The organism is Saccharopolyspora sp. NPDC049426, assembly GCF_040676935.1.
In the GTDB taxonomy this organism is placed as follows: domain Bacteria; phylum Actinomycetota; class Actinomycetes; order Mycobacteriales; family Pseudonocardiaceae; genus Saccharopolyspora.
Genome location: NZ_JBFAPZ010000014.1, coordinates 1 through 57,671, shown reverse-complemented (window position 1 = coordinate 57,671; position 57,671 = coordinate 1). Strand labels below are relative to the sequence as shown.

Below are 57,671 nucleotides of genomic sequence, written 5' to 3'. Positions count from 1 at the left end.
AGCACCGTGCAGGGCGTCACGGCCTTGTAGCTGGCGTCCCACTCGCTGGAATCGCCCGCCAGCACCTGCGCGCCGAAGTACTGGCCGTCGGCGAGCACGTCCAGCACGGTCTGGTCGCCGTACTCGCCGGTGCCGATCTTGTTCACCTTGCCGTGCGCGATGAGCACGACCTCTTCGGCCGGGTCACCGGAGTTGGCGATCACCTCGCCCGGTTCGAACTGGCGCTGCACGAAGCGTTCGGCGAGCGCGCGAAGCGCCGCCTCGTCGTCGAAACCGCGCAACAGCGGCAGTTCCTGGAGTTCCTGGGGGATGACGCGGACATCGGCCCCGGTGTTGCTGAAGGTGATTCGCCCGTCCCCGAGGGTGTAGCTCAGCCTGCGGTTCACCCGGTACACGCCACCTGCGGCCTGCACCCACGGCAGCATGCGCAGCAGCCACCGCGAGGTGATGCCCTGCATCTGCGGGACCGACTTGGTCGTGGTCGCGAGATTCCTGGCTGCGGCTGTGCCCAGGCTCAACTGCGGCGCTTCGGTGTCGGCGGGGTTCGGCTCGGTCGCAGTCACGACAGAAATACCACCAATCATAGAGCTGACAAATCGTCGGGAGAGTGCTCGAAAGGGTTCGGTCCCGTGCGAAGGTGGACGCGAAAGTTGAATCGGCGAATGTCGTCGAGGAATGAGAAATGGATTGGAAGGAATTGTTCCCCGCGCCGGATTGGCGGCCCGGCGTTGCTTCCGGATGGAACGCTAGCACCAAGCAACTGGGCCGTACAGTCACTCGAAAGTGCTGAACGGAGCTATACGCGGTGGTCAGCGCGGGGGGTCGCCATGATCACCTGATGGTCCTATTGCGCCACGCAGAGTGGTGGGCAACTCCCGTCCCACTAGTCGTTTTCGGGGTTCGATCAGCCTTGCGACCCAATGAGCGGGGCGGTGGAACGGGAGGTTTCGAGACCGCATTGCTCCACTCGGGCGATGGATGTGTGAACTCGAATTCCACGAATCGGGTTATCCAATTCACAGCGATCTTGGGCGTATTGTTCGGGATGTGGTTCTGCCGGGTGTTTCCCGGGTTCGGTCGAGATAGGTGACGGACCATCAGAATCGGCGAACCGGTTGACTCTTCTCTCCAGGAGGCGATTTCGCGTGAAGTGGAACCTGCGGTTGGTCGCGGCGCAGCGCGGTATCTGGAAGGCCACCGACCTGCAGCGGAGATTCGCCGAGCACGGCCTGGTGATCTCCGCCGGGAAGATGTCCGGCCTGTGGTCGAAGACTCCAGCCAGCCTGAAGCTGGACGATCTCGACATCATATGCCGCGTGCTGGGCTGCGAGGTGGGTGATCTGCTGGAGCCCGAAGTGCCGGTGGTGCCCGCACAGCGGCAACCCGACGTCGTGTGCGAAACGACCGCTGGGGTGGCGGAATGAACCTGATCGTCAGCGGAACCCTCTGGGTGCTCGGCGCATCGCTGGGTGCGGCACTGATCGGCTACCTGGTGCGCAGGATCGGCCAGGACGAGGGACGACCGAGCAACAACGACGCTGCCGGGCAGGTGTTCACCATCGTCAGCGGCCTGCAGGCCGTGGTCCTGGCATTCGTGCTGGTGACGCTGTTCGACGCGGTCTCCGACGCCAGGGACGGCGCCTACCAGGAGGCCCAAGACCTCGTGGCGGTGTCCTGGGCGGTGGAATCGCTGCCGGCGCCGACCGCGGCCGAGGTGCGCAGCAACAGCGTGGCCTACTTAGACGGCGTGGTCGGCGTCGAATGGCCGCAGATGCAGCGCGGAACTCCGGTCGGTGGGCCGGGCTGGGAGCAGTTGGACCAGATCCGGTCGGTGGTGGTCAACGCGCCGGCCGACGGGGAGTTCCAGGAAGACCGCAAGTCCGAGGCCCTGGACAAGCTCAACGACGTCTACTCGGAGCGGCACGAACGACTCACCCGGGCGTTCGACCGAGGGGTCGTGGCGGTCGTGTGGTTCGTGCTGATCGTGGGCAGCCTGGTGTGCGTGCTGCTGCCGAACCTCTTCGGCGGCACGAAGCTGTTCCCGCACATCGTTCTGGTGTCCACTTTGGCCGGTGCGTTGGCGCTGCTGCTGTTCGCGATCTTCCAGTTGCAGAACCCGTTCAGCGGCGGGTCTCGGATCGAACCGGAGGCGTTCCAGTGGGCGCTCGCACGACTCGGGCGGGGCTAGCCGGTGCCCTCGCGCTGCTGGCGGCGGTGGTCGCCCCGCCCGCCGAAGCGGCTCCGGCGTGCGAGGCGCTGCAGGTCCGCACCCGGGGCAGCACGTCGGTGCTGCACCGGGTGGTGTTGCCCGACTTCACCGACACCCGGGTCGGTGTGCTGCCGTACCGGATGAACGCCCTCGGGTACTCGGCCGCGCAGGGCTACGCCTACGGCATCGCCTCGGGTTTCTCCGACGGCGGCCACGTGATCGTGCTGCGGCCGAGCGATCCACCGCTGGACCTCGGACCGGTCATCGCGGGGCGTGCCGACACCGTGCGGAACCCGCTGGACCACCCGACGGCGGGGGCGATCCGGGGGAACCGCTGGTACGTCCTCGAAGACGACTACCTGCACGTGGTGGATGTCGATCCTGAGAGCCCGACGTTCCGGCACGTGCTGTCCTCGGTCGAACTGGACGAGCACCACGGTCCGTTCGGGGTCGACGACTTCGACGTCGGTCCCGACGGGTTGCTCTACGGAGTCGCCCAGACCTATTCGGGAATCCCGGCGGTGGTCCGGATCGATCATCGCACCGGCGTGGTCGATCCGGTGGTGTGGCTGCGGAAGCTGTTGCCCGACAGCTACGGGTCCGTCGTGATCGGGAAGGACCGGGCGCTCTACGTCACCGCCAACCACAGCGGCGAAACGTTCCGGATCGGCAGCGGCGGAAATCTGGAGAAGCTGGGCGAAGTGCCGCACATGTCCAGTTCCGACGCCGCGGGGTGCCTGCGCTCACCACCAGCACCACCGCCCCCGCCTCCCCCTCCACCGACATCACCACCAACGACGCCACCGACAACACCACCACCGACAACAACAGCACCACCACCACCAACGACGCCGCCGGCGCCTCCGCCGCCGAGCGCTCCAGCACCGTCCCCGACGGCGCCCCCCACGCCCACCCGCGGCCCCGCGCCGCCTGAACCGGTCGAGGAACCGACCGAGCCGTCCGAAGCGTCCGAAACCGCCTCGCCCGCGTCGGCGTCCGAGGACCCCGACGCCGACGAGTCCGGGCACACCACGCAGGAGAAGCGGCGCTGGGCGCTGGCCGCTCTGGTGCTGCTCATCGGCGGGAGCGCGGCCCTGCGCGCGCTGGGACGGCGCTGAGCACGCGGCGACGCTGGTCACGACCGTGGGTTCTGGAGGTGATGTCACCGGCTAGGCTGCCGCGCATGCTGCAGGCTCGGGATGAACGGACGCTGCTCCGCTGCGGTACCGCGGGCGCGGTGCTGTTCGTGGCCGTGTTCCTGGTGCTGGGTTCGGTGCGGTCGGACTACGACCCGCTCCGCCACCCGGTGAGTTCGCTGGCCATCGGTCCTCTCGGCTGGGCGCAGGCGGTGAACTTCTGCATCAGCGGTGTCCTCGTCGCGAGCTTCGCGTTCGGAGCGCGGTCGGTGCTGCTGCGATTAGGCGGCAACTGGTGGATTCCCGGGCTGATCATCGCGATCGGCGTCGGTCTCATCGGTGCCGGTTTCTTCACCACCGACCCGGTCAACGGCTTCCCACCGGGCGAGGTGGGGGAGATCACCGCGACCGGTGTGCTCCACCAGCTCTTCTCGATCGGCGTGTTCCTGGGAGTGCCCGTCGCGAGCTGGTTGCAGGGCCGGCTGTTCGGGTCGACCCAGCACCCCTGGTGGTCCGCCTACTGCTTCGCGACAGCGGTGGCCTGCGCGGCCGGATTCGTGCTGGCCGTGCTCGGATTCGCCCGGGTTCCGGACTTCGAGCCCTACGCGGGGCTCTTCCAGCGCATCGCGCTGTGCGTCGGATTCGGGTGGTTGCTGCTGCTCTCGGTGTTCCTGCGCAGCGCTCGCTTCTCCCGGGCCTTCAACGTCCGGGTCCGGACGGACTGACGCCCCGGCCCGTGCGGGACCGGGGCGTCGGTGGAACGGCTTCAGTCCTGGGCGAGCCGAGCGGGGAAACCCCCGGTCGCGATCGGGCCCCAGCTGTCGATGGTGATCCGGATCAGCGACTTGTCCTGGCGGGCCATCGCCTCCCGGTACTCGTCCCAGTCCGGGTGCTCCCCGGAGATGCACCGGAAGTACTCGACCAGGCCGTCCAGCGCGTCGGGCATGTCCAGCACCTCCGCGGTGCCGTCGACCTGCACCCACGGGCCGTTCCACTCGTCGGAGACCACGCACACCGAGGCCTGCGGGTTGCGGCGCAGGTTCCGCGTCTTGGCCCGCTCCGGGTAGGTCGAGATGACCAGCCGTCCCTCGGTGTCCACACCGCAGGTCAGCGGCGACATCTGCGGCCGTCCGTCGGCTCGGGTGGTGACCAGGACGCCCTTGTGCCGCGGCCGCAGGAACTCCAGCAGCGCTTCGCGGTCGACCTTGTCAGCGGTGGCGATCGCCATGAACAGCTCCTCGAAACAGATCGCTGAGAACGCCGTCCAGCCTAGTCCTCGCCACCGACGACCGCTCGCCCTCCACTGTGGAGCGTCGCCCGCTGAGCGGCGTCCTAGACCCGCTCGAAGACGGCGGCCAGGCCCTGCCCACCTCCGATGCACATGGTTTCGAGCCCGTAGCGGGCCTCGCGGCGCTGCATCTCGCGCGACAGCGTCGCCAGGATCCGGCCACCGGTGGCGCCCACCGGGTGCCCCAGGGAGATGCCGGAACCGTTGACGTTGAGCCGCTCGAAGTCGCCCGGCTTGAACTCCCATTCGCGGGTGCAGGCCAGCACCTGCGCCGCGAAGGCTTCGTTGAGCTCGATGAGGTCCACATCGGACAGACCGATCTCGGCGCGCTGCAACGCCTTGGCCGTCGCCGGCACCGGACCGATGCCCATGGTCCTCGGCGGCACGCCAGCCCGCGCCCACGACACCAGCTTCACCAGGGGGCGGAGCCCCAGCTCGGCGGCCTTCTCCGGAGTGGTGACGACGCAGATCGAAGCGGCGTCGTTCTGGCCGCTGGCGTTGCCCGCGGTCACGGTCGCGTCCGGGTCGTTCTTGCCCAGCACCGGTTTGAGGCCGGCGAGCTGCTCCAGCGTGGTGTCCGGCCGGGGGTGCTCGTCGACGTCGACCACGACCTCGCCCTTGCGGGAACGCACCGGCACCGGCACCAGCTCGTCGTCGAAACGCCCGGCCTGCTGGGCCTCGGCGGCGCGCTGCTGCGAGCGGACCGCCAGCTCGTCCTGCTCCTCCCGCGCGATGCCGTACTCGCGCCGCAGGTTCTCGGCCGTCTCCAGCATCCCGCCCGGAACAGGGTAGTTCTTGCCACCGGCCGTCGTGCGGCCCCGGGCCAGCGAGTCGTGCAGCTCCAGTCCGCTGCCGCGAATGCCCCACCGGGCCTCGGTGGTGTAGAACGGCGCGCTGCTCATGCTCTCGGCGCCACCGGCCAGCACCACGTCGCTGATCCCGGTCTGCACCTGCATCGCGGCGTCGACCACGGCCTGCAGGCCCGATCCGCAGCGGCGGTCGATCTGGGTTCCGCCGACCTCCACCGGGAGCCCGGCGTCGAGCGCGGCGACCCGGCCGATCGCAGGCGCGTCCGAGGTGGGGTAGCAGTGGCCGAGGATGACCTCGTCGATCTCCTCGCCGGGAAGCCCGGTGCGCTCCAGCAGTCCCTTGATCGCGGTGGCGGCCAGCTCCACCGCCGACACCGTCTTGAAGACTCCGCCGAACCGGCCGATCGGGGTCCGCAGCGGCTCGCAGATCACCGCTTCGCGCATCACTTGCTCCTTCGCGTTGGCACGCCGCCGTTTCGGACGTCGTTCTTTCGTTGGTAGCACAGCATCAGCGGGGATCGTAAGCTGCGACGATTATGTCGCAACGCGTCTCACCGGGGTGTGAATTCGGTATTGGACGCTCTCGGCGAGGCGTGCGAAGCTGACCGGAATCGGTGTCGTCAACGAAGGAGTCGACCATGCTGCCGGGCGAGTGGGCGGAGCGCGTGAAGACCGTGCGGGTGATCGGCACCGGTGTCATGGGGCGCGGCATCGCCCAGATCTGCGCGGCCGCCGGCATCACCGTCGAACTCGCCGATGCCCGACCGGAGGTCGTCGAGACCGCGGTGGCCGAGATCGGCCGGATGTACGACAAGCTCGCGGGCAAAGGCCGGATGAGCGCCGAGGACGCCGCGGCCGCGACGAGCCGGCTCGTCGCGATCGCCGACCCGCTGAGCGCAACCGACTGCGACCTGGTCGTCGAAGCCGTCCGGGAGGACCTCGACACCAAGCGCGAGCTGTTCGCCGAGCTCGAACGGGTCTGCGCGCAGCACACCGCCTTCGCCACCAACACCAGCTCGCTGCAGGTGACCTCGATCGCCACCGCTCTGCAGGACCCGAGCAGGCTCGCCGGTCTGCACTTCTTCAACCCCGTGCCGCTGATGCGCCTGGTCGAGGTCATCCCCGGTGCGCGCACCGCCGCCCACCTTCCGGAGGCGCTGACCGAACTGGTCCGCCGGCTGGGGCACACGCCGGTGCGAGCTACCGACACGCCGGGCTTCCTGGTCAACCACGCCGGGCGCGGTCTGGTCACCGAAGCGCTCCAGATCCTCGCCGAGGACCTGGCGACCCCGGAGGACGTCGACCGCATCGCCCGGGACGTGCTCGGACTGAAGATGGGGCCGTTCGAGCTGATGGACCTCACCGGGCTGGACGTCACGCACCCGGCGATGGAGAGCATCTTCACCGGCTACTACGGCGACCCCAGGCTGCGCCCGTCGCCGATCACCCGCGCTCGGCTGGAGGCCGGACTGCTCGGCCGCAAGACGGGGGAAGGGTTCTACCGCTACGAGGACGGCGTCAAGCAGGAACGACCCGAGGCCGTCGCGCCGGAGGCCACCGGCGCGACGGTGTGGGCCGACGACACCGCGCTGCTGGAATCGCTGGCCGAGGCGGGCGTACCGGTCGAGCGCGGTGACGAACCGTCCTCGGCGGAGATCGTGCTGGTCACGCCCCACGGGCACAGCGCGGCGTCGGCGGCGTTGTCGGCGCGGTTGCCCGCTGAACGCGTCTGCGGCGTGGATCCGCTGAGCAACGCCACCCGCTGCACGCTGACCGTGCACCCAGTCACCGACCCGGACGTGGCCCGTGCGGCCTGGGCGGCGCTGGCCGCCACCGGGCGTGCGGTGACGATCGTGCGCGACGGCCCGGGGATGATCGCCCAGCGACTGCTCGCGGCGATCGTCAACACCAGCTGCTTCATCGCCGAACAGCGGCTGGCCACACCCGGCGACATCGACACCGCTGTGCGGCTCGCGCTGGGCTACCCGCGCGGCCCGCTGGAGTGGGGTCAGCAGGTGGGAGCGCGCCGGGTGCTGACGATTCTGCGGGCGCTGCACTCCGCCACCGGCGATCCGCGTTACCGGCCCAGCCGCTGGCTGGTCGAACGCGCCGACCTCGGCCTCGCGCTGGACGAGACCGGCACCGCCGTCGCCGACGTCCTCTAGGGGCGTTGAGCGGTTCGTGGACTCCGCGCCACTTCTGAGGTGCGCCGCGGCTCCTCGCCACGACACCGCTCAGAACTTGAACAGGCTCAGTCCTCGGGCGTGTTGGCCTCGCGCAGCGTGCGCATGGCCTGGGCCAAGGCGCGTGAGTCGTCCTGGCCCAGAGGGGTGAGGACGTGCTCGCGCAGGACCTGGGCCGCCGTCTCGCGGGCGCGATTGGCGACGTCCAGGCCGTGTTCGGTCAGCTCGGCGTAGGTGACCCGGCGGTCGGTCTCGCTGGGCACGCGCTGGATCAGGTCGGCCTTCGCCAGCCGGTCGGCGACCTTGGTGAACCCGCCGCTGCTCAGCGCCGCCTCACGGGCGAGTTTGGTCATCGGCATTCTGCTGTCTGGGGAGCGCACGAGCCGGAGGAGGATGTCGAGGGAGGCCATCGGCAGGCCGTACCCGTCCATGATCGCGGTGGCCAGCTTGGCGGCCGTGACGTGGTAGCCCTCGATGACCAGGCCCCACCAGGTGACGATCTCGTCGTCGTCGACGGCGCTGTCCGGACCGATCGCCTCGTTCAACGCAACGCTCCATTCACTGCATGTTCGTGAAGCCCGATGTTACATGAAAGACGCTTTCCGGAAAGTCGCTTGCGTTAAAGCATCTCGCGAAAGAGTTTCTCGTTCGAGAGAGATGGCAAGGTCGGCTTCGCGCGCCGTTCGGGGCCGCGTTTCGGTCACTCCTCCAGCGCGATGGCGGAGAGGACGAGTCCGTCGCGGACCAGCCAGCGTCCGCTGAAACCCGTCAGCCCACCGGAGCTCTTGCGCAACCGGGCCGTGAAGCTGCCCGCTCCGAACTCCAGCTCCGCGTCCTCGAAACCGAGCCACTCACCGGTCACCGGGTACCAGGTCTTGTAGACCGATTCCTTGCAGCTGAACAGGATCCGGTCCCAGCGGATGTCCGGGTCGCGGGCGCTGAGCTCTGCGATGTGCTCGCGCTCCTCGGGCCGCGAGACCACGTCGAGCACGCCGTCGGGAAGCGGTTCGTGCTGCTCGGCATCGATTCCCACCGAACGCAGTTGCCGGCGCCGGGCCACCGCCGCGCCGCGAAAGCCGGCGCAGTGCGTGATGCTGCCGACCACCTCCGAGGGCCACTGCGGTGCTCCGCGCTCGCCGCGCAGCAGTGGCACCGGCTGAACGCCCAACGCGCGCATCGCCCGATGCGCGCACCAGCGGCCGCTGGTGAACTCGCGGCGTCGCTTCGCGACAGCCTTCTCGATCTCCACCGCTTCGGCGTCGAACAGCGTCGCCTCGGGTGGGTCGTCGAAGGTCTCGGCGGTGGCCACCACAGCGGGCAAGAGCTCCTCGATCACCCCGACAACCTAGCTCATCTGGTATCTGACCTGGGCAGACGGTGCGACGTCCCACTACGTGGAGTCCCGTTTACAGCCGACGACGCGCGGTCTAGCGTCATGGTCATGATCCCGTCGGTGCCACTGACGATCCGGGGCTACGTGGACTTCTCCCGCGTGTCCTCGGCGCTGTGTCGCGCCTGACGCTGCTCTCCTCCTCTCGTCCCGCACCACCGTGCTGACTTTCTCCGGTGGTCGCTTCCGCATGTCCGCCCACGCCCGTGGAGCTCTCATGACCACACACCTGACACCCGTGCGCACGGCCGAGCAGATAGCCATCACCCAGGTGCGCACCCGCACCGCCCGACGCGAATCCCGCATCCCCCGTTGGACTTTCAAGCTCATCAGCCCCATCGCGCTGGTGGCGCTGTGGCAGGCGCTCAGCGCCACCGGAGTGCTCAGCGACGACACGCTGGCCTCGCCGGCCACCGTGCTGGCGACCGGCGTGGACCTGTTCGCCGAAGGACGACTGCAGGAGGCCATCGCGGTGTCGCTGCAGCGCGTCGGCGCGGGCCTCGTCATCGGCGTGGTGGCCGCGACCCTGCTGGCCACGCTGTCCGGGCTCTTCCGGCGCGGCGAGGACCTGATCGACGCGCCGATGCAGATGCTGCGCACCGTCCCGGTCATCGGGCTGATCCCGCTGCTGATCATCTGGTTCGGCATCGGCGAAGAACCCAAGATCGTGCTGATCGCGCTGGCGGTGACCTTCCCGCTGTACATGAACATCTACGGCGGCATCCGCAACGTCGACGCCGGACTGGTCGAGGCCGCCAAGACGCTGGGGCTGGGCCAGTTCGCGCAGGTGCGCCACGTGATCCTGCCCGCAGCGATGCCCAACGCCCTGGTCGGCCTGCGCTACGCGCTCGGATCTGCCTGGCTGGCACTGGTCTTCGGCGAGACCATCAACGCCTCCGCCGGAATCGGCTACGAGATGAACACCGCGCGCGAGTTCTTCCAGACCGACGTGATCGTGGTCTGCCTCGTGCTCTACGCCCTGCTCGGCCTCGTCGCCGACTTCATCGTTCGCGGACTGGAAAGGATGGTGCTGGCATGGCGACCGGCCTTCAGCGGGAAGTGACCACGAAACCGGCTGCCGTCCGGGGTCTTTCGCGCAGCTTCGGAGATCGCACCGTCCTGAGCGAGTTGGACCTGGACATCGAGCCCGGTCAGTTCGTCGCGCTGCTGGGTCCCAGCGGCTGCGGCAAGTCGACCCTGCTGCGCATCCTCACTGACCTGGACCAGGAGGTCACCGGGGACGTCGAGGTCGCCGAACGCCGTGCCGTCGCGTTCCAGTCGCCTCGGTTGATGCCCTGGAAGCGCGTGTGGCACAACGTCGTTCTCGGCCTGCCCGGCCGGCCGGACAAGCAGTGCGCCGTCGCAGCGCTGGAAGAGGTCGGCCTCGGCCACAGGGTGGACGTGTGGCCGAAGGTCCTCTCCGGCGGCGAGGCACAGCGGACGTCCCTGGCCCGCGCCCTGGTCCGCGAACCGGACCTGCTGCTGCTCGACGAACCGTTCTCGGCGCTGGACGCGCTGACCCGGCTCAAGGCGCAGCGGCTGGTCGGGGAGCTGTGGCAGCGGCACGGTTGCGCGATCCTGCTGGTCACCCACGACGTCGAGGAGGCGCTGCTGCTCGCCGACCGCGTGCTGGTCATGCACGAGGGCCGCATCGGCTACGACAAGGTCCTGAACCTGCCGCGCCCGCGCGAGGTCGGCGACCCGGAGTTCGTCGCGCTGCGCGCGGAGCTGCTCGCCCGCCTCGGCGTCGAATGATCGATGGCATGAGGTGGGGGTGATCAGCCGGGCAGGGGCCGCCCGGCCGGAGCCGCAGTGGCGGCAAGCAGCCGGTAGGCCTCGTGCTCGGTGTCGAGGACCTCCTGGTCGCCGTGGTGCGGGTGCAGCGGCTCGCCCGCCGCGACCTGATGCGCGTCGCGCAGCGCGAAGACCGCGCGCAGCAGGTGTTCGCGCGCCTGCGGATCGGCGGGAGAGTGCTGCAAGTCCTGAGCGGCCCGGCGGCAGCCCCGCATCGCCTCGCGCAATCGGGTGCGCGCGCGGTTGTTGGTCAGCACCAGGCAGACCCCGACGCCCAGCAGCGCGCCGAACACGGTCATGCCGACCCGCTCGGCGACGAGTTGCATGCGGTCGGCCGGTTGGCTCAGCGCTGCCAGGCACAGCGCCAGCGGGGTGGCGAAGGTCAGCCCGAGGCCGTAGTTGGCCATCACCACCAGCTCTGCGGCGATCTGGCAGACCACGATCACCACCAGGATCGCCGCCGGCGTGGGATCGGCCGCGAAGATGCCCAGCGCCAGCAGCGACCCGGCGACGGTGCCCGCGGTGCGCTGCACCGCGCGCTGCCAGGTCGTCGCGGTGTTGTGCGACTGGAGCACGGAGCTGACCGAGACCACCGCCCAGTAGGCGTGGTCGAGCTGGAAGGTCGAGGCCAGCAGCCCGGTGACCAGCGAGGCCACCGCCATCCGCAGCGCGTTGGTGCGGAACTCGGCGAGTCCGGCGCGTTCGACGACCACCGGCCGGGGCAGCGGCCGCTCCTGGGCCGGTGCCGGAACGCGACCGCGACGCATCCGCTTGGCGGTGGTGCGCAGTTCCGCGGCCGCGTCGGCCGGGTGGTGCAGCAGGTGCAGCGCGTGCGCGAGATGTCCGCGCAGCAGCACCGTCGTTCTGCGCTCACCGGCGGGCAGTCCGATGAGCGCGTGGTGCACGGAGGTGTGGGCCCGGCGGCGGGCGGCGGCGTTCGGTGCCTCCAGGTGGTCGGCGACCGCCAGCAGCGCCCGCGCGGTCGCCAACCGGTGCGGGCCCGTCGGGTGCAGCGCACCACCCAGCATGCTGAGCGCGTAGGACAGCGCCGCTGAGGCTCCGGTGATCGCGACGATCTCGGTGACACCGCTCCAGGTCTGAGGCGAGTAGGCGGCGGCACCCGCGGCGAAGACGAACATCAGCCCTGCGGGCGGACCCAGCCGCACCACGTCGGCCAGCAGCTTGGCCAGAGTCGCCACCAGGGTCAGGACCAGGACCTTGACCACGCCACCGGCGTCGAACGCCGATGTCACCGCCCCGGCGGCCACGCTCGCGGTCAGCCCCACGGCCACCACCGGCAGCAGCCACGCCCGGCGCGGGTAGGGGTCGACCCGGCAGTACAGCGAGGTGAAGGCGCCCAGCGCCGCGAACGGTGCGAGGTCCAGCCGTCCTGCCGCCAGCAACGCGCTGATCGGCACGGCGTAGGAGACGCCGACTCGCAGAGCGGGTACCAGCACTCCGCCGAAGATCGACGTGATTCGCAGGGCGTCTCGGGTGCGCAAGGTCTGGAGCAAAGAACCGTTCACTAGTAAAATATTACAAGGTGTTTTACTGGTGAAGGAGTGTGACGTTGGACGTCGTCGGACGGATCCGCGATCAATGGCGCGAGCGGTACCCGGACCTGGACCTCTCTCCGATCGAGGTCATCGGGCGGGTGCGCAGGCTCGCGGCGCTGACCGACCAGCGGCACGACGCGGTCCTCGACGACCTGCGGCTGTCCCGGACGGAACTTGAGGTGCTCAGCGCCCTGCGCCGGGCAGGCGGTGGCCTGCGTCCCAGCCAGCTCACCAAGGAGATGCTGTCGTCGGGTGCCGCCACGACCAAGCGGCTCGCGCGGCTCGAGGAGGAGGGCCTGATCACCCGCAGCACGTCCGCCCGCGACCGGCGCGAGGTCGACGTGCGGCTCACCGACCGAGGGCGGGAGATCATGGACCGGGTCTTCCCGGCTCAGCTGGAGCGCGAGCGAGCGCTGCTGGAGCCGCTCAGCGAGGCCGAGCGGGCCCGGCTGGGTGAACTGCTGGCGAAGGTCCTGGAGCCGATGGACTTGGTCAGCTGAACATCCGATCGTGCCCGGCGAGGCGAATGCCGGACCGCTTGTCCGGTGGGTTAAGGTTTTCCGGCTTCACCGGGGAATTCCCGCGGCTCGGCGAACTCGCTGTGATCGGACGATCACGCACCACGACCGGTGCCGCTCGGACGAGAGGACACAGGTTGGCCACGGTACGGATCGGCTCCGTTCCTGATCTGGACCTCGGCGGTCTGCCCGGCCGCCTGCGCGCCTTCGTCGTGGCGAACTCGCGCGCGATCACGCTGATGTCCATACCGATCGTGCTGGCATCGCTCGGGCTGCTGCTGCTCACCCCTCGCGCCGGGATCGGCGAGGAGTCGGCCATCGACTACCAGGTCTACCGCTGGGCGGTGCACACCTGGCTTGCCGGCGGCGACATCATGAACACCGCGCCGACGGTGAGCATCGGCCGCGTCCTGCCGTGGGTGTACCCGCCGTTCGCATTGGCACCGCTGGCACCGCTGGCGCTGCTGCCCTTCAGCGCCGGTCTCATCGCGCTCTACCTGCTGGACCTGACCGCCATCGGCGGCACGTTGTACCTGGTGACGCGGCATCTGTGGCCCGCCGTGGGCAAGCGCGGGGCGCTGGCGGTGGCCGCGGTGCTGCTGCCCTGGACGCTGTTCCTGGAACCGGTCTACTCGTCCTTCGGGCTCGGGCAGATCAACATCCTGCTGATGGGCCTGGTCATGGCCGACTGCCTCGCCGAATCACCGCGCTGGCCGCGCGGGTTGCTCATCGGCGTGGCCGCGGCCATCAAGCTGACCCCGGCCGCGTTCCTGCTGTTCCTGGTCTTCCGCAAGGATTACCGAGCCGCGGTCGTCGCCGTGCTCACCGCGGCACTGGCAACTCTGTCCGGTTTCGCGCTGAACTTCTCCGCTGCCGTGGAGTACTGGTTCGGCAAGGGGCCCGCGCACGGGGTGAGCGGCTCGGCGTTCCACACCAACCAGTCCATCATGGGCGCGTTGGTCCGCATGGAACTTCCGCCCGTCGCCCAGAGCGGGCTGTGGCTGGTGCTGTCGGTCGCCACCACGATCGCGGTGGCGTTCGCCATCCGCCGGGTGGAACCGGTGCTCGCGGTGTCGGCGAACGCGCTCCTGGCGCTGTTGATCTCACCCACGTCGTGGTCCGACCACTGGGTGTGGAGCGCTCCCGGCCTGCTGGTGCTGCTCGCCTTCGCCGTGCGTCGTCGCAGCTTCGCCTGGTTGGCGATGGCCGCGTGGACGCTGGTCACGCTGCTGGCGGCGGCGTTCAACTGGATGCCCCCCGGCCCGCCGTGGGACGTGGTGGCGCACCTGTTCGGGAACCCCTACACGGCGCTGGGCCTTGTTCTCGTCGTCCTGCTGGTGCGCTACGCACGCCGTGAGCAGGTCAGTGCCGCTCCGCGGCCCTTTCCGATGCCGGAGCCGGCCGGTGTCTGAAAACGCGTTCGCATTCGGGCGATTGCGCCTTCGACTGCGGACGGTGTACCAACAATTACGGAAATGTGCGGGTCTGAACCGAATCCGAATGGCGTGAGCTGCGATTCGGGCTACATTCGGTACCGCGCAAGAAGATCGTGAACAACGCCACTGATGGACCCCAGCTGTCGCCTTAGGACAGATGTGTGGTGCACAATTCCTCGGGCTCCGGCCTTTGCGACAATGACGTCTCACAGTCTGAGAGTTGTCACGTTCCCTTAAACTTCGAGTTACCTAGCGGTAGCCTTCAGGCCGCTGGGTCTGTACAGTGCCTCAAACTGACCGAGAGTGCAACGGCGCATCCTTATTCGTCAGTGCCCCCAAAGGTTCCGCGGTTCGCGATGGCTGAGTCATGCCCTGCTGCACGCCGCGACCTGTCGACGGGAGGTCCGATGCCCCAATCCCACCATGCAAGAAGCGTGGCGCAGCGTAGCGCCCAAGCCAGTGGTCTGTATGACCCGGCCAACGAGCACGACGCCTGTGGTGTCGCGTTCGTCGCCGACCTTCGCGGTCGGCGGAGTCACGACCTGGTTGACAAAGCACTGACAGCGTTGCGCAACCTGGAGCACCGCGGCGCCAAGGGCGCCGATCCCGAGACCGGTGACGGTGTCGGGCTGCTGACCCAGATCCCGGACGCGTTCTTCCGCGGAGTCGTGCCGTTCGAGCTCCCCGAAGCCGGCACCTACGCCGCCGGCACCGCGTTCCTGCCCGCCGACGAGACCGCCGCTGAAGAAGCCGTGGCCATCATCGAGCGGATCGTGGCCGAGGAAGGGCTGCGACTGCTGGGATGGCGCGAGGTCCCCATCGCCGCGGACTGCGCGGGCACCTCGGCGCGCGAAACCATGCCGAACTTCCGGCAGCTGTTCATCGGTGCCGAGGACGGGCAGCAGGCCGAGACGGCGCTGGCGTTCGAGCGTCGGGCGTTCTGCGTGCGCAAGCGCGCCGAGCACGAAGCCGACGTGTACTTCCCGAGCCTCTCGGCGCGCACCATCGTCTACAAGGGCATGCTCACCGAGGCGCAGCTGGGCGCGTTCTACCCCGACCTGGGCGACGAGCGCTTCGCCAGCGCGATCGGCCTGGTGCACTCGCGGTTCTCCACGAACACGTTCCCCTCCTGGCCGTTGGCACACCCGTACCGGTTCATCGCGCACAACGGTGAGATCAACACCGTCAAGGGCAACCGCAACTGGATGCGGACCCGCGAGAGCATGCTCGACACCGACCTCATCCCCGGTGAGCTCAAGCGGCTGTACCCGATCGCCTCGCCTGAGGCCAGCGACTCGGCGACCTTCGACGAGGTCCTCGAACTGCTGCACCTCGGCGGCCGGTCGCTGCCGCACTCGGTGCTGATGATGATCCCGGAGGCGTGGGAGAACCACGCCGAGATGGACCCCAAGCGCAAGGCGTTCTACGAGTTCCACAACTACCTGATGGAGCCCTGGGACGGTCCGGCGCTGGTCGCCTTCACCGACGGCACCCAGATCGGCGCCGTGCTGGACCGCAACGGTCTGCGCCCCGGTCGCTACTGGGTCACCGAGGACGGACTCGTCGTGCTGGCCAGCGAGGTCGGCGTGCTGGAGTTCGAGGCCGACAAGGTCGTGCGCAAGGGCCGGTTGCAGCCGGGCCGCATGTTCCTGGTCGACACCGACGCCGGCCGGATCATCGACGACGACGAGATCAAGGGCGAGCTCGCCGACGAGTACCCGTACCAGGAGTGGCTGGACGCGGGCGTCGTGCGGCTGGGCGACCTGCCCGAGCGCGAGCGCGAACTGCCCTCGCACGACTCGCTCGTGCACCGGCAGCAGGTCTTCGGCTACACCCAGGAAGAGCTGGGCGTGCTGCTGCAGCCCATGGCCGCCACGGGTGCCGAGCCGATCGGCTCGATGGGCAACGACACCGGCTTCGCCGCCCTGTCGGAGCGCCCGCGTCAGCTGTTCGACTACTTCACCCAGCTGTTCGCGCAGGTCACCAACCCGCCGCTGGACGCGATCCGCGAAGAGCTGGTGACCTCGCTGGGCACCCACGTCGGGCCCGAGCACAACCTGCTCGACCACGCCCCGGAGGCGTGCCACCAGCTGGTGCTGCCGTTCCCGGTGCTCGACAACGCCCAGCTCGCCAAGATCGTGCACATCAACGACGACGGTGACCGGCCTGACCTCAAGCCCGCCGTCATCGACGCCACCTACCGGGTCGCCGGTGGGGGAGCGGCGCTGCGCGCGCGGCTGGACGAGATCTGCGACGAGGTCTCCGCTGCCGTGGCCGACGGTGCGCACGTGCTCGTGGTCTCCGACCGCCAGGCCGACGCCGAGCGCGCGCCGATCCCGTCGCTGCTGGCCACCGGTGCCGTGCACCACCACCTCGTTCGGGAGAAGGACCGCACCCAGGTGGGCTTGATCGTCGAGGCTGGCGACGTCCGCGAAGTGCACCATGTCGCTCTTCTCATCGGTTACGGGGCCGCTGCCGTTAACCCCTACGTGGCGATGGCCACGGTCGAGGATCTCGTCACCACCGGCGTCATCAAGGGAACCGAGGCCGAGCAGGCCACCGCGAACCTGATCAAGGCGCTGGGCAAGGGCGTTCGCAAGACCATGTCCAAGATGGGCGTGTCCACTGTGGCCTCCTACACCGGTGCGCAGATCTTCGAGGCCATCGGTCTGGGCGAAGAGGTCGTGCAGCGCTGCTTCACCGGCACCACCTCGCGCCTCGGCGGCGTCGGCTTCGACGTGCTGGCCGCGGAGGTCGCCGAACGGCACCGTCGCGCCTACCCGGTCGACGGCGTGCAGGCGCCGCACCGCACGCTCGCCGTGGGCGGCGAGTACCAGTGGCGCCGTGAGGGCGAACCGCACCTGTTCAACCCCAAGACGGTGTTCAAGCTCCAGCACTCCACGCGCTCCGGGCGCTACGAGGTGTTCAAGGAGTACACCCAGGCCGTCGACGACCAGTCGCGCGAGCTGATGACGCTGCGCGGGTTGTTCAAGTTCCGCGACGGCGCGCGCAAGCCAGTTCCGGTGGACGAGGTCGAGCCCGTCTCGTCCATCGTCAAGCGCTTCGCCACCGGCGCCATCTCCTACGGGTCGATCTCGCAGGAGATGCACGAGACGCTGGCGATCGCCATGAACCGGCTGGGCGGCAAGTCCAACACCGGTGAGGGCGGCGAGGACGCCGACCGGTTCACCCCGGACGCCAACGGTGACTCGCGGCGCTCGGCGATCAAGCAGGTCGCCTCCGGCCGCTTCGGCGTGACCAGCGAGTACCTGGTCAACGCCGACGACATCCAGATCAAGATGGCCCAGGGCGCCAAGCCCGGCGAGGGCGGTCAGCTGCCCGGCGGCAAGGTCTACCCGTGGGTGGCCAAGACCCGGCACTCCACGCCGGGCGTCGGGCTGATCTCGCCGCCGCCGCACCACGACATCTACTCGATCGAGGACCTGGCGCAGCTGATCCACGACCTGAAGAACGCCAACCCCCAGGCGCGCATTCACGTCAAGCTGGTCAGCGAGGTCGGCGTCGGCACGGTCGCTGCGGGTGTGTCCAAGGCGCACGCCGACGTGGTGCTGATCTCCGGTCACGACGGCGGCACCGGTGCTTCGCCGCTGTCGTCGATCAAGCACGCCGGTGGTCCTTGGGAGCTGGGCCTGGCCGAGACGCAGCAGACGCTGCTGGCCAACGACCTGCGCGACCGGATCGTGGTGCAGACCGACGGTCAGCTCAAGACCGGTCGCGACGTCGTGATCGCCGCGCTGCTCGGTGCTGAGGAGTACGGCTTCGCCACCGCACCGCTGGTGGTCTCGGGCTGCATCATGATGCGCGTCTGCCACCTCGACACCTGCCCGGTGGGCGTGGCCACGCAGAACCCGAAGCTGCGCGAGAAGTTCTCCGGCAAGGCCGAGTACGTCGTGAACTTCTTCGAGTTCATCGCGCAGGAGGTGCGGGAGTACCTGGCGGAGCTGGGCTTCCGCTCGCTGGAGGAGGCCATCGGGCACGCCGATCTGCTCGACACCTCCGAGGCGGTGCGGCACTGGAAGACCCAGGGCCTGGACCTCGCGCCGATCACCCACATTCCGGAGCTGCCCGCCGGCGCATCGCTGCACCAGACCACCGAGCAGGACCACGGTCTGGAGAAGGCGCTGGACAACACGCTGATCCAGTTGTCGGAGGGCGCGCTCAAGGAAGGCACCCCGGTCCGCCTGGACCTGCCGGTGCGCAACGTCAACCGGACCGTGGGCACCATGCTCGGCTCCGAGCTGACCCGGCGCTGGGGCGGCGAGGGCCTGCCGGACGACACCATCGACGTGACCTTCACCGGTTCCGCCGGGCAGTCCTTCGGTGCGTTCGTCCCGCGGGGCATCACCCTGCGGCTGCTGGGCGACGGCAACGACTACGTCGGCAAGGGCCTCTCCGGTGGCCGGATCGTGGTCCGGCCCGACGCGAAGGCGCCGTTCGTGGCCGAGCAGAACATCATCGCGGGCAACGTGCTGCTCTACGGCGCGACCAGCGGTGAGCTGTTCGTCCGAGGCATCGTCGGCGAGCGGTTCTGCGTCCGCAACTCCGGTGCGATCGCCGTTGTCGAAGGCGTCGGCGACCACGGTTGCGAGTACATGACCGGTGGTCGTGCGGTGATCCTCGGCTCGACCGGCCGCAACTTCGCGGCCGGCATGTCCGGCGGCATCGCCTACGTGCTCGACGTCGATCCCCAGCGGATCAACCCCGAGATGGTCGACCTGGAAGCGCTGGACGACGAAGACCGCGAGTTCCTGCACGACCGGGTGCGCAGGCACTACGAGCAGACCGAGTCAGCGGTGGCCCGCGAGCTGCTGGCCGACTGGGACACCGCGGTCGAGCGGTTCGGCAAGGTCATGCCTCGCGACTTCAAGCGGGTGCTCGAGGCGCAGAGCGCCGCCGAACGCGAAGGGCGCGACGTCAACGAGGCGATCATGGAGGCGGCTCATGGCTGATCCCAAGGGATTCATGACGACGCCGCGGGAAACTCCGCAGCGTCGCCCGGTGGACGTGCGCATCAAGGACTGGCGCGAGGTCTACCTGGAATTCGAGCAGCCGCGGCTGACCAAGCAGGCCGGTCGCTGCATGGACTGCGGAATTCCGTTCTGCCACCAGGGTTGTCCGCTGGGCAACCTGATTCCCGAGTGGAACGACCTGGTGTGGCGGGACGACTGGGAGTCCGCGATCGAGCGGCTGCACGCGACCAACAACTTCCCGGAGTTCACCGGGACGTTGTGCCCCGCCCCGTGCGAGGCCGCGTGCGTCGTCGGCATCAACAGCGATCCGGTGAGCATCAAGCAGGTCGAGATCTCCATCATCGACAAGGCTTGGGAAGCCGGCTACGTCAAGCCGCAGCTACCGGCGAAGCGGACCGGCAAGAAGGTCGCCGTCATCGGCTCCGGTCCGGCCGGACTCGCCGCCGCGCAGCAGCTGACGCGAGTGGGCCACAGCGTCGTGGTCTACGAGCGGGCCGACCGCATCGGCGGACTCCTGCGCTACGGCATCCCCGAGTTCAAGATGGAGAAGAGCCGGCTCGAACGGCGGCTCGGCCAGATGCGCGCCGAGGGCACCGAGTTCCGCACCGGGGTGAACGTCGGCGTCGACGTCACCGTGGAGCAGCTGCGCGCCGACTACGACGCGGTGGTGCTCGCCGGCGGGGCCACCCAGGCCCGCGACCTGCCCGCCACGGGCCGTGAGCTGGACGGCGTGCACCAGGCGATGGAGTACCTGCCGCTGGCCAACAAGGTGCAGGAGGGCGACTTCGAGCGCTCGCCGATCCACGCCGAGGGCAAGCACGTCGTGGTCATCGGCGGCGGTGACACCGGTGCCGACTGCGTCGGCACCGCGCACCGCCAGGGCGCGGCCTCGGTGACGCAGCTGGAGATCATGCCGCAGCCGCCCGCGGAGCGCTCCGAGGCGCACCCGTGGCCGACCTACCCGATGCTCTACCGGGTCACCTCCGCCCACGAGGAGGGCGGTGAGCGGCTGTACTCGGTCAACACCCAGGAGTTCGTGGGCGATGACCAGGGTCGGTTGCAGTCGCTGCGTCTGGTCGAGGTCCAGCGCACCGACTCCGGTTTCGAGCCGGTGGCGGGCACCGAGCGGGAGATCCCGGCCCAGCTGGTGCTGCTGGCGATGGGCTTCGTCGGTCCGGAGAAGCCGGGTCTGCTGGAGGACCTGGGCGTCGAGCTCGACGCGCGCGGCAACGTCGCCCGCGACGAGAACTTCATGTCCAGCGTCGACGGCGTGTTCAGCGCGGGCGACATGGGGCGCGGTCAGTCGCTGATCGTGTGGGCCATCTCCGAAGGCCGTTCGGCGGCCGCCGGGGTGGACCGCTACCTCGTCGGCCGGGACGTGCTGCCGGCTCCGATCGAGCCGACCGAACGCCCGATGGTCTGAGTTCGAGCGTGTGAGGCGGTGCCCCGGTTTCCGGCCGGGGCACCGCCTTTTCGCGTTCTCAGTCAGGTACGGGCACGCCGAAGTCCGGCGAACCGTCGTGCTGCCACCCGAACGCCTGCAGCCGGGTGTGCCGGTTGGGGTCGCCGACCCCGGCGTCGTACGGGCGGGCGTGGTAGACGAGCACGTCAGCGCCGTCCTCGGCGACGGTGAAGCTGTTGTGCCCCGGCCCGTACTGGCCGGTGCCGGGGTTGGTGGCGAACACCGGCTCCGGGTGCTTCTCCCACGACGCGCTGTCGAGCAGGTCCGCGTCGGCGGACGCCGACAGGAGGCCCAGGCAGTAGTTGCTGTCGGTGGCGCTGGCCGAGAACGCCACGAACACCTTGCCGTGGCGCGCGAGCGCCGCCGGCCCCTCGTTGACCCGGAACCCGCGGGTCTCCCAGCCGTGGGTCGGCACCGACAGCCGCACGGGTCGGTCGCCCAGCGTCCACGGGTCGTCCATCGGCGCGAGGTAGAGGTTCGAGTGGGTCTTGACTCCGGGTTCGTGCTGGGCCCAGGCCAAGTAGCGGACGCCTCGGTGCTCGAAGGTCGTGGCGTCGAGGGCGAAGGTGTCCCAGGGGGTGCTGATCCGCCCCCGTTCCACCCAGGTCCCGGCCAGGGGATCGGGGTTGGAGTTCTCCAGCACGTACATCCGGATGGACTGGACGTCCTCCGAACTGCCCGCCGCGAAGTAGACGTACCAGCGTCCGTCGACGTGGTGCAGTTCCGGCGCCCAGATGTGCCTGCTCATCTCCCCGTGGTCGTGCCTGCGCCAGAGCAGGTGCTCCTCGGCCGTGCCCAGCCCCTGCAACGTCGCCGATCGGCGCAGCACGACGCCGTCGTAGGTCGGGATCGTCGCGGTGAAGTAGTAGGTGCCGTCGGTGTGGCGGTGGATGTGCGGGTCCGCACGTCTGAGCGCCAGCGGGTTGTCGAAGTGGGTGGGGGAGCTCCAGGCGGTGGTGTTGCCGATCATGGTGAGCGCTCCGGTGGCCAGTGCCCCGGAAAGGAGGGTCCTGCGGGAGAGGGCTGAACGGTGTCGCACTCTGCTCACCGTCCTTCGAACGCGGCCGGGGCAGAACGATTTCCGCACCTCGGCGTGGCATTCGAGATCACTGGGGTACGCCGTTCCGGTGAGGCTGGGAATTCGCTCAGCGATCGCCGGGTTCGGTGGGCGAACCGGATCGAAGGCGTGGACCCGACGCCCCGAGCAGCCAGGTGATCTCGCGTGAACGCCCTGGTCGAAGCGCCCTTCTCCGCCGCGTTTCACCAGCGCCTCGCGGTGGTCTCGCCGGGCAGGGACGACAACGGGGTCTTGCTGTCCGGATTCATCGGACTAGCGTCGGACACATCGGAATTCCGCTGCTGAATTCGGCGATCGCGCGCGCCGCACCACTGTCGAGCGATGTGAGGAAAAGGGAGCATGACCGAGAATGTCCTGACCGGAATTCGTGAGCAGGTCTTCGGCGACGATCCGCTCGAGGTCCGCGAAACCGGCCACTACACCCAGGAATACGTGGGTGGCATGGTCGACAAGTGGGACGACCTGATCGACTGGGAGCGCCGCGCCGCGGGGGAGGGCCGGTTCTTCGTCGACCAGCTCAAGGCCCGCGGAGTGCGCAGCGTGCTGGACGTGGCGACCGGGACCGGGTTCCACTCCGTCCAGCTCATCGAGGCCGGGTTCGAGACCGTCAGCGCCGACGGCAGTCCGCAGATGCTGGCCAAGGCGTTCCGCAACGGAATGGACAACGGCGGCCACCTGCTGCGCGTGGTCAACGCCGACTGGCGCTGGCTCAACCGCGATGTGCACGGCGAGTTCGACGCCGTCATCTGCCTGGGGAACTCCTTCACGCACCTGTTCAGCGAGCACGACCGCCGCAAGGCGCTCGCCGAGTTCTACGCGATGCTCAAGCACGACGGGGTGCTGATCATCGACCAGCGCAACTACGACGCACTGCTGGACGGCAAGGCCGGCGGCAAGAGCAGCTACTACTACTGCGGAACCGAGGTCGAAGCGGTTCCCGACCACGTCGACGACGGCTTGGCCAGGTACCGCTACGAGTTCCCCGACGGCAGCGAGTACCACCTGAACATGTACCCGCTGCGCAGGGACTACCTGCGCGGGCTGCTGCGCGACGTCGGGTTCCAGCGCATCGACACCTTCGGCGACTTCCAGGAGAACCCGGTCGACGAGCCCGACTTCTACATCCACGTCGCGGAGAAGACCTACATCGAGGACCCCGACGCCTGAGGGGGCTGCCCCTGCACCCGCCACGGGGACGTCAGGTGCGGCCCGGAAACCGGTGTTCAGCGGTTTCCGGGCCGCACCCGCAGGTCGGCCTCGATGCGCGCAGCCGTGCGCGCCAGCAGCGGCACGATCTCGCGTTGAACTCCTTGCTCGGTGGAGCCGTGCTTGTACAGGGAGACGTTGACCGCGGCGAACACCCGGCCGTCGGCATCGCGGACCGGGACCGCCACGCCGCGCAGCCCTTCTTCCAGCCCGTCGTCGGCGATCACGAATCCGCGCTTGCGCACCGCTGCGAGCTCCGCCAGCAGCTCCTGGCGGGTCGTGACCGTGTGCGGGGTGACCGGTGCCAGTTCGACCGAGCGGAGGCTGGCCTCCAGCCGCTCCGGCGGCACCGCGGCCAGCAGCACCTTGCCCATCGAGGTCGCGTGCGCGGGGAACCGGGTGCCGACCGGGATCGTCACCGACAGCAGCTTCGGACCCGGCACCTGAGCGATGTAGCGGATCTCGGTGCCCTCCAGCACCGCCATCGCGGTCATCTCCCGCACCTGCCGCGTCAGCTCCTGCAGGTGCGGCTCGGCGATCTGCGGCAGCGACCGACTGGTGAGGTAGGCGTGGCCGAACTCCAGCACCTGAGGGGTCAGCGCGTAGCGGCGTTCGGCCTGCTGCACGTAGCCCAGCTCCACGAGGGTCAGCAGGATGCGGCGAGCGCCGGCCCTGTCCAGGTCCGCGGCCTGGGCGACCTCCGTCAGCGACAGCTCGGCCCGCTCCGCGGTGAACGCCCGCAGCACGGACATGGTCCGCTCCACCGCGCGGACGAAGTGCTCTCCACGCTGTTGCGGCACGACACCTCCCGACTCGCCTCCCGCGAAGCCTATCCGGTGCGGTACCGGAAGGAACTCATACCGACCGGCCGGTCTGTCTGGACTGGAGGGCGGGCGACGGGTTTAACTGAAGGCCGAAATCTGATCGCGACCCCGGAGGGATCAGCGAACGTGACCGCCGAGAGCGAAGACGAACTGCGGGAACGCCGGCAGGCGGTGCGAGACCTCGGTTCCGCGCTGCGCGACCTCACCGACGCCGCCGTGTCCACCGAGGCGGACGCTGAGACGCTGCGCGAGATCACCTCGCAGGTGAGGGCGCTCGTGCCTCCGCTGGACGCGGTCCGCCGGGAGCGCGGACAGCTGGCGGCCGTGGACGACGGTCGGCGCCCGCGCCGCCTCTACAGCCCGGCCGTGGGTCCGGGAAACCCGATCGCCCCTCCGATGCGGGTGGAGATCGTCGACGGTGCCGCGGTGGGCACCTGCACCCTCGGGTTGGCCTACGAGGGGCCGCCGAGCTACGTGCACGGCGGCATGAGCGCTCTGCTGCTCGACCAGATCCTCGGGCACGCCCACGCCGCGGGTGGAGCGCCGCCCGGCATGACGGTGCAGCTGTCGCTGCGCTACCGGCGGCCGGTGCCGCTGACCACCCCGCTGCGGATCGTCGGCCGCGTCGAGCGCGTCGATGGTCGCTGGACCGAGTCGAAGGCCACGATCTGCACCGCGGACGCACCGGACGCGGTGCTGGTGGAGGCCGAGGGCAAGTTCGTGGTGCCCAGCGCCGAGCAGTCCAGCCGGCTCTTCGGGAAGGTCGAGGGACTCGTCAAGTGAGGTAATCGAAGGCGGTACGCGAGGTTCAAGGAGGAGCCGCATGTACCCAGGTGTCCACGCCGTCACCATGCCCGACAAACCGGCCCTGATCATGGCCGGCTCGGGCGAGGTGCTGACCTATCGAGAACTCGACGAGCGTTCGCTGCGGCTGGCCAACGCGCTGCGCGCCAGCGGGCTGTCCAAGGGCGACGTGGTCGCCGTGCTCTCCGACAACAACCTGCACGCCTACGAGGTGTACTGGGCCGCCGTGCGCTCGGGCATGTACGTCTGCGCCGTCAACAGCCACCTGCAGCCCGACGAGGTCGCCTACATCGTCAACGACTCGGGTGCCAGCGCGCTCGTGGTCTCGGCCGGTCTGGGAGCCCTGCCCGAGCAGGTCGCCGAACTGACCTCGGGGGTGCGCGTCCGGCTGGCCTACGGTGGGCCGGTGGCCGGGTACGGCGACTACGAGCAGGCTCTGGCCACCGCCTCCTCCGAGGTTCCGGCGGTGCAACCGTGCGGCGCCGACCTGCTGTACTCCTCCGGAACCACCGGCCGCCCCAAGGGGATCCGGCCCGAACTGCCCGACCGCCAGGTGCACGAGCCGGGGAACATCCTGGTGGATCTGCTGCGCGGCTTCTACGGCTTCGACGAGGACACCGTCTACCTGTCCCCGGCTCCCGTCTACCACGCGGCTCCGCTGCGCTACTGCGCGGCGGTGCACGCCATCGGCGGGACCGTGGTGATGATGGAGCGCTTCGACCCCGAGCAGGCGCTGCGGGCCATCGAGCGCTACCAGGTCACCCACAGCCAGTGGGTGCCGACCATGTTCGTGCGGATGCTCAAGCTCGACGAGCAGACCCGCCACCGCTACGACCTCTCCAGCCACCGCAACGCCGTGCACGCCGCCGCGCCCTGCCCGATCGAGGTCAAGCGGGCGATGATCGAGTGGTGGGGCCCGATCCTGCAGGAGTACTACTCCTCCACGGAGGGCATCGGCATGACGATGATCGACTCGGCGCAATGGCTGGAGAAACCGGGCTCGGTGGGCAGGCCGCTGCTCGGCGTCGTCCGCGTCTGCGACGAAGCGGGCGAGGAACTGCCGGCCGGTGAGGTCGGCACCGTGTTCTTCGAACGCGAGGAGATCGAGTTCGAGTACCTCGGCGATCCCGAGAAGACCCGCTCGGCCAAACATCCCGGCCACCTCAACTGGGCGACGACGGGTGACCTCGGGTACCTCGACGAGGACGGATACCTGTTCCTCACCGACCGCAAGGCATTCATGATCATCTCCGGCGGGGTGAACATCTACCCGCAGGAGGTCGAGGACGTGCTGGCGCTGCACCCGTCGATCCTCGACGTGGCCGTCTTCGGCGTCCCGGACCCCGAGATGGGCGAGGCGGTCAAGGCCGTCGTGCAACCCGCGCCGGGAGCCTCACCGGGGCCGGAGCTGGAGCGGCAGATCATCGACCACGCACGCGAGCGCGTGGCCCACTACAAGGTGCCGCGCAGCGTGGACTTCGTCGACGAGATGCCGCGCACACCGACCGGAAAACTCGTGAAGGGCAAGCTCAAAGCCCGCTACGCGAACTGAACTGAAAGGGATACCTGTGGATCGACGTTGGGGCATCTCCGTTCCGCTGCCCGAGCTCTCGCTGCCGGAGCAGCGCGAACTCATCGCCGAACTGCCCGACCTCGGCTACACCGACGTGTGGTCGTCGGAGGCCAACGGCGCCGATGCGTTCACCCCGCTGGCGCTGGCCGCCACGTGGGCCCCGCAACTGCGGCTGGGCACGGCGATCGTGCCCGTCTACACCCGCGGCCCGGCGACCTTGGCGATGAGCGCGGCCACGCTCGCCTCGGCGGCCCCCGGCCGGTTCGCGCTGGGCGTGGGCACCTCGTCCAACGTCATCGTGGAACGCTGGAACGGCATCCCCTTCGACGAGCCGTACAAGCGGGTGCGCGACACCGTGCGGTTCCTGGGCCGCGCTCTGAGCGGTGAGAAGGTCACCGAGTCCTACGACACCTTCGAGGTCAAGGGGTTCACCGCCGGACTCGTGGCCGATCCGGTGCCGCCAGTGCTGGTGGCCGCGCTGCGCCCGGGAATGCTGAAGCTGGCCGGGCGGGAGGCCGACGGCGCGATCATCAACTGGCTGTCCCCGGACGACGTGCGCACCGTCGTGCCCTACGTGCGGGAGGGCGGCCCGGACAAGGAGGTCGTGGCGCGCATCTTCGTCATGCCCGACACCGACCCGGACACGGCGCGGGGGCTGGCGCGGCGGCACATCGCCGCCTACATGAACGTGCCGGTCTACCGCGCCTTCCACGAGTGGCTGGGTCGGGACGAGCTCACCCCGATGTGGCAGGCGTGGGACGCCGGTGATCGCAAGGCGGCGCTCGCGGCGATCCCCGACAGCGTGGTCGACGACCTGGTGGTGCACGGCCCGGCCGAGCACTGCCGGGAACGCGTCCAGCAGTACGTCGACAACGGTGTGACGACACCGGCGATGGCGCTGGTCGCGCCGGGCGACCCGACCGAGGCCGTCCGGGCGCTGGGACTGAAGTAGCGCCGCGGTGGCCGCGGCCTCAGCTCAGGGCGGCGGGCTGCTCGTCCAGCCCGCCGTCCAGGTGCGCGGTGTCGTTGAACCGCCGCACGATCCAGCGTCCGGCGGTGACCACGATCTGGGAGATCGAACCGTTGCTCGCCCCGAGGAACGCCATCGGGAGGCTGCCGCTGGCGATGGACATGATCTCGCCGATCACGCCGCCGTGGGTGAACACGGCGATGCGCTCGTCGGGGTGGGCGGCGGCAAGCCGGCCGATCGCTCCGGCGACGCGATCGCGCAGGGCCTCGGCAGGTTCGGCGCCCGGGATGACGTCCCACCGGCCCTCGCTGTGCATCCGCTGGATGACCGGGTCGTTCTGGGCGACCTTCTGCCGGAACAGTCCGCCCTCGAACTCGCCGAGGTGCACTTCCCGAAGGTCCTTCTCCACCTGCGGGACCAACCCGAGCCTGGTGGCCAGGGGAGCGGCGGTCTCGGTCGTGCGGCGGAGGTTGGTGACGTAGAGGGCGTCCAGTCGTTCGCCGGCGAGCCGGTGGCCCACGCGCTCGGCGTGCACCCGGCCCGCCGGGGCCAGTTCCGGATCGCCTTGCCCGCCGACGAGGTCGAAGGGCTTGCCCGGGACCGCCGGCGCGGACTCGCCGTGCCGGACCAGCAGGATGTCGGTGGCGCCGGCGGGCGGTGCGAACGCGGACTGCCGGTACTCGACCTCGGACATGGTGCCCCGCTTTCTGAGCTCGTGCTTGCAGACCGGACTTTTCCACTGCGCAAGGTCGTTTTCAAACCCGCGAAACGGAAGGTGCGATGACGTACACCGAGATCGGATACGAGGTTTCCGAGGGGATCGCCACGATCACCCTGAACCGCCCCCAGCGGCTCAACGCGTTCACCCACGTGATGCGCGGCGAGCTCATCGGGGCCTTCGACGCCGCGGAGGCCGATGACTCGGTCCGCGCGGTCATCGTGACGGGTGCGGGCCGTGCGTTCTGCGCGGGCGCGGATCTCAGCGCGGGGGAGGACACCTTCAACGGCGAGAACAACGACGCGCGGGCCAACGCCCACCGCGAGCTCGGCGAGGTCGACGGGGTGCCGCGTGATGGTGGCGGCACGGTGGCGCTGCGGGTGGCTGCGATGCGCAAGCCGGTCATCGGTGCGTTCAACGGTGCCGCGGTGGGCGTCGGAGTCACCATGACGCTGCCGATGGACATCCGCATCGCCGCCGAGAGCGCCAAGTTCGGGTTCGTGTTCACCCGCCGGGGAATCCTCCCGGAGGCGGCTTCGTCCTGGTTCCTGCCGAGGGTGGTCGGCATCTCGCAAGCGATGGAATGGGCCGCGACCGGGCGCCTCTTCGACTCGGCGGAAGCGCTGTCGGGCCGCCTGGTGTCGCGGGTGGTGGCCGACGACGAGCTGATCCCCACCGCGCGTTCGATCTGCCGAGAGATCGCCGAGAACACCTCGGGGGTGTCGGTGGCGGTGGCCCGCCAGCTCATGTGGGGAATGCTCTCCGCGTCCTCGCCTTGGGAGGCTCACCGGTTGGATTCCAAGGGGATCAACGAGCTCGGCGCCGGAGCGGACGCGGCCGAGGGGATCGGTTCGTTCCTGGCCAAGCGCCCTCCGGAGTTCCCCCTCCGGGTGAGTCAGGACTACCCCGAGTTCATGCCGGAGTGGCCTGCTCGCCCGGAGGGGGTGTGAGCGCCCGCTTTTCCCGTTCTGCGGTTGTCAAGGAACATGTCGCCGGGAGCACCGGCCATCTGAGGATCGGAGAGTGCAAAGACGTTCGGGCATCAGCGCGTGCCGGGCGGTGGCTCTCGGGCCACTGCCCGGCGGCGTGGCGTGCCAGGGGCATGAATCCTATGTCGGATCGAATGTCGCTCTGTGGCGGCAGAGGTCAGGTCGGGGAAGTCGAACACCGTTGATGTGAGAAGGAGTTCATCGGTGGTGAGTGATGAGCATTGGTTGATTCCTGTCGAACGCATGTGTCAATGGTGCATTCCGGCGTTCGAAAGTGCGAGCGAAAAGCGCCTACACGATCAGGTGATCAGGTTCGAAAAGCACTGCAAGACAACACCAGCAAATGATCGCCTTGGATGAATCCACAGGTCACGCACCCGTCAGCAGGCTGGTTCCCAGCGACACCATCATCACCGCGATCACGCCGTCGAGCACGCGCCACGAACCCGGGCGGGAGAAGAAGCCGGTCAGCAGTCGCGCCCCGAAGCCCAGGGCGACGAACCACACGCAGCTGGCCGCCAGCGCACCTGCTCCGAACTCCCAGCGCATCGCGCCGTAACCGGCCGCCACCGACCCGATGAGCAGGATCGTCTCCAGGTAGGTCTGCGGGTTCAGCCACGTCATGGCCAGGCACGTCATCGCCGCACGCCTGCGCGAACGCGTCTCGCCGGTGCCGGCCTCGAGTCCGGACGCGGGGCGCAGCGCCCGCCGAGCGGCGAGGAATCCGTAGCCGAGCAGGAAGCAGCCGCCGACTGCGGTGCAGATGGTGAGCAGCGTCGGCGAGCTGGTCACCAGCGTTCCGAAACCGCCCACTCCCAAGGCGATGAGGATGACGTCCGAGACGACGCAGATGGTCACCACCAGCAGCACGGCGTGCCGTCGCAGGCCTTGGCGCAGCACGAAGGCGTTCTGGGCGCCGATCGAGACGATCAGGGACATGCACGTGACGAATCCAGCGGACATCGGGAGCAGGGCGTTGGCCATGCACTCGACGCTAGGTCCAGGTCCGGGAACAGTACAGCTAAAGATTCTGAACTACCATTAGGTGATGTGAACTTCGATCTGCCCTTGGAGCACGTCCGGACGCTGCTCGCCGTGGTCGACGGCGGCACCCTGGACGCCGCCGCAGCCGCGCTGCACGTGACGCCGTCGGCGGTCAGCCAGCGGCTCAAAGCCCTCGAGCAGCGCACCGGACGCGTCCTGGTGATCCGCAGCAAGCCGGTGCAGCTCACCGACTCCGGGCAGGTGGTGGTTCGCTTCGCCCGGCAGCTGGCGCGGATGGAGGGCGACGTGGCCGCCGAGCTCGGCATGTCGGGCAGCGGCGCACCGAGCACGCTGCCCATCGCGGTCAACGCCGACTCGCTGAGCACCTGGTTCGTGCCTGCGCTGGCGCGGGTTCGCGAGGACCTGGGGATCTGCTTCGAGCTGCACCGCGCCGACGAGTCGCACACCACGACGCTGCTGCGGGAAGGCCGGGTGATGGCGGCGGTGACGTCGACGCCGGACCCCGTCCAGGGCTGCTCGGTGCGCCGGCTCGGGCACATGCGCTACCTGGCGTGCGTGGCACCGGCGCGGAAAGGGGCGCGGTCGCTCGCGCAGGTTCTCGACGAGGTCCCGGTGCTGATCTTCGACAGCCACGACGACCTGCAGGACGCCTTCGCACGCACGATCACCCGAGGTCGGGGCGCCGGTGGCCCCCGGCACTTCGTTCCCTCATCGGAGGGGTTCGTCGAGGCCATCGTGGTGGGCCTCGGCTGGGGGATGGTTCCGAGGGTGCAGGCCGACCCGCTGCTGAGGTCCGGTGCGCTGGTCGACATCGCACCGGACCGCGGAGTGGACGTGCCGCTGTACTGGCAGCAGTGGAAGCTCGACTCGCCCGCGCTCGCCGCCGTCGCGGACGCGGTGCAGGCCAGCGCCGCGACAGACCTGGATTAGCCGTTCGAAAAGGGAGCCGGGCGGTTTCCGCTACCCGCACTGCCGAAACACCCCCGCCAGCTCCTCAGGCCGGGTCGGTGAAGTTCGGAGTGCGCTTCTCCAGGTTCGCCGAGATCGCCTCCAGCTGGTTCGGCGTCCCGATCAGCGAGTGGATCGCGACCTGCTCGGCTTCGAATCCCTCGTCGAGCGGGATCCGGCCGGCCAGGTCGAGCAGCCGCTTGGACTCGCGGATGGCCTGCGGGCTCTTGCCCGCGATCTCGCGCGCCAGCGCCAGGGCCGCCGCGTGCGGGTCCTCCTCCACGCGGGTGGCCAGCCGCAGCGCGACGGCCTCCTCGCCGCTGACCACGCGGCCGGTGAACGTCAGCTCCTTGGCGACATCGCGGCCCACCAACTCCGGCAGCACCTGGGTGCCGGTCATGTCCGGGTTGATGCCCCACTTGATCTCCAGCACCGAGAGCCGGGCGTCCGGGGCGACCAGCCGGATGTCGGCGCCCAGCGCGATCTGCAGGCCGCCGCCGTAGGAGACGCCGTGCACCGCGGCGATCACCGGCTGCGGCAGCAGCGTCCAGATGTGCACGGCCTGCTGCGCGAGAGCCTTGGCGGGGCCGTCGGTCTCCAGGCGCGGCGGGCGGGCGCCCTCGGCCATCTCGCCGAAGACGCTGAAGTCCAGCCCGGCGCAGAACCCGCGCCCCTCGCCGGAGAGCACGACCGCGCGCACGCTGGAATCCGAGCGCAGCCGCTCGCCGGTGGCGACGAGCTCCTCGAACATCGCTTGGTCGATGGCGTTGAGCTTGTCGGGGCGGTTCAACCGCACGTCGGCCACTCCATCGGTGACGGTGCAGCTGATCCGCTCTGCTGTCGACACGGGCTCTTCCTCCAGGCAGGGTTGTGAAAACCGCGCGCTGCAGGGCGAAACCGTGCACGGCGGAACTTAGCGAACGTTAAGGGCCGTGCGTGCGCGCAGTCAAGATCGGGCGCCCGGCGCGTGCTTGTGCTCGTCGCCTCACTGTGCCTAGCGTCACCGACGAGTTCGCCGACCCCGGATGAGGTGGGATCTATGGCTGGGCCGATTCGGATCGCAGGGTTCTCGGGCTACCTGGGAGACAGGCGCAGCGCGCTCGACGAGGCGATGGCGGGAGATCCGGTCGACGTCCTCATCGGTGACTACCTCGCCGAGTTCACCCTCGCGATGCTCTCGGCCCGGCACCGCAACGACCCGTCGCGCGGATACGTCGAGTACTTCCTGACGCAGTTGGAACCGCACCTGCCCGCCATCGCCGAGCGCGGCACGCGAGTGGTCGTCAACGCGGGCGGGTTCAACCCGGCAGGGCTGGCCGAGGCGGTCCGGCGGCTCGTCGCCGAAGCCGGAGCGGACCTGCGGGTCGCCCACGTCGAGGGCGACAACGTGCTGCCGAGGCTGGATGCGCTGCAGGCCGAGGGGCACGACCTGGCCAGCATGGACACCGGCGAACCGCTGTCGAGCTGGCGAGGGCGACCGGTCGCGGCCAACGCCTACCTCGGCGGCTGGGGCATCGCCACCGCGCTGGGCGCCGGAGCCGACATCGTGGTGTGCGGGCGGGTCACCGACGCCTCGCTGACCGTCGGTCCCGCCGCCTGGTGGCACGAGTGGGAGCGCACCGACTTCGACCAGCTCGCGGCGGCCGTCGTCGCCGGGCACATCATCGAGTGCGGGCCGCACGCGACCGGCGGCAACTTCTCCGGCTTCGCCGAGATCCCGGGCATGGTCGCACCCGGCTTCCCGATCGCCGAGATCGACTCCGACGGAACGACCGTCATCACCAAGCACTCCGGCCACGGGGGAGCGGTCACAGTGGACACCGTGACCGCGCAGCTGGTCTACGAGATCGAGGGCCCGCGCTACCTCAACCCGGACGTCACCGCGCACCTGGACACCGTGCGGTTGAGCGAGGTCGGGCCGGACCGGGTGCAGCTGTCGGGCACCACCGGCTCGCCGCCACCGCCGACCACCAAGGTGGCGCTGTTCGCCCCGATCGGCCACCAGATCGTCACCACCCTCTACGCCACCGGTCTCGACATCGACGAGAAGGTGGCCTTGATCCGCGAGCAGGCCGCGGCGCTGCTGGACGACCCCGAGGCCGAGCTCGACGTCTCCGCGATCGGCGTCGCCGCCGAGGATCCGCAGCGGCAGTGGGACGCCACCGTGCAGGTGAGGATCATGGCCACCGCGGCAGAACGCGAACCGCTGCAGCGGCTGGTCGCCGGTGTGGGCCAGTTGTACCTGTCGAGCATCCCGGGCTTCTTCACCGACACCGCCGCTCGGCAGGCGGCGACGCCGAGCACGCGGATCGACTACTGGCCCGCGCTGCTGGACGTCGGTGCGGTCGGGCACCTCGTGGTCCTCGACGACGGATCCCGCATCGAGGTCGAGCCCTCCAGCGTCGTCGAAAAACCGTCCCAGCCGGAGCATCCCGATCCACCGGCGCTGGAACCGCGTGCCACTCGGCGCGTGCCGCTGGGACGAGTCGCGCACGCGAGGGCAGGTGACAAGGGCGGCAACAGCAACGTGGGTCTGTGGGTGTCGGATCCGGACGCCTGGCCGTGGCTGCGGAGCCTGCTCACCGCGGAGGAGCTGCATCGGCTGATGCCGGAGGCAGAGGGTCTGGAGATCGTGCGGCACGAGTTCCCGAACCTGCGCGCCGTCCACTTCGTGCTGCGCGGCCTGCTGGGCACCGGCGGGTCCAGCAACCTGCGGGTCGACCCGATCGGCAAGGCTGTGGGGGAGTTCCTGCGCGCCCGGCTGGTGGACGTGCCGGAGGAGCTCCTCTAGATCTCGCCGTTGAGGCCGTGAGGTAATATGCGTATGCCGCACGCAATAGGAGATTGCGCAGCGATGGGGTCGGGGCGGTTCGGCGGCATCGACTGGGGGTGATGCCGCCGAACCGGACTCGCGAGATCTCCGAACATGCCGTCCAGAACACGGGCTGTTAACCCGTTCAGCGTAGCCTCTACGCGCGACGCCGACGTCGAGCACGAGGATGGACAGCGATGACCGATCGACGCGTCCAGCCCAGTGGCGCTCAACTGCTCTGGGGCGACAGGAACCGCCCGCCGCGCGGGCCGAAACCGACGATGAGCCTGCCCCGCATCGTCGAGGCCGCCGTCCGGCTCGCCGATGCCGAAGGGCTGGAGGCGCTGTCGATGCAACGGCTCGCCGGCGAACTCGGCGTCGGCACCATGTCGCTCTACCGCTACGTGCCGAGCAAGGACGAGTTGACCAGCCTGATGCTCGACACGGCCATCGGCGCTCCACCGGACATCGGCAAGCGGACCGGTTGGCGCAGCGCGATGGAAACCTGGGCGCGCGCCAACGTACGCGTCTTCGAACGTCACCCGTGGGCGTTGGCGCTGGTGACCCGGCCGCGGGTGATGGGGCCGAACGAGGTCGGTTTCCTGGAAGCGGGACTGGCGGCTCTGCGCGGTACCGGGCTCGGACCGGCCGACATGCTCAACACCGTGCTGCTGGTCAACGGTTTCGTGCGGGGCAGCGCCCCCTTCGTGGCCGACCGGGGTTCCGACGGGCCGCAGATGATCAGCGCGACGATGCTGGCCGAGTTCGGTCAGCAGGAGGCCTTCCCGACGGTCTGCGAGGTCATGGCCGCGGTGGCGCAGCGCCGCCCCCGCAAGGCCGAGGTTCCGTTCGAGTACGGCCTGCGCCGCGTCCTCGACGGCATCGCCGCCCGCATCGAACAGCTCTAGAGGACCTCAGCGCGCCGAGGGGATCGCGGCGCCGTGGGTGATGGGCAGCGGGAGCACCGGCCTGTTTCGGTGGGAGTCCATGATCGAGATCGCGGTGGCAGTCTCGCCCTTGCCCAGCGCGTCGATCAGCATGCGCTGCTCGCCCACCAGTCTTCGCCGAGCGCCCTGGTCGTAGAAGTGGACCGAGCGGTACGGCTCGGTCATGGTCCATATTCGCTCGATCTCGTCGACGATCAGGTCGAGCCGGGAACTCCGGAAGATCACGAAGTGGAAGTCGTGGTCGAGCTCGGTCATCCGCAGCACGTCGGTGGCCTCCGCGGCGGCCTCGATGCTCCGGTTGAGTTCGCGCAGGTCGACCAGCTGCGCGTCGCTGAACCGCGGAACCCGGCGTAGCACCGTGGACTCCAGCGCGGCGCGCATCAGGTAGGACTGCTGCAGCTCGTCGGAGGACAACCGGGTCACCGTGTAGCCCACGTTCGGCTGGTGGCGCACGACGCCTTCGGCCTCCAGCGACTTGAGGGCCTCCCGGATCGGAACCCGGCTCACGCCCAGCCGTTCGGCCAGCGCCTCCTGCCGCAGGGGCTGTCCCGGAAGCAGTTCCTGACCGCGCAGCATCCGCCGGATCTGATCGACGGCGCGCCCCACCGAAGTTCCCGCCATTGCACACGCTCCGCGCTCGACTGGATCGGTGCCGGGATAGTAACGCACCGTGTTCGGCGTCCTACGCGGAGCTGCGGTGTCCGTCAGTCGATGCGTGCCCGGTGCGCGGCGGCTATCGTGCGTTTCGTATGCCCACCTCCTCACCGCCGGGCGGAGACGCCGCGCCGAACCCCTGGCAGCCGCTCTTCGAACAGGCTGCGGCAGCCATGGCGATCATCGACTTGCAGGGGAAGTACCTGCACGTCAACGATGCGTTCTGCACGATGCTGGGGTACCGCCCGGAGGAGCTGGTCGGTCGCGACTACCGCAGCGTGACGCACCCCGATGACATCGACGTCGAGGGCCCGATCGAGTCGGACGTGCCGCTGGAGAAGCGCTACATCCGCTCCGACGGGACCGTGATCTGGGCGCTGGTCTCGCGCGCGTTCATCCGGGATGCCCTCGGCACCCCCGTCTACTTCCTCTCCCAGAGCCAGGAGATCACCCGCCGCCGCGAGGCCGAACTGCTGTGGCAGCGCAGCTTCGCCAACGCTCCGATCGGCATGGCGCTGCTGGATCTCAAGGGGTACTGGACCGAGGTCAACGACACGCTCTGCGACATGCTCGGCTACACCCGCGAAGAGCTGCTCGGCAAGCACTTCAGCGAGGTCACCTTCGAAGACGACGACGAACGGGGCCGCGCGGCGCTGGAGGATCTCGTCCACGGTGCGGTGGAGAGCGTCAACATCGAGAAGCGCTACCGGCGCAAGGACGGCCACGCGATCTGGATGCTGATCCGCGCCACCGCCGTTCCCGGGGCCAGCGGGAGGCCCGCCTTCGTGGTCAGCCAGTACGACGACATCGGCGAGCGCCGCCTCGCCGACGCGCGGTTGGCGCAGCTGGCGCTGCACGACCCGCTCACCGGGCTGGCCAACCGCACGATGCTGGCCGATCTGATGGACCTGGGGCTCAGGCGGATCGCCCGGGGAGACGGGATGCTCGCTGTCATCGTGGCCGATCTCGACGAGCTCAAGCCGCTCAACGACCAGTACGGCCACCTGGTGGGGGACAAGGTGATCATCGCCGCAGCTCATCAGCTGCAGGAGGCCGTCCCCGGTGGCGATGCGGTCGCGCGCCTCGGCGGCGACGAGTTCGTCGTGGTGGGCCTGGTCGAGAGCGCGGCCGAAGCCGCCGAGCTGCGGGATCGCATCGAACAGCGCCTCAACACGGAGGTGACCGTGGGCGGAACGACCTTGCGGCTGCGCACCAGCGTCGGACTTACCGTCACCACCGACCCGCACACGACCCGGGACGAGTTGGTGCACGCCGCGGACCAGGACATGTACGAGCGCAAGCGCCGCCGAGGCGCGGCCCGCGACTAAGGAGCGGCGAGTTCGTCGAGCGCGGGCTCGATCGCCCGGTGGAACGTGGGGTAGGCGAAGATCATCTCGCTGAGGCGGGTGATCGGGACCTCGGCGTGCACCGCGACGGCCAGCGCGCCGACGATCTCACCGCCGGACGGGCCGACGGCCGTGGCACCGACCAGGACACCGCGATCGCCGTCGGCGACCAGCTTCACCAGTCCTTCGTTGCCGATCTTGTGGATGAAGCCCCTGGTCGATTCCGGTAGCCGGGAGATCGCGGTGCGCACCCGGTCGAGCTCCGCGACGGCGCGGGTCTCGGTCAGCCCGACCGTGGCGACCTCGGGATCGGTGAAGGTCACCGACGGCATCGCGCGGTAGTCGGCGGGGGTGACCTGCTCGCCGAGGATGTCGGCCGCCGCGATCCGCGATTGGTAGACCGAGGTGTGGGTGAACGCTCCGTGCCCTGTCACGTCGCCGATCGCCCAGACGCCGTCGGTGGCGCGCATCCGGCCGTCGACGGAGATCGTTCGGGCGGTGTCGTCGAGGCCCACGGCCGCCACGCCGAGCGCGCCCAGATCCGTGCGCCTGCCGGTGGCGACGAGCAGGTGATCGGCCTCGAACTGCTCGCCCTCGGTGGAGATCTGGAAGAGCCCGTCGTAGGACACCCGCTGCACGGCGCTCCCGACCCGGACGCGCACCTCCTCGGCCAGCAGGCGATCCGTGATGACCTCGGCGGCCTCCGGCTCGGACAGCGGGAGCAGTTGCGACTGCGCCTCGATGATCGTGACCTCGCTGCCGAACCGGGCGAAGACCTGCGCGAACTCCAGCCCCACCGGGCCGCCGCCCAGTACCACGAGGGACTGCGGGACCTTCTCGATCGACACGGCCTCGCGGTTGGTCCAGAACGGAGTGCCCGCCAAGCCCTCGATCGGTGGAACGGCCGGCTCGGTTCCGGGGTTGAGCACGATGGCGCGCCGAGCCCGCAGCACCTGCTCGCCGACCGTCACCTCACCGGGAGCGGTGATGCGCCCGACTCCGCGCACCAAGCGGCCGCCGGTGCCCTCGAACCGGCGGACCGCGATCTCGTCGTTCCATCCGGTCGTGGCCTCGTCGCGGATGCGGGTGGCCACCGGGGACCAGTCCGGCCGGACGGTCGATGACCCGGCCAGCTCAGGTACGCGGCGAGCTTCGGCCAGCGCGTCGGCGGCGCGCACCATGATCTTGGTCGGGATGCAGGCGTAGTACGGGCACTCGCCGCCCACCAGGCGCGACTCGACCCCGACCACCGACAACCCGGCACGGCCGAGCCGGGCGGCCACGTCCTCGCCACCCGGCCCCATGCCGATCACCACGACATCGACCTCGTCGGCCACCTGGCCCACCCCCGCTCTCGTCCTCGCCCCCAGCGCACCACTGGAGGCGCGGGAACGCTAGCCGAGCGCTGTGCGCAGCACCGCGTGGACCTCGCGCATCGCCTCGGCCGCGACCGGCATCGCTTCGGCGTCGGGGGCGAAGCCGTGGAACAGCCCGGGGCAGTGCTGGGTGGTGGTCGGCACGCCGGCTTCCTCGAGCCGCTCGGCGTAGCGCCTGCCCTCGCTGCACAGCGGATCCATGCCCGCGGTGAGCACGTGCGCGGGCGGCAGGCCGGTGAGGTCGTCGGCGCGCAGCGGGGAGGCGTAAGGGTGGTCGCGGACCTCCAGGTCGGGCGCGTACTCGTCCCAGAACCACATCATGTGCTGCTTGGTCAGCAGGCAGTCCGGCCCGCTGTCCACGTAGGACTGCGTGGTGAAGTCGTGGTCGGTGACCGGGTAGATCAGCAGCTGGAAGGCCAGGTCCGGGGTGCCGCGCTCCTGGGCCTGCAGGCAGGTCACCGCCGCGAGGTTGCCGCCTGCGCTGTCACCGGCCACGGCCAGCCGGGACGCGTCGCCGCCGAGCTCGGCGGCGTGCTCGGAGGCCCACACCGCGGCGGAGTACGCGTCTTCGACGGCGGCGGGGTAGCGGTGCTCGGGTGCGAGCCGGTAGTCGACCGAGATCACGATCGCCTCGACCGCGTTGGCCAGCGAGCGCGCCAGTCCGTCGTGGGACTCCAGGTCTCCGAAGACCCAGCCGCCGCCGTGGAAGTACACCAGCAGCGGCAGCCCGGTCCTGGTGCTCGGCCAGTAGATCCGCACCGGGATCTCCACGCCGTAGGAGCCCGGGATCACCCGGTCCTCGACGCGCTCGACCTCCTGCCGCGGCCTGTCGTCGCCTCTGGCCGCCGAGAGCCTGCGGGCCGTCGCGGCGTCGGTCACCTCGCCGCCGAGGTCGGGGAACAGCTGCTTCGCCTGTGCGACGAAGGGTTCGGCTTCCGGGTGCAGCGGCATGGTGTCCTCCACGGGCAGGCTCGACCGGACTTGTAGTCCGGCTTGAGATGTAATCCGACCCGGCCCCGGGTGGGCATCGGCCAGTTGAGCGATCGTTTTCCCGCATCTTGGGAAGCACTTATCGTGTGGCAGATCACAAATTTGTCGCTGAACAGCCCGTAGCGCCCGTTCACCTCCTGGTAGCACCATCGATACAGGTACGCCTGCCTGCGCGGGGATCTGGAACTGGATCGTTCCGAGCAGAGGGTTGCGCACGGTGGTCGCGAAGATCGACTCCGTGATCGCGGCCACTCCCGTACCTGTATCGTTCGCCACAGGACGAACGTTGCCTGCAATTGAAGGGGAACGGATCAATTGGGTGCGACGAACGGACACCGGACGAACGGGACCCGGAAGCTCAACAGGGTCGTGATTCGCTTCGCCGGTGACTCCGGTGACGGCATGCAGCTGACCGGCGACAGGTTCACCTCGGAGGCCGCTGCCTTCGGGAACGATCTGGCGACGCTGCCTAACTTCCCGGCCGAGATCCGGGCCCCCGCAGGCACGCTCCCGGGTGTGTCGAGCTTCCAGCTCCACTTCGCCGACTACGACATCCTCACTCCCGGCGACCGGCCGGATGTGCTGGTGGCGATGAATCCGGCTGCGCTGAAGTCGAACCTCGGGGATCTTCCGCATGGTGGGATCTTGATCGTCAACACCGACGAGTTCACCAAGCGCAACCTCACCAAGGTCGGCTACGACGCCGACCCCCTCGAAGGCGAGGTCCTCGACGACCTCTATGCGGTGCACAGGGTGCAGATGGGGACGCTGACCCAGGGCGCGCTGGCGGACACGGGTCTGGGCAAGAAGGACGCCGAGCGCTGCAAGAACATGTTCGCGCTGGGTCTGCTGTCGTGGATGTACCACCGGCCGACCGAGGGCACCGAGCGGTTCCTGCGGGAGAAGTTCGCCAAGAAGCCCGACATCGCCGAGGCCAACGTGCTGGCCTTCCGCGCGGGCTGGAACTACGGCGAGACGACCGAGTCGTTCGCGGTGACCTACGAGGTCGCTCCGGCCAAGCTGCCCGAGGGCACCTACCGGCAGATCACCGGCAACACCGCCCTGGCCTACGGGATCGTGGCGGCGGGGCAGCGCAGCGAGCTGCCGGTGTTCCTGGGCACCTACCCGATCACCCCGGCCTCCGACGTGCTGCACGAGCTCGCCAAGCACAAGAACTTCGGCGTGACCACCTTCCAGGCCGAGGACGAGATCGCCGGTGTCGGCGCCGCTCTGGGCGCCTCCTTCGGCGGTTCGCTGGGCGTGACGACCACGTCGGGTCCTGGTCTGGCGCTCAAGTCGGAGACCATCGGCCTGGCCGTCGCGCTGGAGCTGCCGCTGCTGGTGTGCGACATCCAGCGAGGTGGCCCGTCGACCGGTCTGCCGACCAAGACCGAGCAGGCCGACCTGCTGCAGGCGCTCTACGGGCGCAACGGCGAGTCGCCGGTGCCGGTGCTGGCGCCGTGCTCGCCCGCTGACTGCTTCGAGATCGCGTTGGACGCGGTGCGGATCGCGCTGGAGTACCGGACGCCGGTGCTGCTGCTGTCCGACGGAGCGATCGCCAACGGCTCCGAGCCGTGGCTGATCCCCGACGTGACGTCGCTGCCGGACCTGAGCGTGGAGTTCGCGACCGAGCCCAACGCCACCGACGGCTCCGGCGAGTTCTGGCCCTACGTGCGCGACGAGGAAACCCTCGCCCGCGAGTGGGCCGTGCCGGGCACGCCGGGGCTGGAGCACCGGGTCGGTGGTCTGGAGAAGGCCGATGGCAAGGGCAACATCTCCTACGACCCGGACAACCACGACCACATGGTCCGGTTGCGGCAGCGCAAGATCGACGGCGTGACCGTCCCGGACCTCACCGTCGACGACCCGAGCGGCCAAGCCCGGGTGCTGGTGCTGGGCTGGGGATCGTCGTTCGGCCCGATCGGCGCGGCGTGCCGCCGGGTCCGGGCCCAGGGCCTGCAGGTCGCGCAGGCGCACCTGCGCTACCTCAACCCGATGCCCGCCAACCTCGGCGAGGTGCTGCGCGGCTACGACGAGGTGATCGTGCCGGAGATGAACCTCGGCCAGCTGGCGATGCTGCTGCGCGCCCGCTACCTCGTCGACGTGCAGTCCTACACCAAGGTCGCCGGCCTGCCCTTCCAGGCCGAAGAACTGCAGAACGTGCTCACCGATGTCTTGCAGGGGGTGTCCGCGTGACCGCCACCGAGCTGGGAATGCCGTCGCTCGGCGGGCTGGCCGGGGTGCCGGCCGCTGATGCGCCGCAGAAGGCCAAGGACTTCAAGTCCGACCAGGAGGTCCGCTGGTGCCCGGGGTGCGGCGACTACGTCGTGCTCAACGCGGTCCAGTCGTTCCTGCCGTCGTTGGGGCTCAAGCGCGAGAACATCGTGTTCGTCTCGGGCATCGGGTGCTCGTCCCGGTTCCCGTACTACATGAACACCTACGGGATGCACTCCATCCACGGGCGCGCCCCGGCCATCGCGACGGGTCTGGCGACCTCGCGGCCGGACCTGTCGGTGTGGGTGGTCACCGGTGACGGCGACGCGCTGTCGATCGGCGGCAACCACCTGATCCACGCGCTGCGCCGCAACGTGAACCTGAAGATCCTGCTGTTCAACAACCGGATCTACGGGCTCACCAAGGGCCAGTACTCGCCGACGAGCGAGGTCGGCAAGGTCACCAAGTCGACCCCAGCCGGTTCGCTGGACTACCCGTTCAACCCGGTGTCGCTGGCCCTGGGCGCGGAGGCGTCGTTCGTGGCGCGGGTGATCGACTCCGATCGCGCGAGCGTCACCGAGACGCTCAAGGCCGCCGCCGAGCACCGGGGCAGCGCGCTGGTGGAGATCTACCAGAACTGCCCGATCTTCAACGACGGCGCCTTCGACGTCCTCAAGGACAACGAGGAGAAGGAACGCCGGATCGTCTCGCTCACCCACGGCGAGCCGATCGTGTTCGGCCCGGAGGACGAGCGCTACGGCGTCGTGCAGGGCCCGGACGGGCTCCGCGTCGCCAAGCTGTCCGAAGTGGACTCCACCGACGTCGTGGTGCACGACGCCGAGCGCGAGGACCCGTCGCTGGCCTTCGCCCTGTCCCGTCTCGGCGGCCAGGACCTGAGCCCGGCGATCACCGGTGTCTTCCGCAACACCGTCCGGCCCACCTACGACGACCTCGCCCGCGAGCAGGTCGTCCAGGCGGCGGATTCCAAGCCCGCGGACCTGCAGAAGCTGCTCAACGGCAACGACACCTGGACCATCTGAGCGAGCCCGGTGACGACGAAGAGCCCCACCGATCGGTGGGGCTCTTCGCATGTTCGAGGTCCGCGCCGGAGGACGGCCTTCAGCGGGTCACAGGACCGCTTCGATGAGGTGCGGGCCCGATTCGGTGAAGGCGCGGCTCAGGGCGGTGCGGAGTTCCTCGCCGGTGGTGGCGCGGGTGGCTTCCACGCCGAAGCCCCGCGCCAGCCCGAGCCAGTCGAGGGCCGGGTCGGCGAGGCTGGTCATGGACGCCGCGGCGGCGCCGGGATCGTCGATGCCCGCGCGCCGGAGCTCCTCGTCGAGGATGCGGTAGCGCGAGTTGGAGCAGATCACCGTGGTGACGTTGAGGTTCTCGCGCGCTTGGGTCCACAGCGCCTGGACGGTGTAGGCGGCGCTGCCGTCGGCCTGCAGGTTGATCACCGAGCGGTCCGGGCAGGCGATCGCGGCGCCGGTGGCCACCGGCATCCCCATGCCGATGGCGCCGCCGGTCTGCGAGAGCTCGCAGTGCGCGGGCGCGGCGTCGGCGATCGCGGGATAGGCCGCTGAGGACGAGACGCCCTCGTTGACGATGATCGCGTTCTCGGGCTGGGTCAGCACGATCGCCGCCGCGATCGCGTCCGCGTCCAGCGCCCCGGTCGGAGCCGTCACCTGCAGACGCTCGGCCTGCGGGAGCTTCTCGGCCGCGCTGTCGGTCGCCTCGGCGAGCGCGGCCAGGGCGTTGAGCGCGTCGGAGTCGGCATCGGCCAACTCGTGCACCTTCACGCCGTCGGGCAGCGGATGGCTGGGCTGGCCCTTGTAGCCGAAGAACGACACCGGGGTGCGCGCCCCCACGAGGATCAGATCGGAGAACCCCTCGAACGTGGCGCTCATGGCCTCCGGGAAGTAGGGCAGCATCCGCACCGGAGGGATCTCGGGACCGCGCTCCACGCGGGCGCTGCCGCGCTCCGCGAGGACCTCACCGCCGGCCTTCGCCGCGATGCGCACGGCGGTGCGGATGCCCTCGGGATTCTCCACCGCCTGCCCGCCCAGCAGCAGCACCGGGCGGCGCCCGGTCGCGAGCACCTTGGCGATCTCGGCGATCCGCTGCTCGTCCACCTGCGGGCGGTCGGGCGCGGCGGGCACCTCGACCGGCATGGAGCCCTGGCTCCACATGTGGTCGGCCGCGGCGATGAGCGTCGCCGGCAGCCGGTCGCGCAGCGCCGCTAGGTACGCCTCGGCGAACTCGCCCGCAGCGGCCGACGCCGACGTCGTCCGCCCCACCCAGCCCGACACCGGACGGGCCAGCGACTCGATGTCGCTGTTCAGCGGGGCGTCGGCCGACTGGTGCCAGGACGCGTGCTCGCCGATCAGGTTGATGATCGGGGTGCGAGCGCGGCGCGCGTTGTGCAGGTTCGCGATGCCGTTGGCGAATCCCGGCCCGAGGTGCAGCAGCGTCAGCGCGGGCGTGGAGGTCATCCGGCCGTAGCCGTCGGCCGCACCGGTCACCACGCCCTCGGACAGCCCCAGCACCGCGCGCACCCCGGATTCCTGGTCGAACGCCTCGACCAGCGGGATCTCGGTGGTGCCGGGATTGGCGAAGCAGACGTCGACACCGGCGGCGGCTGCGGTGGCCAGCAGACCTTCGGAACCCTTCACGAGCACTCCTACGGCGCGTCGGAAACCCGGACCGATCTCATGCTCACCGCCCGGACGGTGACCGGCAAGACCTCACTCGGTGTGCGCGAGCAGGTGCTGCAGCAGCAGCCGCGTCAGGGACTCGGGTGCTTCCTCGGGGATCCAGTGCGAGACCTCCTGCAGCATCTCGAACCGGTAGGGGCCGGTGACGTGCTGCTCGGTGGCCAGCGCGGCGGTCGACCCGACGGCGACGTCCTCGGTGCTCCACACGAACAGGGTCGGCACGGTGATCGGGCCGATCTCCTCGTTGAACCGCGACGCCCGGTACCAGTTGAGCGCGCCGGTGAGCGCGCCCGGCTCGGTGAGCCGCTGCACGTAGTCGTCGACGTGGTGTTCGGGAACGCCGGGGTAGTAGATGCGGCGCAGCTTGGCGGCGTTGTCGGCCAGCAGCGTCTTCTCCGCCGTGGAGGAGCGCAGCGCCTGCATGTAGGCCGAGCGCTGCTGCTGGTCCTCGTCCTCGCGGACCGCCCGGGTGAAGGCGTCCAGGTGCGGGATCGACACCGCCGTGAGGGTGCGGATCCGTTCGGGGTGCTCGGCCGCGGTGGACCAGGCCACCGCCGAGCCCCAGTCGTGCCCGACCAGGTCGAAGCGGTCCCAACCGAAGTGATCGGCGATGGCCAGCACGTCACCGACCAGCTCGTTCATCCGGTAGTCGGCGACCTGCTCCGGGCGCACGCCGGGGGAGTAGCCGCGCTGATCGGGTGCGACGGCGAAGCACTCGGCGCCGCCGAGGACGCCCAGCTGCTCGCTCCACTCGACCGCCGCTTCGGGGAAGCCGTGCAGGAGCAGCACCGGGCGCCCTTCCTCGGGGCCCGCGGTCAACGCGTCGAACTTGCCCGCCGGCGTGGGGATCTGGATGTATTCGGCCACGGGCCCCACCCTAACGGTCATCGAGGGGTTGGAGGTTTCCGCTGAAACCTCCACCCCCCGAACGGCAGGCGGTCACTCGGCGAGGCGGTAGCCCCAGCTCCCGGTGTGCGTCTGCCCCGGCCGCAGGACGATCAACCCGTCACCGGTGACGAAAGCGTTGGGCGCCAACGTCATCGGTTCCACGGTCAGCCCCGCCCGGCCCGGCCGGTCGGTGCTGGGATCGTCGTCGGTGTAGACCTGCAGGTACCGGTGGGTCTCGTCGACCCACAGCTCGACGTCGACGTCCGGCCGCCCGAAGCGCACCACCGCTTCACCGCCCGAGTGGTGCAGGCCGGTGAAGGCGGTGTCCATCTGCGTGCCGCCGATCGGCCGCGCGGTGCGGAAGTCGTAGTCGGTGCCCTCCACCTGCGCGGTGCCGGTCGGGATGAGCCGGTCGTTGACCACGTAGTAGGTGTCGGCCGGGACCTCCAGCGCGATGTCGTCGATCCGGGTGCCCGGAGCCGCCGCCAGGTAGGTGTGGTTGGCGGTGCCGAACGGCGCCGGGCCGCGTCCGACGTTGGTCGCCGACAGGGTGCTGGAGAAACCGCGGTCGTCCACCCGGTACTCGATGCGGAACGCCAGCTGGAACGGGTAGCCGTAGTCCGGCGGCAGGACGTGTTCGAGCACGATCGAATCGGCGCGGTGGTGCACCGGCGACCACTCCACGAAACTCATCAGCCCGTGCAGCGCGGCGTCGCGCTCCGGTTCGTTGATCGCGACCTGCAGCTCCTGGTCCTCGAAGGTGTAGGCGCCGTGGTCGATCCGGTTCGCCCACGGCAGGATCGTCTTGCCCTGGTACCCCTCGTCGACGTCGTCGGGGTCGTGGGTCAGCAGCATCTCCTGGCCGCCGGCCTTCCAGGACAGCACCGAGGCGGCCACGCCGCCGACGACCACCCGGTGCGTGCCCGCGCCGATCTCGTAGAGGTGCCCGCTGGCCGTCGGGGGAACGCCGGGCGCGGCCTGCGCGACGCCGGGCAGGGCCGCCATCGCACCGGCCGCTCCCGCGGCCCCCAGCAGCGCACCACGTCTGTTGATCTTCGTCGATCTCATCGGACTCCTCACCGGCTCCCCGCCTCGATGGCGGCGGTGTTGTGCGCGCGCACGGAGGCCAAGTCCGGTTTCATGATCTGCCGGTCGTAGGTGAGGAAACCGTTGACCTCGTTCTCCACGTCGGTGGTCTGGGTGTAGATCGCCGCCGACAGGCCGTTGGCCCCGATGATGCGCGCCAGCTCGTCGCTGACCTCGCCGTAGCGCCGGGTCAGCTGCTCCCTGCTCTCGGTCATCTCGTACGCGCTGGGTTCGCCGGGCCACAGGTGGCCTTCCTCGGCCAGGCCGAGCCCGCCGTACTCTCCGTCGACGATCGCCCGGCCGTCCTTGACCGTCGGCGCACCCGGACCCACGTAGGTGTGGTCGTCGTAGATGTCGCCCGCGCCGCTGTCGGGCAGCGAGTAGCAGCAGTTCACCCCGCTGGAGGGGTTGATCAACCGGGTCGGGTCGGTGCGCCGGGTCAGGTCGGTGATCTCGGCGGTGTCGAACTCGCCCCAGCCCTCGTTGAACGGCACCCACGCCACGATCGAGGTCGAACTCCGCAGCTGATCGATGATGCCGACCCACTCGGCGCGGTAGTTGGCCTTCATCTCCTCCGACGGCGGCGGGCTGTCCTCCGGCGGGATGGACAGGTCGATCGGCAGCGACGGCATGTCCTGCCAGACCATCAGGCCCAGCCTGTCGGCCCAGTAGTACCAGCGCGCCGGTTCGACCTTGACGTGCTTGCGGACCATGTTGAAGCCCAGTTCCTTGGTCTTGTCCAGGTCGAAGCGCAACGCCTCGTCGGTCGGCGCGGTGTAGATGCCGTCCGGCCAGTAGCCCTGGTCCAGCGGACCGTGCTGGAACACGATCTTTCCGTTGAGCGCCATCCGCGGTCGGCCCTGCTCGTCGTTGACCAGACCCGTCGTGCGCAGGCCGGTGTAGCTGCCGACCTCGTCGAGCACGGCTCCGTCAGCGCCCAGCAGCCGCACCGTCAGGTCGTAGAGGTACGGGTCGTCCGGGGTCCACAGGTGCGGTTGCGGGACGTCCACGCGCATCGGCTCGCCGGCCGGGCCGTTGGTCCTGGTGACCTCCTGGCCCTCGGCGTCGCGCACCGCGACCTCGACCTGCTCGCCGTTGTCGGCGGCGGCGGCATTGGCGTTGATGCCGAAACCGGTGAGGTCGGGGGTGATGTCGAGCCCGGCGATGTGCGCCGGGGCGACGGGTTCGAGCCAGACCGTCTGCCAGATGCCGGAGGCGCCGGTGTAGAGGATGCCCCCGGGATCGCTGCGCTGCTTGCCCACCGGGTGCGGCTGGGTCTCGTTGCCGTCGGAGACGGCGACGGTGAGCTGCTGCGGCGCACCGGGTTTGACGGCATCGGTGATGTCGGCGGAGAAGGCGGTGTAGCCGCCCTCGTGCACGGCGACCTGCTTTCCGTTGACCGAGACCTCGGCGCGCTGGTCGACGGCGCCGAAGTGCAGGATCAGTCGCTGGCCGGACCAGTCGGCGGGCACGTCGAAGGTGCGCTCGTAGAGCATGTGGTCGTCGTGGCGCTGCACCCCCGAAAGACCGGATTCCGGCGGGTAGGGGACCAGGATCTGCTCGGTGGCGTTGTCGCCGCCGGTGTAGTCCCACAGGCCGTTGAGGTTCAGCCAGCGCTCGCGGGTCAGCTGCGGGCGCGGGTACTCGGGCAGGGCGTTGTCGGGGCCGACCTGGTCGGTCCACGGCGTGGTCAGCGGTGGTGTCTCGGGTTGCCAGGCTGGTTCGGGTGCGGCCATCGAAGCGGGTACTCCGGAGAAGGTGAGCAGGAGGGCGGTGGCAATCGTCGTGACAGGTCGGAACACGGTGTCCTCCTTGACGCCGGAAATTCCGAAAGAAAATCACCAGTAATCAACAACAATGACCACAACCACACGAAGAGTCAACGCCGATGAGCAAGGACCCGCACATCGGAGCAACCGACTCGGCTCGTCGGAGTGGCCGAGCCCGTCGTGGACATGGTCCACTTCTCGCCCCGGCAGCGCAGCCGGGACGAAAAGGGTGCCGGAGTGTTCGGCGAAGCGACGGCGAGTGCGCCTGGCGAGACGTTCCTGGCCGCACGCGACTACCTGCTGCGGCATCGCGAGGACTAATCCTGGCCGCGATGAAGCTGGGTGCGGTGATCATCCCCGCGACCCCGCTGCTGGGCTCGGCGGACCTGCGCGACTGGGTGGATCGCGGCGGGGTGCGGCACGTGGTGACCACATCGGACGACGCGGCGAAATTCGCCGACTTCCCGGGTGATTACACCCGCGTCGCCGTCGGGTCCACCGTGGAGGGATGGCACTCGTACGGCGAGAGCGCGGGATCAGGGGAGGGTTTCACCCCCGTGGTCGCCACCAGGGCCGACGATCCGATGCTGCAGCACTTCACCCCGGGCACCAGGGCCAAGCCGAAATTCGGTCAGCACACGCACGTCTCGTACCCGGTGGGTCATCTGTCCACGATGTACTGGATCGGCCTGGAGCCCGGGGACGACGTCCACTTCAACATCTCCTCGCCGGGCTGGGCCAAGCACGCCTGGAGCAACGTCTTCGCGCCGTGGAACGCCGAGGCGACGGTGTTCATGGTCCTGCTGGACCCGGCGACGGGGGAGGAGGCCGAGGAGGGAGAGATCTGCCTGGCCCTGCAGCCCCGGGGGCTGGGCCTGATGACCGGCTACGCCGACGACGCCGAGCGCACCGACGAGGTCACCCGGGGCGGGACTACCACACCCGGGACGTCGGATCCCGGGACGCGGACGGCTGCATCACCTACGTCGGGCGCACCGACGACGTGTTCAAGGCCTCCGACTACCGGATCTCGCCGTTCGAGCTGGAGAGCGTGCGGCTGGAGCACGACGCGGTCGCCGAGGCGCCGGACGCGCTGCGGTCGTCGGTGCCCAAGGCCTACGTGGTGCTCGCCCCCGGTCACGAGCCCGACGAGCGCAGGGCGGAGTCCGTCCTCCGGTTCGCCAGGGAGCACCTCGCGCTCTCCGGCAAGATCCGGCGGGTCGAGCTGCGCGGCCGGGAGAGCGATGTGCACGATTCGGGGGAGCGCGCGCGGGGTGAGTACCGCGACGAGGACTTCCCCGGCCTCAAGGGCTGACTGGGCGCCGCTGACGCCGTGGTCCGGGCCGGGTTCGCTCCCGGCTCGGATGCGGTGCCGGCGCCGCGCGGCGTGCTGGATCGGTTCGGCGTTCCAGGGGCGGATGCACCGATTGACGGGTAGTCCGGAAAAAGTTATGGCGCCGCGGACATGAAAGCCGTAACATCCGTGCTCCGCTCTTCGATGCAAGGGTTACGGGGAGCAAAAAGTCAACCGCCGCATCGGCTATTCACAAAATCTTTGTCGATCGGAACTCTTGAAATTGCGCGAACATTGTGCTATATCGGGCGCGCGTTAGTGTACATCTTCCGGTTTTTTATTGCACTCACGTGATCGTTATCCACCCCAAAGCGATCTCCAATATCCGCTGGTGGTCGCGCATTTTTTCACCCAGGGTGACAATGGGAATCACGCATTCATCGCATTGCGGTGATTACCGTCACACGTTTGTACGCTTGCTTCGTGATCTCCTTCGCCTAGGTTGGTTAAGCGACGCACGGAAATGCGTCACGCCGGTTGGCAAGGGTGCCGACCGAGTGCGATCGGCGTTGGTGCTGCGGCCTTGAGCATTTTCTCGGCTGCCCGCGCCGGTCGGAGGTGTTGCCTTTTTTCGCAGTGGCGACCCGCACGGCCGCGAGACAAGATGCTCGCGGCACGGATTTGCGCATGCCTGAAGTGCGTGGGCTGGCGCATGACCAACGTGAGTGGTGGGAGTGAAAATGGCCAAGAGCGTGGACGACTTGACTTCTGACGAGGCTGGTTCGCCTGACACGGCCGATCTGGTGGCACGTGAAGAGCAGGTTTTCGGCGAGAATCCGTTGGAAGTCCGCGAGTCGGACCACTACACCCACGAGTACGTCGGTGGATTCGTGGAGAAGTGGGATGATCTGATCGACTGGAAGAAGCGCTACGAGAGCGAGGGCAGCTTCTTCATCGATCAGCTCAAGGCTCGTGGTGTCAAGTCCGTCCTGGATGTGGCCACCGGAACCGGGTTCCACTCGGTCCGGCTGCTGGAGGAGGGCTTCGAAACCGTCTCCGCCGACGGCAGCCCGCAGATGCTGGCCAAGGCATTCCAGAACGGGCTCGAGTACGGTGGGCACATTCTGCGCGTCGTGCACGCCGACTGGCGCTGGCTGAATCGTGACGTCCACGGCGAATACGACGCGATCATCTGTCTCGGGAACTCGTTCACGCACCTGTTCTCCGAGCGCGACCGCCGCAAGACGCTCGCCGAGTTCTACGCCATGCTGAAGCACGACGGCGTTCTGATCATCGACCAGCGGAATTACGATTCCATTCTGGACGACGGATTCAGCTCCAAGCACACGTACTACTACGCGGGTGAGGACGTTTCCGCGGAGCCGGATTATGTTGATGAAGGTCTGGCGAGGTTCAAGTACACCTTCCCGGACAAATCTGAATTCTTCTTGAACATGTACCCGCTCCGGAAGAATTACGTCCGCCGCCTCATGCGCGAGGTCGGGTTCCAGCGGATCGACACCTACGGCGACTTCCAGGAGACCTACCAGGAAGGCGAGCCGGACTTCTACATCCACGTCGCGGAGAAGAAGTACGTCGAGGAAGACGACCTCGCCGACGTCTACTCGACCGCGGTGCACACCGCCCGCGATTACTACAACTCCGAAGACGCGGACAATTTCTACTACCACGTCTGGGGCGGCAACGACATTCACGTCGGCCTCTACGAGACCCCGGACCAGGACATCGACACCGCCTCCCGGCGCACCGTCGAGCGGATGGCCTCCAAGGTAGAGATCACCCCGGACACCCGGATCCTCGACATCGGTGCGGGGTACGGCGGCGCGGCCCGCTACCTGGCCAAGACCTACGGCTGCAAGGTCTCGTGCCTGAACCTCTCCGAGGTGGAGAACGCCCGGAACGTCGAGTTCAACCGGGCCCAGGGGCTCGACGAGCTCATCGAGGTCAAGGACGGTTCCTTCGAGGACATCCCGTTCCAGGACAACGCGTTCGACATCGTCTGGTCGCAGGACGCGATCCTGCACAGCGGTGACCGCCCGCGCGTGCTGGAGGAGGTCAGCCGCGTCCTCAAGCCGACCGGGTCCTTCCTGTTCACCGACCCGATGGCGGCCGACACCGCCAAGCGCTCGGAGCTCGGCCCGATCCTCGATCGGCTGAGCCTGGACACGATGGGATCGCCCGGCTTCTACCGCCGCGAGCTGGCCCGTCTGGGTCTGCAGAGCTTCGAGTTCGACGACCTGACCGAGTACCTGGCCATCCACTACGGCCGAGTCCTGCAGGAGCTGGAATCGCGAGAGGGTGATCTTGCCGACAAGATCAGTGACGCCTACCGCACCAAGATGAAGACCGGCCTCAAGAACTGGGTGTCGGGGGGCAAGGCGGGGAACCTCGCGTGGGGCATCATTCACGCCCGAGTGTGAGGTCCCCCGGGTAAACAACCTGACTACCGTACGCAAGGATCAAAGCTGCAAAGCTTGTGAGGTGAGGAGCAGTCGTGAGTGAGATCAACCGCCGGTTGTTCACGAGTGAGTCGGTGACCGAGGGCCACCCGGACAAGATGTGCGACGCGATCAGCGACTCCATCCTGGACGCGATGCTGGCTCAGGACCCGGCTTCGCGCGTCGCCGTGGAGACCCTGGTCACCACCGGCCAGGTGCACGTCGCCGGCGAGGTCACCACGAAGGCCTACGTCGACATCCCGACCCTGGTCCGCGAGAAGGTCCTGGAGATCGGCTACGACTCGTCGGTGAAGGGCTTCGACGGCGCTTCCTGCGGTGTGAACGTGGCCATCGGGCAGCAGTCCCCGGACATCGCCCAGGGTGTCGACGAGGCGCACGAGAAGCGCGTCGAGGGCAGCGAGGACGAGATCGCCAAGCAGGGTGCCGGCGACCAGGGCCTGATGTTCGGCTACGCCTGCAACGACACCGACGAGCTGGCGCCGCTGCCGATCACCCTGGCGCACCGCATGTCGCGTCGCCTGACCAACGTCCGCAAGGACGGCACGCTGCCGTACCTGCGCGCCGACGGCAAGACCCAGGTCACCATCGAGTACGCCGGTGACCAGGCCGTTCGCCTGGACACCGTGGTGCTCTCGACCCAGCACGCCGAGGAGATCGACCTCGAAGGCCAGCTGGTCGGCGACATCCAGAAGCACGTCATCGCGCCGGAGCTGGAGCGGGCCGGTCTGGACTCGGGCGACGCCCGCGTGCTGATCAACCCGACCGGTCGCTTCGTCGTCGGTGGCCCCATGGGTGACGCCGGTCTGACCGGCCGGAAGATCATCGTCGACACCTACGGCGGCATGGCCCGTCACGGTGGTGGCGCCTTCTCGGGCAAGGACCCGTCGAAGGTCGACCGCTCCGCTGCCTACGCCATGCGCTGGGTGGCCAAGAACGCGGTCGCCGCCGGTCTGGCCGGCCGCATCGAGGTCCAGGTCGCCTACGCGATCGGCAAGGCCGCCCCGGTCGGTCTGTTCGTGGAGACCTTCGGCACCGAGAACGTCGACCCGGTCAAGATCCAGGCCGCGGTCAACGAGGTCTTCGACCTGCGTCCCGGCGCCATCGTCCGTGACCTCGACCTCCTTCGGCCCATCTACGCCCCGACCGCGGCTTACGGTCACTTCGGGCGCAGCGACGTCGACCTGCCGTGGGAGAAGACCGACCGCGCCGAGGCCCTCAAGAGCGCTGCCGGTCTGTAAGAGCGGAACGGCGAACGCAGCGGTGCCGACGGGCACCTGAGGCGGTCCTCCTGCACCGGACGCCTCGACGGGTTCACGACGTCGAGGCGTCCTCGCAGGAGAACCGGCCTCCGGGCCCGCGACGGTGCAAGCTGCTCAGGGGCCGGGCGAGCGGCGGTTGCGCCGCTGCCACGGCCGCGAGCCATTCCACGTGTCCTCCGGGCACTACCGACGAAGCTGTCGCAGGCTGCGGGGCGCCGACCACATGGCAGTTCCCCGCGGCCTGCCCTGGTGAAGGAGTTATGAAGTGCGGATTGCGGTGACCGGTTCGATCGCCACCGACCACCTGATGTCCTACCCCGGTAGGTTCACCGACCAGCTCGTGGCCGACCGGCTGGAGCAGGTCTCGCTGTCGTTCCTGGTGGACGAGCTGGAGGTGCGTCGCGGCGGCATCGCCGGCAACATCACCTTCGGCCTCGGCAAGCTGGGTGTGACCTCGACGCTGGTGGGCGCCGTCGGGCAGGACTTCAACGACTATCGCGCGTGGCTGGACCGGCACGGCGTGGACACCGAGTCCGTGCACGTTTCGGAGACCAAGCACACGGCGCGCTTCCTGTGCACGACCGACACCGATCTCAACCAGATCGCCTCGTTCTACGCCGGTGCGATGGCCGAGGCCCGTGAGATCGAGCTCAAGCCGGTCGCCGACCGCCTCGGTGGTCTGGAGATCGTCGTCATCTCGGCCAACGACCCCGAGGCGATGGTGCGCCACACCGAGGAGTGCCGGGACCGCGGCTACAACTTCCTCGCCGACCCGGGCCAGCAGCTGGCCCGCATGGAAGGCGACGACATCCGTAAACTCGTGGACGGCGCGCAGTACCTGTTCACCAACGAGTACGAGCACGGCCTCCTGCTGCAGAGCACGGGCTGGACCAAGGACGACGTCCTGGGCCGCGTCGGCAAGTGGGTCACCTCGCTCGGCGCGAAGGGCGTCCAGGTCGAGGCCAAGGGCGAGCCGACGCTGCTGGTCGAGCCCCCGAAGGAGAAGCAGAAGGGCGACCCGACCGGTGTTGGCGACGCGCTTCGCGCCGGCTTCCTCGCGGGTCTCAAGGGCGGCCTGAGCCTGGAGCGCTCGCTGCAGCTGGGCTGCACGCTGGCGACCGTCTCGCTGGAGACCGACGGCCCGCAGGAATACGACGTCGAGCCGGATTCGTTCCTGGCTCGCATCGCCGAGGCCTACGGCGACGAGGCTGCCGCCGAGGTCGGGCCGAAGCTGCGCTGACGAACGGGGAGTAGCGGCATGTCAGACCACGATCCCAGCGGGTTCCTGTCCGCCATCGACGAGCGCGTGCTCGTCGCCGATGGCGGCATGGGAACCGCGTTGCAAGCCTACGACCTCAGCTTGGACGACTTCGCCAACCTGGAGGGCTGCAACGAGATCCTCAACGTGACCCGGCCCGACGTGGTGACCTCGATCTACCGGGGTTACCTGGACGCGGGCTCGGACGCGATCGAGACCAACACCTTCGGCGCCAACTGGGCCAACCTGGCCGAGTACGACATCCCGGAGCGCATCCGGGAGCTCGCCGAGGTCGGCTCGCGACTGGCCCGGGAGGCCGCCGACGAGTTCTCCACGCCGGACCGCAAGCGGTTCGTGCTGGGCTCGATGGGACCGGGTACCAAGCTGCCCACCCTGGGGCACGCGCCCTACGCGAAGCTGCGCGACGCCTACTACGAGCAGGCGCTGGGCATGCTCGACGGCGGTATCGACGTCTTCCTGGTCGAGACCTCGCAGGACCTGCTGCAGACCAAGGCCTCGATCGTGGGCGCCAAGCGCGCGATGGCCCAGACCGGCCAGAAGCTGCCGATCATCGCGCAGGTCACGGTGGAGACCACCGGCACGATGCTGGTCGGTTCCGAGATCGGCGCGGCGCTGACCGCGCTGGAACCGCTCGGCATCGACCTGATCGGCATGAACTGCGCGACGGGTCCGGCCGAGATGAGCGAGCACCTGCGGGTGCTGGCGCAGAACTCGCGCATCCCGCTGTCGGTGATGCCCAACGCCGGCCTCCCGGAGCTGGGCCCCAACGGTGCGGTGTACCCGCTGCAGCCCGAGGAGCTGGCCGAGGCGCTGTCGGGCTTCGTGCGCGACTACGGCGCACGGCTGGTCGGCGGCTGCTGCGGCACCACCAACGACCACGTCCGCGCGGTGGCCGAGGCCGTGGGCGGCACCACGCCCACTCCGCGCACGCCGGAGATCATCCCGTCGGTGTCGTCGGTGTACCAGAGCGTCCCGTTCGAGCAGGACGCCTCGATCCTCAACGTCGGTGAGCGCACCAACGCCAACGGGTCGAAGGCGTTCCGCGAGGCGATGCTCGAGGAGCGCTACGAGGACTGCGTCGAGATCGCCAAGGCCCAGACCCGCGAGGGCGCGCACATGCTCGACCTGTGCGTGGACTACGTGGGCCGCGACGGCACGCACGACATGCGGGAGCTGGCCTCGCGGCTGGCCACCGCCTCGACGTTGCCGATCATGGTCGACTCCACCGAGCCCGACGTGATCGAGGCCGGTCTGGAGCACCTGGGCGGGCGCTGCGCGGTCAACTCGATCAACTACGAGGACGGCACCGAGCCGGGCGGCCGGTTCCAGCGGGTCATGGAGATGGTCCGCGAGCACGGTGCGACCGTCGTGGTCACCTGCATCGACGAGGAAGGCCAGGCGCGCACCAAGGACTGGAAGCTGCGCGTCGCCGAGCGGATGATCGAGGACCTGACCACCAACTGGGGTCTGGACGAGTCCGCGATCATCATCGACTGCCTGGTCTTCCCGATCACCACCGGTCAGGAAGAGGTCCGCAAGGACGGCATCGAGACGATCGAGGCCATCAAGGAGCTCAAGAGGCGCCACCCGGCGGTGCAGACCACCTTGGGTCTGTCCAACGTGTCCTTCGGTCTGAACCCGGCCGCGCGCCAGGTGCTCAACTCGGTGTTCCTCAACGAGTGCCGCGAGGCCGGGCTGGACTCGGCGATCGTGAACTCCTCGAAGATCCTGCCGATGAACAAGATCGACGAGGAGCCGCGCAAGGTCGCCCTGGACCTGGTCTACGACCGGCGCGAAGGGGAGTACGACCCGCTGCAGAAGCTCATGGAGCTCTTCGAGGGGCAGACCGCGAAGTCCTCCAGCGCCTCGCGCGCCGAGGAGCTGGCCAAGCTCCCGCTGTTCGAGCGCCTGCAGAAGCGGATCATCGACGGTGAGCGCAACGGCCTCGAGGACGACCTCGAAGCCGGCATGCAGGAGAAGCCCCCGCTGCAGATCATCAACGAGGACCTGCTCGGCGGCATGAAGGTCGTCGGTGACCTCTTCGGCTCCGGTCAGATGCAGCTGCCGTTCGTGCTGCAGTCGGCCGAGGTCATGAAGGCGGCGGTGGCCTACCTCGAACCGCACATGGAGAAGGACGACTCCGGCGGCAAGGGCAAGCTGCTGCTGGCCACGGTCAAGGGCGACGTCCACGACATCGGCAAGAACCTGGTCGACATCATCGTCTCCAACAACGGCTACGACGTGGTCAACATCGGCATCAAGCAGCCGATCAACGCCATCATCGAGGCCGCCGAGGAGCACAAGGTCGACGCGATCGGCATGTCCGGTCTGCTGGTGAAGTCCACCGTGATCATGAAGGACAACCTGCAGGAGATGAACTCCCGCGGGATCTCCGACAAGTACCCGGTGATGCTCGGTGGCGCGGCGCTGACCCGCTCCTTCGTGGAGCAGGACCTCGACGAGGTCTACGAGGGCGACGTGCGCTACGCCAAGGACGCCTTCGAGGGCCTGCACCTGATGGACCGCCTGATGGCCATCAAGCGCGGTGACTCCCCGGAGGAGGACGCCGCCGAGGAGGCCAAGAAGGCCGAGCGCAAGGAGCGCCGCGCGCGTTCCCAGCGCATCGCCGAGAAGCGCAAGGCCGAGGCCGGTGACGAGCCGGGCTACGACGACACGACGCGGTCCGACGTGGCCGCCGACGTCGAGGTCCCGACTCCGCCGTTCTGGGGCTCGAAGGTGGTCAAGGGAGTCGCGGTCAACGACTACCTGCAGCTGCTGGACGAGCGGGCCACGTTCTTTGGGCAGTGGGGTCTGCGCGGTGCCAAGAAGGGCGAGGGTGCCTCCTACGAGGAACTCGTCGAGTCCGAGGGCCGGCCGCGGCTGCGCCACTGGATCGACGAGCTGTCCACGCAGGGCATCCTGCAGCACGCGGCGGTGGTCTACGGCTACTTCCCGTGCGTCACCGAGGGCAACCACCTCGTGGTGCTGGACAAGGAGGAGCCCGACGCCCAGGAGCGGCACCGGTTCTTCTTCCCCCGGCAGAAGCGCGACCGCCGGCTGTGCCTGGCCGACTTCTTCCGCACGCGGGAGCAGGCCGAGCAGACCGGACAGGTCGACGTGCTGCCGATCCAGCTGGTGACCATGGGCCAGCCGATCGCCGACTTCGCCAACGAGCTGTTCGCCAAGAACGCCTACCGGGACTACCTGGAGGTGCACGGCATGGGCGTGCAGCTCACCGAGGCGCTGGCCGAGTACTGGCACCGCCGCGTGCGGCGCGAGATGGCCTGGGCCAACGGCGGCAACGTGGCGCAGGAAGACCCCTCCGACGTGCGGGAGTTCTTCAAGCTCGGTTACCGAGGCGCCCGCTACTCCTTCGGCTACGGCGCGTGCCCGGACATCGAGGACCGGGCCAAGCTCGTCGACCTGCTGGAGGCGGAGCGGATCGGGGTCGTGCTCTCCGAGGAGTTCCAGCTGCACCCCGAGCAGTCGACCGACGCGATCATCGCGCACCACCCGGAAGCCAAGTACTTCAACACCTGATTCCGCTGGTCCATCAGCTGCTGTTCAGAAAGAAATAGAAGGGAAGTCATGAGCGTCAAGTTGCAGAAGGTCAACGGCCTGGAGTTCGCCGTGCGGGACCTGGGTCTGGCCGAGGCCGGTCGGCATCAGATCCGTT

45 protein-coding genes and 1 pseudogene (1 of these 46 running past the window's edge) are annotated in these 57,671 nt (G+C 69.1%); 28 read left to right on the top strand and 18 right to left on the bottom strand.

From position 1 onward, the window contains the following. Nucleotides 1-563, bottom strand: the start of a protein-coding gene (locus tag AB0J78_RS26830; RefSeq protein ID WP_363793657.1) for a family 2B encapsulin nanocompartment shell protein. 847 nt of this gene lie to the left of the window's left edge; only the first 563 of its 1,410 coding nucleotides appear in the window; the start codon lies at nucleotides 561-563; its stop codon lies beyond the left edge, outside the window. Nucleotides 564-1,145: 582 nt separating this feature from the next. Between AB0J78_RS26830 and AB0J78_RS26825 the strand changes: the two genes are divergently transcribed. The 4 genes from AB0J78_RS26825 to AB0J78_RS26810 all read left to right on the top strand — a co-directional run bounded on the left by AB0J78_RS26825 (nucleotide 1,146) and on the right by AB0J78_RS26810 (nucleotide 4,070). Beyond that, nucleotides 1,146-1,424: a helix-turn-helix transcriptional regulator gene (locus AB0J78_RS26825; RefSeq protein WP_363793656.1), complete on the top strand. Its 279-nt coding sequence runs from the start codon at nucleotides 1,146-1,148 to the stop codon at nucleotides 1,422-1,424. Continuing rightward, complete coding sequence (locus AB0J78_RS26820) at nucleotides 1,421-2,188, top strand: hypothetical protein (RefSeq protein WP_363793654.1); 768 nt, start codon at nucleotides 1,421-1,423, stop codon at nucleotides 2,186-2,188. Before AB0J78_RS26825 ends, AB0J78_RS26820 begins: the two co-directional genes overlap by 4 nt. Next, nucleotides 2,158-3,327 carry a hypothetical protein gene (locus AB0J78_RS26815; protein WP_363793652.1) on the top strand — a complete coding sequence of 390 codons (1,170 nt, stop codon included), beginning with the start codon at nucleotides 2,158-2,160 and terminating at the stop codon, nucleotides 3,325-3,327. The genes AB0J78_RS26820 and AB0J78_RS26815 overlap by 31 nt, the downstream gene beginning before the upstream one ends. A 65-nt stretch (nucleotides 3,328-3,392) precedes the next feature. Beyond that, on the top strand, nucleotides 3,393-4,070 hold the full coding sequence (locus AB0J78_RS26810; RefSeq protein ID WP_363793650.1) for a DUF998 domain-containing protein: 678 nt from the start codon (nucleotides 3,393-3,395) through the stop codon (nucleotides 4,068-4,070). A 41-nt stretch (nucleotides 4,071-4,111) separates the two neighbouring features. Here the strand turns inward: AB0J78_RS26810 and AB0J78_RS26805 are convergent, their stop codons facing one another. Continuing rightward, nucleotides 4,112-4,579, bottom strand: coding sequence for a PPOX class F420-dependent oxidoreductase (locus AB0J78_RS26805; RefSeq protein ID WP_363793881.1), 468 nt, complete (start codon nucleotides 4,577-4,579; stop codon nucleotides 4,112-4,114). A gap of 98 nt (nucleotides 4,580-4,677) precedes the next feature. Continuing rightward, the gene (locus tag AB0J78_RS26800; RefSeq protein WP_363793648.1) at nucleotides 4,678-5,886 is read right to left on the bottom strand and encodes an acetyl-CoA C-acetyltransferase; all 1,209 of its coding nucleotides are present in this window, start codon (nucleotides 5,884-5,886) and stop codon (nucleotides 4,678-4,680) included. Between the two features lie 194 nt (nucleotides 5,887-6,080). Between AB0J78_RS26800 and AB0J78_RS26795 the strand changes: the two genes are divergently transcribed. Continuing rightward, the gene (locus tag AB0J78_RS26795) at nucleotides 6,081-7,607 is read left to right on the top strand and encodes a 3-hydroxyacyl-CoA dehydrogenase (protein ID WP_363793646.1); all 1,527 of its coding nucleotides are present in this window, start codon (nucleotides 6,081-6,083) and stop codon (nucleotides 7,605-7,607) included. A gap of 86 nt (nucleotides 7,608-7,693) precedes the next feature. Here AB0J78_RS26795 and AB0J78_RS26790 read toward each other — a convergent pair whose 3' ends face one another. Next, nucleotides 7,694-8,170, bottom strand: a complete 477-nt coding sequence (locus tag AB0J78_RS26790) for a MarR family transcriptional regulator (protein ID WP_363793644.1) — start codon at nucleotides 8,168-8,170, stop codon at nucleotides 7,694-7,696. Nucleotides 8,171-8,325: 155 nt separating this feature from the next. Beyond that, on the bottom strand, nucleotides 8,326-8,961 hold the full coding sequence (locus tag AB0J78_RS26785; protein WP_363793642.1) for a 4'-phosphopantetheinyl transferase superfamily protein: 636 nt from the start codon (nucleotides 8,959-8,961) through the stop codon (nucleotides 8,326-8,328). A 271-nt stretch (nucleotides 8,962-9,232) separates the two neighbouring features. Between AB0J78_RS26785 and AB0J78_RS26780 the strand changes: the two genes are divergently transcribed. Further along, nucleotides 9,233-10,078, top strand: a complete 846-nt coding sequence (locus tag AB0J78_RS26780; RefSeq protein ID WP_363793640.1) for an ABC transporter permease — start codon at nucleotides 9,233-9,235, stop codon at nucleotides 10,076-10,078. Further along, a complete protein-coding gene (locus AB0J78_RS26775; RefSeq protein ID WP_363793638.1) occupies nucleotides 10,051-10,770 on the top strand; it encodes an ABC transporter ATP-binding protein in 720 nt (239 codons plus the stop codon). Before AB0J78_RS26780 ends, AB0J78_RS26775 begins: the two co-directional genes overlap by 28 nt. Nucleotides 10,771-10,793: 23 nt before the next feature. On the opposite strand, the gene AB0J78_RS26770 is transcribed toward AB0J78_RS26775, so the two are convergent. Continuing rightward, nucleotides 10,794-12,335, bottom strand: coding sequence for an FUSC family protein (locus AB0J78_RS26770; protein WP_363793636.1), 1,542 nt, complete (start codon nucleotides 12,333-12,335; stop codon nucleotides 10,794-10,796). Nucleotides 12,336-12,379: 44 nt separating this feature from the next. On the opposite strand from AB0J78_RS26770, the gene AB0J78_RS26765 reads away from it, so the two are divergent. The 4 genes from AB0J78_RS26765 to AB0J78_RS26750 all read left to right on the top strand — a co-directional run bounded on the left by AB0J78_RS26765 (nucleotide 12,380) and on the right by AB0J78_RS26750 (nucleotide 20,733). Next, on the top strand, nucleotides 12,380-12,865 hold the full coding sequence (locus AB0J78_RS26765; protein WP_363793634.1) for a MarR family transcriptional regulator: 486 nt from the start codon (nucleotides 12,380-12,382) through the stop codon (nucleotides 12,863-12,865). Between the two features lie 155 nt (nucleotides 12,866-13,020). After that, on the top strand, nucleotides 13,021-14,295 hold the full coding sequence (locus AB0J78_RS26760) for a glycosyltransferase family 87 protein (protein ID WP_363793632.1): 1,275 nt from the start codon (nucleotides 13,021-13,023) through the stop codon (nucleotides 14,293-14,295). A 431-nt stretch (nucleotides 14,296-14,726) separates the two neighbouring features. Continuing rightward, the gene (gltB, locus tag AB0J78_RS26755; protein WP_363793630.1) at nucleotides 14,727-19,289 is read left to right on the top strand and encodes a glutamate synthase large subunit; all 4,563 of its coding nucleotides are present in this window, start codon (nucleotides 14,727-14,729) and stop codon (nucleotides 19,287-19,289) included. After that, nucleotides 19,282-20,733, top strand: coding sequence for a glutamate synthase subunit beta (locus AB0J78_RS26750; protein WP_363793628.1), 1,452 nt, complete (start codon nucleotides 19,282-19,284; stop codon nucleotides 20,731-20,733). Before gltB ends, AB0J78_RS26750 begins: the two co-directional genes overlap by 8 nt. 58 nt (nucleotides 20,734-20,791) lie before the next feature. Here AB0J78_RS26750 and AB0J78_RS26745 read toward each other — a convergent pair whose 3' ends face one another. Continuing rightward, nucleotides 20,792-21,811 (bottom strand): glycoside hydrolase family 43 protein, encoded by a 1,020-nt coding sequence (locus tag AB0J78_RS26745; RefSeq protein ID WP_363793626.1) that lies wholly within the window; start codon nucleotides 21,809-21,811, stop codon nucleotides 20,792-20,794. Between the two features lie 378 nt (nucleotides 21,812-22,189). Here AB0J78_RS26745 and AB0J78_RS26740 point away from each other — a divergent pair, with 378 nt between their 5' ends. After that, nucleotides 22,190-23,017, top strand: coding sequence for a class I SAM-dependent methyltransferase (locus tag AB0J78_RS26740; protein ID WP_363793625.1), 828 nt, complete (start codon nucleotides 22,190-22,192; stop codon nucleotides 23,015-23,017). Between the two features lie 56 nt (nucleotides 23,018-23,073). Here AB0J78_RS26740 and AB0J78_RS26735 read toward each other — a convergent pair whose 3' ends face one another. Next, the gene (locus tag AB0J78_RS26735; protein ID WP_363793623.1) at nucleotides 23,074-23,856 is read right to left on the bottom strand and encodes an IclR family transcriptional regulator C-terminal domain-containing protein; all 783 of its coding nucleotides are present in this window, start codon (nucleotides 23,854-23,856) and stop codon (nucleotides 23,074-23,076) included. Between the two features lie 150 nt (nucleotides 23,857-24,006). Between AB0J78_RS26735 and AB0J78_RS26730 the strand changes: the two genes are divergently transcribed. Genes AB0J78_RS26730 through AB0J78_RS26720 form a run of 3 tightly spaced genes read left to right on the top strand, consistent with a single transcriptional unit; the run spans nucleotide 24,007 to nucleotide 27,209 of the window. Beyond that, on the top strand, nucleotides 24,007-24,663 hold the full coding sequence (locus AB0J78_RS26730; protein WP_363793621.1) for a PaaI family thioesterase: 657 nt from the start codon (nucleotides 24,007-24,009) through the stop codon (nucleotides 24,661-24,663). A 40-nt stretch (nucleotides 24,664-24,703) separates the two neighbouring features. Next, a complete protein-coding gene (locus tag AB0J78_RS26725) occupies nucleotides 24,704-26,236 on the top strand; it encodes an acyl-CoA synthetase (protein ID WP_363793619.1) in 1,533 nt (510 codons plus the stop codon). 16 nt (nucleotides 26,237-26,252) lie between these two features. Beyond that, nucleotides 26,253-27,209, top strand: coding sequence for an LLM class F420-dependent oxidoreductase (locus AB0J78_RS26720; protein ID WP_363793617.1), 957 nt, complete (start codon nucleotides 26,253-26,255; stop codon nucleotides 27,207-27,209). A 19-nt stretch (nucleotides 27,210-27,228) separates the two neighbouring features. On the opposite strand, the gene AB0J78_RS26715 is transcribed toward AB0J78_RS26720, so the two are convergent. After that, nucleotides 27,229-27,921 (bottom strand): histidine phosphatase family protein, encoded by a 693-nt coding sequence (locus AB0J78_RS26715; RefSeq protein WP_363793615.1) that lies wholly within the window; start codon nucleotides 27,919-27,921, stop codon nucleotides 27,229-27,231. An 86-nt stretch (nucleotides 27,922-28,007) separates the two neighbouring features. On the opposite strand from AB0J78_RS26715, the gene AB0J78_RS26710 reads away from it, so the two are divergent. Beyond that, entirely contained in the window at nucleotides 28,008-28,895 is an 888-nt protein-coding gene (locus AB0J78_RS26710) for a crotonase/enoyl-CoA hydratase family protein (RefSeq protein ID WP_363793613.1), read from the top strand. Nucleotides 28,896-29,303: 408 nt separating this feature from the next. Here the strand turns inward: AB0J78_RS26710 and AB0J78_RS26705 are convergent, their stop codons facing one another. After that, nucleotides 29,304-29,918 carry a LysE/ArgO family amino acid transporter gene (locus AB0J78_RS26705; RefSeq protein WP_363793611.1) on the bottom strand — a complete coding sequence of 205 codons (615 nt, stop codon included), beginning with the start codon at nucleotides 29,916-29,918 and terminating at the stop codon, nucleotides 29,304-29,306. Nucleotides 29,919-29,984: 66 nt separating this feature from the next. Between AB0J78_RS26705 and AB0J78_RS26700 the strand changes: the two genes are divergently transcribed. Next, complete coding sequence (locus AB0J78_RS26700; RefSeq protein WP_363793610.1) at nucleotides 29,985-30,869, top strand: LysR family transcriptional regulator ArgP; 885 nt, start codon at nucleotides 29,985-29,987, stop codon at nucleotides 30,867-30,869. 64 nt (nucleotides 30,870-30,933) lie between these two features. Here AB0J78_RS26700 and AB0J78_RS26695 read toward each other — a convergent pair whose 3' ends face one another. After that, nucleotides 30,934-31,734, bottom strand: a complete 801-nt coding sequence (locus AB0J78_RS26695; protein ID WP_363793608.1) for a crotonase/enoyl-CoA hydratase family protein — start codon at nucleotides 31,732-31,734, stop codon at nucleotides 30,934-30,936. Nucleotides 31,735-31,926: 192 nt separating this feature from the next. Between AB0J78_RS26695 and AB0J78_RS26690 the strand changes: the two genes are divergently transcribed. Both AB0J78_RS26690 and AB0J78_RS26685 read left to right on the top strand, forming a co-directional pair. Continuing rightward, complete coding sequence (locus AB0J78_RS26690; protein ID WP_363793606.1) at nucleotides 31,927-33,678, top strand: acyclic terpene utilization AtuA family protein; 1,752 nt, start codon at nucleotides 31,927-31,929, stop codon at nucleotides 33,676-33,678. Nucleotides 33,679-33,896: 218 nt separating this feature from the next. Further along, nucleotides 33,897-34,607 carry a TetR/AcrR family transcriptional regulator gene (locus tag AB0J78_RS26685; RefSeq protein WP_363793604.1) on the top strand — a complete coding sequence of 237 codons (711 nt, stop codon included), beginning with the start codon at nucleotides 33,897-33,899 and terminating at the stop codon, nucleotides 34,605-34,607. Between the two features lie 6 nt (nucleotides 34,608-34,613). Here AB0J78_RS26685 and AB0J78_RS26680 read toward each other — a convergent pair whose 3' ends face one another. After that, nucleotides 34,614-35,267: a GntR family transcriptional regulator gene (locus AB0J78_RS26680; protein WP_363793602.1), complete on the bottom strand. Its 654-nt coding sequence runs from the start codon at nucleotides 35,265-35,267 to the stop codon at nucleotides 34,614-34,616. A gap of 128 nt (nucleotides 35,268-35,395) precedes the next feature. On the opposite strand from AB0J78_RS26680, the gene AB0J78_RS26675 reads away from it, so the two are divergent. Beyond that, on the top strand, nucleotides 35,396-36,628 hold the full coding sequence (locus AB0J78_RS26675) for a PAS domain S-box protein (protein WP_363793600.1): 1,233 nt from the start codon (nucleotides 35,396-35,398) through the stop codon (nucleotides 36,626-36,628). Here the strand turns inward: AB0J78_RS26675 and AB0J78_RS26670 are convergent. Continuing rightward, the gene (locus AB0J78_RS26670) at nucleotides 36,625-37,983 is read right to left on the bottom strand and encodes an NAD(P)/FAD-dependent oxidoreductase (RefSeq protein WP_363793598.1); all 1,359 of its coding nucleotides are present in this window, start codon (nucleotides 37,981-37,983) and stop codon (nucleotides 36,625-36,627) included. The genes AB0J78_RS26675 and AB0J78_RS26670 overlap by 4 nt on opposite strands. Nucleotides 37,984-38,040: 57 nt before the next feature. Then, nucleotides 38,041-38,973: an alpha/beta hydrolase gene (locus AB0J78_RS26665; protein ID WP_363793596.1), complete on the bottom strand. Its 933-nt coding sequence runs from the start codon at nucleotides 38,971-38,973 to the stop codon at nucleotides 38,041-38,043. Between the two features lie 354 nt (nucleotides 38,974-39,327). On the opposite strand from AB0J78_RS26665, the gene AB0J78_RS26660 reads away from it, so the two are divergent. After that, nucleotides 39,328-41,208, top strand: coding sequence for a 2-oxoacid:acceptor oxidoreductase subunit alpha (locus AB0J78_RS26660; protein WP_363793594.1), 1,881 nt, complete (start codon nucleotides 39,328-39,330; stop codon nucleotides 41,206-41,208). After that, the gene (locus tag AB0J78_RS26655) at nucleotides 41,205-42,266 is read left to right on the top strand and encodes a 2-oxoacid:ferredoxin oxidoreductase subunit beta (RefSeq protein WP_363793592.1); all 1,062 of its coding nucleotides are present in this window, start codon (nucleotides 41,205-41,207) and stop codon (nucleotides 42,264-42,266) included. The genes AB0J78_RS26660 and AB0J78_RS26655 overlap by 4 nt, the downstream gene beginning before the upstream one ends. A gap of 87 nt (nucleotides 42,267-42,353) precedes the next feature. Here AB0J78_RS26655 and AB0J78_RS26650 read toward each other — a convergent pair whose 3' ends face one another. From AB0J78_RS26650 to AB0J78_RS26635, 4 genes are all read right to left on the bottom strand, one after another. Continuing rightward, complete coding sequence (locus tag AB0J78_RS26650) at nucleotides 42,354-43,898, bottom strand: acetolactate synthase large subunit (RefSeq protein WP_363793590.1); 1,545 nt, start codon at nucleotides 43,896-43,898, stop codon at nucleotides 42,354-42,356. Nucleotides 43,899-43,970: 72 nt separating this feature from the next. Continuing rightward, a complete protein-coding gene (locus AB0J78_RS26645) occupies nucleotides 43,971-44,807 on the bottom strand; it encodes an alpha/beta hydrolase (protein ID WP_363793588.1) in 837 nt (278 codons plus the stop codon). A gap of 72 nt (nucleotides 44,808-44,879) precedes the next feature. Next, nucleotides 44,880-45,896, bottom strand: coding sequence for an aldose 1-epimerase family protein (locus AB0J78_RS26640; RefSeq protein ID WP_363793586.1), 1,017 nt, complete (start codon nucleotides 45,894-45,896; stop codon nucleotides 44,880-44,882). Nucleotides 45,897-45,904: 8 nt separating this feature from the next. After that, nucleotides 45,905-47,650: a sugar-binding domain-containing protein gene (locus tag AB0J78_RS26635; RefSeq protein WP_363793879.1), complete on the bottom strand. Its 1,746-nt coding sequence runs from the start codon at nucleotides 47,648-47,650 to the stop codon at nucleotides 45,905-45,907. Nucleotides 47,651-47,848: 198 nt separating this feature from the next. Here AB0J78_RS26635 and AB0J78_RS26630 point away from each other — a divergent pair, with 198 nt between their 5' ends. From AB0J78_RS26630 to metH, 6 genes and pseudogenes are all read left to right on the top strand, one after another. After that, on the top strand, nucleotides 47,849-48,004 hold the full coding sequence (locus tag AB0J78_RS26630) for a hypothetical protein (protein ID WP_363793889.1): 156 nt from the start codon (nucleotides 47,849-47,851) through the stop codon (nucleotides 48,002-48,004). Continuing rightward, a pseudogene (locus tag AB0J78_RS26625) lies at nucleotides 48,004-48,998 on the top strand (AMP-binding protein); the annotation flags it as partial. The gene AB0J78_RS26630 and the pseudogene AB0J78_RS26625, both read left to right, overlap by 1 nt. A 719-nt stretch (nucleotides 48,999-49,717) precedes the next feature. Next, on the top strand, nucleotides 49,718-51,418 hold the full coding sequence (locus tag AB0J78_RS26620) for a methyltransferase domain-containing protein (protein WP_363793584.1): 1,701 nt from the start codon (nucleotides 49,718-49,720) through the stop codon (nucleotides 51,416-51,418). 74 nt (nucleotides 51,419-51,492) lie between these two features. Further along, entirely contained in the window at nucleotides 51,493-52,695 is a 1,203-nt protein-coding gene (gene metK, locus AB0J78_RS26615) for a methionine adenosyltransferase (protein ID WP_132624082.1), read from the top strand. 286 nt (nucleotides 52,696-52,981) lie between these two features. Next, nucleotides 52,982-53,956 carry a carbohydrate kinase family protein gene (locus AB0J78_RS26610; protein ID WP_363793582.1) on the top strand — a complete coding sequence of 325 codons (975 nt, stop codon included), beginning with the start codon at nucleotides 52,982-52,984 and terminating at the stop codon, nucleotides 53,954-53,956. 18 nt (nucleotides 53,957-53,974) lie between these two features. Then, nucleotides 53,975-57,535 carry a methionine synthase gene (gene metH, locus AB0J78_RS26605; protein WP_363793580.1) on the top strand — a complete coding sequence of 1,187 codons (3,561 nt, stop codon included), beginning with the start codon at nucleotides 53,975-53,977 and terminating at the stop codon, nucleotides 57,533-57,535. Nucleotides 57,536-57,671 lie beyond the last annotated feature (136 nt).

Coding starts and splice junctions, on each gene's coding strand:
- AB0J78_RS26775 (WP_363793638.1), top strand. CDS start 10,051: ATGGCGACCGGCCTTCAGCGGGAAGTGACCACGAAACCGGCTGCCGTC.
- AB0J78_RS26665 (WP_363793596.1), bottom strand. CDS start 38,973: ATGCCGCTGCACCCGGAAGCCGAACCCTTCGTCGCACAGGCGAAGCAG.
- AB0J78_RS26740 (WP_363793625.1), top strand. CDS start 22,190: ATGACCGAGAATGTCCTGACCGGAATTCGTGAGCAGGTCTTCGGCGAC.
- AB0J78_RS26705 (WP_363793611.1), bottom strand. CDS start 29,918: ATGGCCAACGCCCTGCTCCCGATGTCCGCTGGATTCGTCACGTGCATG.
- AB0J78_RS26810 (WP_363793650.1), top strand. CDS start 3,393: ATGCTGCAGGCTCGGGATGAACGGACGCTGCTCCGCTGCGGTACCGCG.
- AB0J78_RS26715 (WP_363793615.1), bottom strand. CDS start 27,921: ATGTCCGAGGTCGAGTACCGGCAGTCCGCGTTCGCACCGCCCGCCGGC.
- AB0J78_RS26750 (WP_363793628.1), top strand. CDS start 19,282: ATGGCTGATCCCAAGGGATTCATGACGACGCCGCGGGAAACTCCGCAG.
- AB0J78_RS26690 (WP_363793606.1), top strand. CDS start 31,927: ATGGCTGGGCCGATTCGGATCGCAGGGTTCTCGGGCTACCTGGGAGAC.
- AB0J78_RS26680 (WP_363793602.1), bottom strand. CDS start 35,267: ATGGCGGGAACTTCGGTGGGGCGCGCCGTCGATCAGATCCGGCGGATG.
- AB0J78_RS26795 (WP_363793646.1), top strand. CDS start 6,081: ATGCTGCCGGGCGAGTGGGCGGAGCGCGTGAAGACCGTGCGGGTGATC.
- AB0J78_RS26780 (WP_363793640.1), top strand. CDS start 9,233: ATGACCACACACCTGACACCCGTGCGCACGGCCGAGCAGATAGCCATC.
- AB0J78_RS26800 (WP_363793648.1), bottom strand. CDS start 5,886: ATGCGCGAAGCGGTGATCTGCGAGCCGCTGCGGACCCCGATCGGCCGG.
- AB0J78_RS26710 (WP_363793613.1), top strand. CDS start 28,008: ATGACGTACACCGAGATCGGATACGAGGTTTCCGAGGGGATCGCCACG.
- metH (WP_363793580.1), top strand. CDS start 53,975: ATGTCAGACCACGATCCCAGCGGGTTCCTGTCCGCCATCGACGAGCGC.
- AB0J78_RS26620 (WP_363793584.1), top strand. CDS start 49,718: ATGGCCAAGAGCGTGGACGACTTGACTTCTGACGAGGCTGGTTCGCCT.
- AB0J78_RS26640 (WP_363793586.1), bottom strand. CDS start 45,896: ATGAGATCGACGAAGATCAACAGACGTGGTGCGCTGCTGGGGGCCGCG.
- AB0J78_RS26675 (WP_363793600.1), top strand. CDS start 35,396: ATGCCCACCTCCTCACCGCCGGGCGGAGACGCCGCGCCGAACCCCTGG.
- gltB (WP_363793630.1), top strand. CDS start 14,727: ATGCCCCAATCCCACCATGCAAGAAGCGTGGCGCAGCGTAGCGCCCAA.
- AB0J78_RS26725 (WP_363793619.1), top strand. CDS start 24,704: ATGTACCCAGGTGTCCACGCCGTCACCATGCCCGACAAACCGGCCCTG.
- AB0J78_RS26820 (WP_363793654.1), top strand. CDS start 1,421: ATGAACCTGATCGTCAGCGGAACCCTCTGGGTGCTCGGCGCATCGCTG.
- AB0J78_RS26635 (WP_363793879.1), bottom strand. CDS start 47,650: ATGGCCGCACCCGAACCAGCCTGGCAACCCGAGACACCACCGCTGACC.
- AB0J78_RS26685 (WP_363793604.1), top strand. CDS start 33,897: ATGACCGATCGACGCGTCCAGCCCAGTGGCGCTCAACTGCTCTGGGGC.